The 57671-nt window shown below is 74.0% G+C and carries 35 protein-coding genes and 2 pseudogenes (1 of these 37 running past the window's edge); 17 read left to right on the top strand and 20 right to left on the bottom strand.

Annotated features, from left to right (window positions below):
* Positions 1-9025, bottom strand: the 5' portion of a protein-coding gene (locus tag ACLQ22_RS29800) for an SDR family NAD(P)-dependent oxidoreductase (RefSeq protein WP_425695234.1). The gene continues 5870 nt to the left of window position 1, outside the view; only the first 9025 of its 14895 coding nucleotides appear in the window; its start codon is at positions 9023-9025; the stop codon falls past the left edge of the window.
* A 224-nt stretch (positions 9026-9249) separates the two neighbouring features.
* Between ACLQ22_RS29800 and ACLQ22_RS29795 the strand changes: the two genes are divergently transcribed.
* Positions 9250-10086 carry a hypothetical protein gene (locus ACLQ22_RS29795; protein ID WP_425695233.1) on the top strand — a complete coding sequence of 279 codons (837 nt, stop codon included), beginning with the start codon at positions 9250-9252 and terminating at the stop codon, positions 10084-10086.
* The gene (locus ACLQ22_RS29790; RefSeq protein WP_425695232.1) at positions 10067-11107 is read left to right on the top strand and encodes a 3-dehydroquinate synthase family protein; all 1041 of its coding nucleotides are present in this window, start codon (positions 10067-10069) and stop codon (positions 11105-11107) included. Before ACLQ22_RS29795 ends, ACLQ22_RS29790 begins: the two co-directional genes overlap by 20 nt.
* Before the next feature lie 13 nt (positions 11108-11120).
* On the opposite strand, the gene ACLQ22_RS29785 is transcribed toward ACLQ22_RS29790, so the two are convergent.
* Positions 11121-12356: an RNA-guided endonuclease InsQ/TnpB family protein gene (locus tag ACLQ22_RS29785; RefSeq protein ID WP_425695231.1), complete on the bottom strand. Its 1236-nt coding sequence runs from the start codon at positions 12354-12356 to the stop codon at positions 11121-11123.
* 25 nt (positions 12357-12381) lie between these two features.
* Here ACLQ22_RS29785 and tnpA point away from each other — a divergent pair, with 25 nt between their 5' ends.
* Positions 12382-12816, top strand: coding sequence for an IS200/IS605 family transposase (gene tnpA, locus ACLQ22_RS29780; RefSeq protein ID WP_425695230.1), 435 nt, complete (start codon positions 12382-12384; stop codon positions 12814-12816).
* A gap of 97 nt (positions 12817-12913) precedes the next feature.
* On the opposite strand, the pseudogene ACLQ22_RS29775 reads toward tnpA, so the two are convergent.
* Positions 12914-13494, bottom strand: a pseudogene (locus tag ACLQ22_RS29775) (alpha/beta fold hydrolase).
* Between the two features lie 225 nt (positions 13495-13719).
* On the bottom strand, positions 13720-14886 hold the full coding sequence (locus tag ACLQ22_RS29770) for an ATP-grasp domain-containing protein (RefSeq protein ID WP_425695229.1): 1167 nt from the start codon (positions 14884-14886) through the stop codon (positions 13720-13722).
* 1089 nt (positions 14887-15975) lie between these two features.
* On the opposite strand from ACLQ22_RS29770, the gene ACLQ22_RS29765 reads away from it, so the two are divergent.
* From ACLQ22_RS29765 to ACLQ22_RS29750, 4 genes are all read left to right on the top strand, one after another.
* A complete protein-coding gene (locus ACLQ22_RS29765) occupies positions 15976-19671 on the top strand; it encodes a non-ribosomal peptide synthetase (protein ID WP_425695228.1) in 3696 nt (1231 codons plus the stop codon).
* Positions 19672-19801: 130 nt separating this feature from the next.
* Positions 19802-23509 carry a non-ribosomal peptide synthetase gene (locus tag ACLQ22_RS29760; RefSeq protein WP_425695227.1) on the top strand — a complete coding sequence of 1236 codons (3708 nt, stop codon included), beginning with the start codon at positions 19802-19804 and terminating at the stop codon, positions 23507-23509.
* A gap of 108 nt (positions 23510-23617) precedes the next feature.
* The gene (locus ACLQ22_RS29755; RefSeq protein ID WP_425695226.1) at positions 23618-27328 is read left to right on the top strand and encodes a non-ribosomal peptide synthetase; all 3711 of its coding nucleotides are present in this window, start codon (positions 23618-23620) and stop codon (positions 27326-27328) included.
* A gap of 26 nt (positions 27329-27354) precedes the next feature.
* On the top strand, positions 27355-28227 hold the full coding sequence (locus ACLQ22_RS29750) for a peptidoglycan DD-metalloendopeptidase family protein (RefSeq protein ID WP_425695225.1): 873 nt from the start codon (positions 27355-27357) through the stop codon (positions 28225-28227).
* Positions 28228-28377: 150 nt separating this feature from the next.
* On the opposite strand, the gene ACLQ22_RS29745 is transcribed toward ACLQ22_RS29750, so the two are convergent.
* From ACLQ22_RS29745 to ACLQ22_RS29735, 3 genes are read right to left on the bottom strand one after another with little or no spacing between them, the layout of a single operon-like run.
* Entirely contained in the window at positions 28378-29073 is a 696-nt protein-coding gene (locus ACLQ22_RS29745; protein WP_425695224.1) for an HAD-IA family hydrolase, read from the bottom strand.
* A gap of 37 nt (positions 29074-29110) precedes the next feature.
* On the bottom strand, positions 29111-30244 hold the full coding sequence (locus ACLQ22_RS29740) for a Gfo/Idh/MocA family protein (protein WP_425695223.1): 1134 nt from the start codon (positions 30242-30244) through the stop codon (positions 29111-29113).
* Positions 30241-31404 (bottom strand): DegT/DnrJ/EryC1/StrS family aminotransferase, encoded by a 1164-nt coding sequence (locus ACLQ22_RS29735; protein WP_425695222.1) that lies wholly within the window; start codon positions 31402-31404, stop codon positions 30241-30243. The genes ACLQ22_RS29740 and ACLQ22_RS29735 overlap by 4 nt, the downstream gene beginning before the upstream one ends.
* A 334-nt stretch (positions 31405-31738) precedes the next feature.
* Between ACLQ22_RS29735 and ACLQ22_RS29730 the strand changes: the two genes are divergently transcribed.
* The 4 genes from ACLQ22_RS29730 (at position 31739) to ACLQ22_RS29715 (ending at position 34133) form a co-directional block, all read left to right on the top strand.
* Positions 31739-32170 carry a type II 3-dehydroquinate dehydratase gene (locus ACLQ22_RS29730; protein WP_425695221.1) on the top strand — a complete coding sequence of 144 codons (432 nt, stop codon included), beginning with the start codon at positions 31739-31741 and terminating at the stop codon, positions 32168-32170.
* A gap of 91 nt (positions 32171-32261) precedes the next feature.
* Complete coding sequence (locus tag ACLQ22_RS29725; RefSeq protein WP_416611632.1) at positions 32262-32615, top strand: DoxX family protein; 354 nt, start codon at positions 32262-32264, stop codon at positions 32613-32615.
* A 9-nt stretch (positions 32616-32624) separates the two neighbouring features.
* Complete coding sequence (locus tag ACLQ22_RS29720; RefSeq protein WP_425695220.1) at positions 32625-33560, top strand: ROK family protein; 936 nt, start codon at positions 32625-32627, stop codon at positions 33558-33560.
* A 12-nt stretch (positions 33561-33572) separates the two neighbouring features.
* Entirely contained in the window at positions 33573-34133 is a 561-nt protein-coding gene (locus tag ACLQ22_RS29715; protein WP_416611628.1) for an NADPH-dependent FMN reductase, read from the top strand.
* 193 nt (positions 34134-34326) lie between these two features.
* Here ACLQ22_RS29715 and ACLQ22_RS29710 read toward each other — a convergent pair whose 3' ends face one another.
* The 7 genes from ACLQ22_RS29710 to ACLQ22_RS29680 all read right to left on the bottom strand — a co-directional run bounded on the left by ACLQ22_RS29710 (position 34327) and on the right by ACLQ22_RS29680 (position 43206).
* Positions 34327-35835, bottom strand: coding sequence for an MFS transporter (locus ACLQ22_RS29710; RefSeq protein ID WP_425695219.1), 1509 nt, complete (start codon positions 35833-35835; stop codon positions 34327-34329).
* Entirely contained in the window at positions 35832-37664 is a 1833-nt protein-coding gene (locus tag ACLQ22_RS29705; protein WP_425695218.1) for an IucA/IucC family protein, read from the bottom strand. Before ACLQ22_RS29705 ends, ACLQ22_RS29710 begins: the two co-directional genes overlap by 4 nt.
* A complete protein-coding gene (locus ACLQ22_RS29700) occupies positions 37661-38227 on the bottom strand; it encodes a GNAT family N-acetyltransferase (RefSeq protein WP_425695239.1) in 567 nt (188 codons plus the stop codon). Before ACLQ22_RS29700 ends, ACLQ22_RS29705 begins: the two co-directional genes overlap by 4 nt.
* A gap of 5 nt (positions 38228-38232) precedes the next feature.
* Positions 38233-39531, bottom strand: a complete 1299-nt coding sequence (locus ACLQ22_RS29695; protein ID WP_425695217.1) for a lysine N(6)-hydroxylase/L-ornithine N(5)-oxygenase family protein — start codon at positions 39529-39531, stop codon at positions 38233-38235.
* Positions 39532-39559: 28 nt separating this feature from the next.
* Positions 39560-41116, bottom strand: a complete 1557-nt coding sequence (locus ACLQ22_RS29690) for a pyridoxal phosphate-dependent decarboxylase family protein (RefSeq protein ID WP_425695216.1) — start codon at positions 41114-41116, stop codon at positions 39560-39562.
* A 141-nt stretch (positions 41117-41257) separates the two neighbouring features.
* Entirely contained in the window at positions 41258-42499 is a 1242-nt protein-coding gene (locus ACLQ22_RS29685; protein WP_425695215.1) for an MFS transporter, read from the bottom strand.
* Positions 42496-43206 carry a siderophore-interacting protein gene (locus tag ACLQ22_RS29680; protein ID WP_121397772.1) on the bottom strand — a complete coding sequence of 237 codons (711 nt, stop codon included), beginning with the start codon at positions 43204-43206 and terminating at the stop codon, positions 42496-42498. Before ACLQ22_RS29680 ends, ACLQ22_RS29685 begins: the two co-directional genes overlap by 4 nt.
* Before the next feature lie 98 nt (positions 43207-43304).
* Between ACLQ22_RS29680 and ACLQ22_RS29675 the strand changes: the two genes are divergently transcribed.
* The gene (locus tag ACLQ22_RS29675) at positions 43305-45374 is read left to right on the top strand and encodes a penicillin acylase family protein (protein ID WP_425695214.1); all 2070 of its coding nucleotides are present in this window, start codon (positions 43305-43307) and stop codon (positions 45372-45374) included.
* Positions 45371-45931 (top strand): GNAT family N-acetyltransferase, encoded by a 561-nt coding sequence (locus tag ACLQ22_RS29670; RefSeq protein WP_425695213.1) that lies wholly within the window; start codon positions 45371-45373, stop codon positions 45929-45931. The genes ACLQ22_RS29675 and ACLQ22_RS29670 overlap by 4 nt, the downstream gene beginning before the upstream one ends.
* A gap of 310 nt (positions 45932-46241) precedes the next feature.
* Here ACLQ22_RS29670 and ACLQ22_RS29665 read toward each other — a convergent pair whose 3' ends face one another.
* Positions 46242-47699, bottom strand: coding sequence for a cellulase family glycosylhydrolase (locus ACLQ22_RS29665; protein WP_425695212.1), 1458 nt, complete (start codon positions 47697-47699; stop codon positions 46242-46244).
* Positions 47700-47987: 288 nt separating this feature from the next.
* Positions 47988-49223 carry a S8 family peptidase gene (locus ACLQ22_RS29660; RefSeq protein ID WP_425695211.1) on the bottom strand — a complete coding sequence of 412 codons (1236 nt, stop codon included), beginning with the start codon at positions 49221-49223 and terminating at the stop codon, positions 47988-47990.
* 269 nt (positions 49224-49492) lie between these two features.
* Here ACLQ22_RS29660 and ACLQ22_RS29655 point away from each other — a divergent pair, with 269 nt between their 5' ends.
* Together ACLQ22_RS29655 and ACLQ22_RS29650 are read left to right on the top strand one after the other, a co-directional pair.
* On the top strand, positions 49493-50605 hold the full coding sequence (locus ACLQ22_RS29655) for a cellulose binding domain-containing protein (protein ID WP_425695210.1): 1113 nt from the start codon (positions 49493-49495) through the stop codon (positions 50603-50605).
* Between the two features lie 431 nt (positions 50606-51036).
* Positions 51037-51903: a hypothetical protein gene (locus tag ACLQ22_RS29650; RefSeq protein WP_425695209.1), complete on the top strand. Its 867-nt coding sequence runs from the start codon at positions 51037-51039 to the stop codon at positions 51901-51903.
* Between the two features lie 112 nt (positions 51904-52015).
* Here the strand turns inward: ACLQ22_RS29650 and ACLQ22_RS29645 are convergent, their stop codons facing one another.
* The 4 genes and pseudogenes from ACLQ22_RS29645 to ACLQ22_RS29630 all read right to left on the bottom strand — a co-directional run bounded on the left by ACLQ22_RS29645 (position 52016) and on the right by ACLQ22_RS29630 (position 56325).
* On the bottom strand, positions 52016-53422 hold the full coding sequence (locus tag ACLQ22_RS29645; RefSeq protein ID WP_425695240.1) for a hypothetical protein: 1407 nt from the start codon (positions 53420-53422) through the stop codon (positions 52016-52018).
* Between the two features lie 74 nt (positions 53423-53496).
* A pseudogene (locus ACLQ22_RS29640) lies at positions 53497-53946 on the bottom strand (AfsR/SARP family transcriptional regulator); the annotation flags it as partial.
* Between the two features lie 274 nt (positions 53947-54220).
* Entirely contained in the window at positions 54221-55861 is a 1641-nt protein-coding gene (locus ACLQ22_RS29635) for an MDR family MFS transporter (RefSeq protein ID WP_425695208.1), read from the bottom strand.
* Positions 55858-56325, bottom strand: a complete 468-nt coding sequence (locus tag ACLQ22_RS29630; protein WP_233599799.1) for a MarR family winged helix-turn-helix transcriptional regulator — start codon at positions 56323-56325, stop codon at positions 55858-55860. Before ACLQ22_RS29630 ends, ACLQ22_RS29635 begins: the two co-directional genes overlap by 4 nt.
* 109 nt (positions 56326-56434) lie before the next feature.
* Here ACLQ22_RS29630 and ACLQ22_RS29625 point away from each other — a divergent pair, with 109 nt between their 5' ends.
* Entirely contained in the window at positions 56435-57106 is a 672-nt protein-coding gene (locus ACLQ22_RS29625; protein WP_425695207.1) for a TetR family transcriptional regulator, read from the top strand.
* A 55-nt stretch (positions 57107-57161) separates the two neighbouring features.
* Complete coding sequence (locus tag ACLQ22_RS29620; RefSeq protein WP_425695206.1) at positions 57162-57587, top strand: GNAT family N-acetyltransferase; 426 nt, start codon at positions 57162-57164, stop codon at positions 57585-57587.
* Positions 57588-57671 lie beyond the last annotated feature (84 nt).

Here is a 57671-nt window from a genome sequence, read left to right as displayed (position 1 = left end):
CCAGGGAGGCCGAGCAGGCGGTGTCGACGGTGACCGCCGGCCCCTCCAGCCCGAGCGCGTACGCGACCCGGCCGGAGAGGACGCTGCCGGCCGTACCGGTGAGCAGGTGCCCCTCGTCGGCGGTGACCTCGCCGTCGTCGGAGACGACACCGGGGGCGACCTGGTCGCCGTAGTCCTGCCCGTGGGTGCCGGCGAAGACGCCGGTGCGGCTGCCCCGCAGGGTGGCCGGGTCGATGCCGCCGCGTTCCAGCGCCTCCCAGGAGGTCTCCAGCAGCAGCCGGTGCTGCGGGTCCATCGCGAGGGCCTCGCGGGGGCTGATGCCGAAGAACGCGGCGTCGAAGTCGGCGATGCCGGTGAGGAAGCCGCCGGCCCGCACGTACGTCCGGCCGGGCGTGCCGGGCACCGGGTCGTAGAGGTCGGCCAGCGGCCAGCCCCGGTCGCCGGGCAGATCGCCGATGACGTCGGCGCCCGCGTCGAGCAGCCGCCACAGCTCCTCCGGGGAGCCGATGCCGCCGGGGAACCGGCAGGCCATGGCGACGATGGCGACCGGCTCGTCCAGGGCGACGGTGCTCGCGTCGGTGACCTCGGTGGCGGCGGTGCCGAGCAGCCGGGCGTGCAGGTGCGCGGCGAGCAGCTCCGGGGTGGGGTGGTTGAACACGGCGTGCGGGGCGAGCCGGACGCCGGTGACGGCGGTGAGCCGGTTGCTCAGCTCCACGGCCATCAGCGAGTCGAAGCCGAGTTCCTTGAACGGGCGGCGCGGCTCGACGTCGTCGGGGCCGGTGTGCCCGACCACGGTGGCGCACCGGGTGCGTACGAGGTCCAGCAGCAGGGCGGCGCGGTCGGGTTCGGCCAGTTCGGCCAGCCGGTCGGCGAAGCCCTTGGCGGAGGCGGGCGCGGCGTCGGCGTTGACGGCCCGGCGGGGCGGCGGGGGCAGCAGCGCCCGCAGCAGGGCGGGCACCTCGCCGGAGGTCCGCACGGCGGCCAGGTCGAGCCCGATCGGCACCAGCGTCGGCCGGTCGACGCGCAGGGCGGCGTCGAACAGCGCCAGCCCGGCGGCCGTGTCGAGGGGGCGGGTGCCGCCCCGGGCGAGCCGGGCCAGGTCCGCCGGGGTGAGCCGGCCGGCCATCCCGTCCTGCGCGGCCCACAGCCCCCAGGCCAGTGCGGTCGCCGGGAGCCCCTGGGCGTGGCGGTGCGCGGCGAGCGCGTCGAGGAACGCGTTGCCGGCCGCGTAGTTGCCCTGGCCGGGGCTGCCGAAGGTGGCGGCGGCCGAGGAGAAGAGCACGAACGCGGCCAGGTCGAGGCCGGCGGTGAGTTCGTGCAGGTGCCATGCGCCGTGCACCTTGGACCGCAGGGCCCGCCCCCAGCGGGCCGGGTCGAGGTCGGTGAGCAGGGCGTCGTCGGTGGCCCCGGCGGCGTGCACGACGGCGACCAGCCGGTCGGCCAGCGGGGCGACGACCTCGGCGAGCGCCGCCCGGTCGGCGACGTCGGCCGCGACCACCCGGACGGTGACGCCGGCGTCGGTCAGCGCGGTCGTCCAGTCGCCGGCCCGGCCGGTGCGGCTGACCAGGACCAGCTCGGCGACGCCGTGCACGGTGGCGAGGTGGGTGGCGACGTGCCGGCCGATCCCGCCGGTGCCGCCGGTGACCAGAACGGTGCCGCCGGCCAGCGCCGCAAGCGGCGTACCGGCCGGGGGCTGGTCGACCGGGCGGAGCCGGGGCAGCAGGACACGGCCGTCGCGGACGGCGACCTCGGGCTCGTCCCTGGCGACGGCCAGCGCGGAACGGACGGTGGCGTCGTCGGTGGCGTCGAGGCTGAGCAGCAGGAACCGGTCGGGCTGCTCGGCCTGGGCGACCCGGACCAGCCCGGCCACCGGCGCGTGCACCGGGTCGCCGTCGCGGACGGCGAGGGCCAGGCGGGTGGTCTCCGCGCGGGGGTCGACCAGCCAGCTCTGGAGCACGCCGAGCACGGCGAGGCCGACGGCGTGCGCCCGGTCGGGCACCGACCGGCCCGGCTCGCCGTCGCCGACCCGCAGCACCAGCAGCGGCGGCAGCGGTCCGTCCGGGGGCGTGCCGTCGGCGAGCGTCCAGGAGGGCGCCGGCGTCGCCGGGAACGCCGCGGGCAGCCAGTCGACGGCGTACAGCCCGGCGGGCGCGGCCGGAGGCGCCGGCGCGTCGGCGGACGGCAGGTCCACGGTCCGCAGCACCACCCGGTCCACGTCGAGCACGGGCACGCCCGCGTCGTCGACGGCGCTCAGCGTCACCGCGTCCGCCCCGGCGGGGGCCAGGCAGACGCGCAGCGCGTGCGCCCCGGTGGCGTGGCGGCGCACCCCCGCCCACTCGGTGGGCAGCAGCCGGGCGGTGGGCGCGGCGTCGACGCCGGCGCCGGGCGCGAAGTCGGCGAGCGGGAGCAGGCGCAGGGCCGCCTCCAGCACCAGCGGATGCACGCCGTACCGCTCGGCGTCCGGGTCCCGGGCGTCCTCGGGCAGGCGTACGTCGACGAAGAGCCGGTCGGCGGCGACCCACGCGGCCCGGGCCAGCTCCCCGACCAGCGCGCGGTGCTGCGGGGCGGTCAGGTCCACCGGCCGGGCCCCGGTGGGCGGCCAGGTCGGGGCGAGGGCGCCCCGCCCGCTCTCCGGGTCGACCGGACCGAGCACGGCCTCGGCGACCTCCCGCCACGGCTGCCCCTCGCCGGCCCGGACGTGGCAGTGCGCCACCCGGCGCCGGTGCTCGTCCGGCGCGCCGACGCCGACCTGCACCTCGAGGGTCGGCTCGGCCGGCAGCGGCACCGGCTCGGGGACGCGCAGTCGCTCCACCGTCGGGGTGCCGAGTTGTTCGCCGAGGTGGGTGAGCATGTCCAGCAGGGCGGTGGCGGGCAGCAGCGCGGGGGTGTCGTCACCGGGGGCGGCCAGCCACGGCTGGGCGGCCACGGAGACCTGTCCGGTGCAGACCACCTGCCCGGTGCCGGCGACCGGCAGCACGCCGCCGAGCAGCGGGTGCCCGGCGTCGGCCAGCCCGACGCCGACCGGGCCGCCGGCCACGGCCGACGCGGGCAGCCAGTAGTGCCGGCGCTGGAAGGCGTACGTGGGCAGGTCGACGCGGCGGTGCGGCCCGGGGCCGGCGAGGGCGGCGCGGTCCACGGCGACGCCCCGGACGTGCAGCCGCGCCACGGCGGCGAGCAGCGCCTCGGCCTCGCCGGCGGTGCCCCGGACGGCGGGGACGAAGGCCAGCTCGTCGGCCTCGGCGACGAGGCAGTCCTGGGCCATCGCGGTGAGCACACCGGCCGGGCCGATCTCCAGGAAGGTGGTGACGCCCTGCCCGTGCAGGGCCCGTACGCCGTCCTGGAAGCGGACGGTGCCCCGGACGTGCGCCACCCAGTAGTCGGGCGAGCAGAGCCGGGCCGGGTCGACGGGATGGCCGGTCAGGTTGGACACCACCGGCAGGTGCGGGGTGCGGTACGTCAGGCCGGCCGCCACGGCGCGGAACTCGTCGAGCATCGGCTCCATGCGCGGCGAGTGGAACGCGTGCGACACCCGCAGCCGGCTGGTACGACGCCCGGCGGCGCGCAGGGTGGCCGCGACGGCCAGCACCGCGTCGGTGTCGCCGGAGACGACGACGCTGGTGGGGCCGTTGACGGCGGCGAGGCCCACCCGGTCGGTCAGGTGCGCGGCGACCTCTGCCTCGTCGGCCTCGACGGCGACCATCGCGCCCCCGGGGGGCAGCTGCTGCATGAGCCGGGCCCGGGCGGCGACGAGCGCCGCCGCGTCGGCCAGGGGGAACACCCCGGCCACGTGCGCGGCGGCCAGTTCGCCGACGGAGTGGCCGAGCACCGCGTCGGGGCGCACGCCCCAGGACTCCAGGAGGCGGTACAGCGCCACCTCGAAGGCGAACAGCCCCGGCTGGGTGTAGAGGGTCTGGTCGAGCAGGTCGGCCAGTTCGTCGCCCTCGGCGGCGAGGACGACGTCCGCGACGGGGTGCGGGGCGTGGCCGGCGAGGCAGCGGTCGAGTTCGGCGCAGGCGGCGTCGAAGGCGTCGGCGAAGACCGGGTACGCGGCGTGCAGCTCGCGGCCCATGCCGGCGCGCTGGCCGCCCTGCCCGCCGAAGAGCAGGCCGAGCTGGCCGTCGACGACCCGGCCGGTCAGCACGGTCGGCCCGTCCGGGTCCGGCTCCCCCCGGGTCAGCGTGGTCAGGGCCGTCCGGGCGGTGGCCGGGTCGCCGGCCAGGACCACGGCCCGGTGTTCGAGGGCGGCGCGGGTGGTGGCGAGCGCGTGCCCGACGTCGGCCGGGTCGGCGTCCGCCCCGGGCCCGTCGAGCCAGGTCAGCAGGCGGGCGGCCTGGTCACGCAGCGCCTCGCCGGTGGCCGCGGCGAGCAGCCACGGCACGGGTGGCCGCCGGCTGGCGGAGGCCGCCCCGGACGACGCCTGCGCGTCCGCGACCCCGGACGACGGCTGCCGGTCCGCGGCCCCGGACGACGGCGGGTCGGCGGGGGGCGCCTCGACGATGACGTGGGCGTTGGTGCCGCTGATGCCGAACGACGAGACGCCGGCCCGGCGGGGGCGTCGCACCTCGGGCCACGGGCGGGCCTCGGTGAGCACCTCGACGGCGCCGGCGGACCAGTCCACCTCCGACGTCGGGGCGTCCACGTGCAGGGTGCGGGGCAGCTTTCCGTGCCGCATCGCGAGCACCATCTTGATCACCCCGGCGGCCCCGGCGGCGGCCTGGGTGTGGCCGAGGTTGGACTTCAGCGAGCCCAGCCGCAGCGGTTCGGCGTCACCGCGGCCCGCCCCGTACGTGGCGAGCAGCGCCTGCGCCTCGATCGGGTCGCCCAGCCGGGTGCCGGTGCCGTGCGCCTCGACGACGTCCACGTCGGCGGTGGAGAGCCCGGCCGCGTCCAGCGCCCGGCGGATGACCCGCTCCTGGGCGGGCCCGCTGGGGGCGGTGAGCCCGTTGGACGCGCCGTCGGAGTTGACGGCGGAGCCGCGCAGCACGGCGAGGACGGGGTGTCCGCGCCGGCGGGCGTCGGAGAGCCGTTCCAGCAGCAGCACGGCGACGCCCTCGGACCAGCCGGTGCCGTCGGCGCCCTCGCCGAACGCCTTGCACCGGCCGTCCGGGGCGAGCCCGCGCTGCCGGCTGAACTCCACGAACGCCTGCGGGGTGCCCATCACCGCCACGCCGCCGGCCACGGCGAGGGAGCAGTCGCCCGCGCGCAGCGCCTGGGCGGCCAGGTGCAGCGCGACCAGCGACGACGAGCACGCCGTGTCGACGGTGACCGCCGGCCCCTCCAGCCCCAACGCATAGGCGACGCGACCGGAGACGACGCTGCCGGCGGTGCCGACGCCGAGGTAGCCCTCGGTGCCGGGCGGCGCCTGGCGCAGGTTCGCGGCGTAGTCGTGGTGCATGACGCCGGTGAAGACCCCGGTGGCGCTGCCGCGCAGCGAGGTGGGGTCGATGCCGGCCCGCTCGAACAGCTCCCAGGACGTCTCCAGCAGCAGCCGCTGCTGCGGGTCCATGGCCAGCGCCTCGCGCGGGCTGATCGCGAACAGGGTGGCGTCGAAGTCCGCCGCGTCGGTCAGGAAGCCGCCCACCCGGACGTACGAGGTCCCGGGACGGTCGGCGTCGTCGGAGAACAGGTGCGCCAGGTCCCAGCCCCGGTCGGTGGGGAACTCCGTGAGCCCTTCGCGGCCCTCGTCGACCAGGTCCCACAGCTGTTCGGGGGAGGCGACACCGCCGGGGAGCCGGCAGGCCATGGCGACGACGACCACCGGGTCGTCCCCCGTGGACGGCGCGGACGGCCGGTCCGCCGCGGGGCCCGGCTGCCCGGTGCCGCCGCGCAGCCGGGCGGCGAGGTGCCGGGCGAGAGCGTCCGGGCTGGGCCGGTCGAACGCGACCGTGGCGGAGAGCCGTACCCCGGTGGCCCGGGCCAGCCGGTCGCGCAGGGCGACCGCGCTGACCGAGGTGAAGCCGAGTTCCTTGAAGGCCCGGGCGGGGCGCACCGCGGCCGGCCCGGGCAGGCCGGCCACCTCGGCCGTGGCGGCGCGGACCAGCTCCAGCAGGAGCCGGTCCCCCTCGGCGGTGCTCAGCCCGGCCAGCCGGCGGCGCAACTCGGCGGCCTCCCGGTCGTCCGTGGCGTCGGGAGCCGCCGCGACGGGCGTACGCCAGGCGGGGTGCGCGGCGTCGGCGTGGCCCGCCGGACGGGCGAGCAGGACCAGGTCGTCGCCGTCGTGGGCCACGTCGAACGCGGCGAGGTCGGCGCGGACGGCAGCCCGCGCGTCGCCGCTGCCCTCCCCCGGGCGGGCGATGGCGGGCGACGGCTCCCGGCCGCCGTGCGCGGTCGTGCCGACGACCCGGGCCGGGAGACCGGCGGCCCGGCGGCGGGCGGCCAGGGCGTGCAGGGCGCCGACGGCCGAGGCGGCCCGCTCCTGGCCGGCGGCGCCCAGCAGCAGGGCGGACGGGGCGAGGACGGTGAACGCGGCGGCCGGGTGCCGGGTCGCGGCGTCCAGCGTCCCGGCGAGGCCGAGCAGCCGGGCCACGGCCTCGTCGCCGGTCAGGTCGTCGTCGGACGGGCAGAGGAAGACCGCGCCGGGCGGCTCGTCGCCCGCCCGGTCGGCGGGCAGCGCGGCGGCGTCGGCGCCGGCGGCGACGAGTTCGGCGACCAGGTCCGCCAGGGCGGCCCCGGGCGTGGCGTCGACGTGGAGCAGCCGCGGGCGGCGGACGCGGTGCGCGGCGACGAGGTGTCGGGCCAGCGCCGCGCCGGTCGCCCCGTCGGCGCCGGTGATCAGGACCGGGCGGTCCGGGTCGGCAACGGTCACCGGCCGCGCCGGCACGGCCGCGGGGGCGGGCACGAGGACCGCGTGCAGGGCGGCGCCGGCCCGCAGCGCGACCTGCGCGGCGCCGGCGTCCAGCACGGCGGGGAGCAGGGCGGTCGAACGGTCTCCGGCGTCGCGGTCGACCAGCACGATCCGGTCCGGGTATGCGGCCTGCAGGCTGCGCCCGAGGGCCTGGACCGCGCCGGCCGCCGGATCGGGCTCGGAGCGCCCGGCGGCCACGCCGGGCGCGGTGGCGGCGCTCCCGAGGGCCGTGTCACCGGGCGCGTCGCTTTCGGCGGCAGCGCCGGCCGGGCCGGTCAGCAGCACCAGCCGGGTGCCGGCGAACCGGTCGTCGTCGAGCCAGCCGCGCAGTCGGTCGGCGAGGCCCGCCGCGACGGCGTCGGCCGGCTCGACCAGCAGCACCGTCACGTCGGGCACGTCCGGGGCGTCGCGCAGGGCGGCCAGGTCACGGTGGGGCCGGAACCGGTCGCCCGGCGACGCCGCGCGCAGCGGTTCCACCAGCGCCTCGCTCCCGCTACCGACGAGCGCCCAGTGGCGGGCCGGGGCGGCGGCGGCCTGCGCGGCCGTCGGGACGGGCGCCTCGACCGGCGGTACGGCGGCCAGGTCGAGCGGCCGCCAGGCGAGTACGCTCAGCGCCTCGTGGTGGCTGCCGTTGACCGCCCGCAGCCGCGCCGGCCGGTCGAGCAGGAGCCGGCGGGTGACCTTGCCGGAGGCGGTACGGGGCACCTGCCCGATCTCGTACAGCTCCTCCGGGACCTTGTGGTAGGAGAGCTTCTCCCGGCAGGCCGCGTACCCGGCCCGGGGGTCGAAGCCCTCCGGCCCGGGCACCACGAACGCCACCGGCACCTCGCCGAGCACGTCGTGCGGCCGGCCGGTCACCGCCACGTCGGCGACGCCGGGCACCCCGCGCAGGGCCTCCTCCACCTCGGCCGGGTGGATCTTCTCGCCACCCCGGATGATCAGTTCCTGGTGCCGCCCGGTGACGAAGATGTTGCCGTCGGCGTCGCGGCGGGCCAGGTCACCGGTGCGGTACCAGCCGTCACGCAGGGCGGCGGCGGTGACCTCCGGCAGGCCGTGGTAGCCGAGCATGACGCTCGGCCCGCTGACCCAGACCTCACCCTCGGCGCCGGCCGGCACGTCCAGGCCGGTCTGCGGGCTGACCAGGCGTACCTCGACGCCGGGCACCGCGCGCCCGCAGGAACCCTCGACCCGGGGCTGGTCCGGTCGGGTGACGGCGATCGAGCCGCAGGTCTCCGTGCTGCCGTACGCGTCAAGCAGCGGCGCGTCGAAGACCTCGTCGAACGCCCGGCGCAGCGCGCCGGTGGTGATCGCCCCGCCGACCAGGCAGACCCGCAGGGCCGGGGCGCGGAAGCCGCTCTCCCGGGCGGCGGTCACCAGGTGGTGGTACATGGCCGGCACCCCGGCCAGCACGGTGGCCTCGTCCTCCTCGACCGCGCGCAGCACGTCGTCGGCGGAGAAGCCGTCGATGAGCCGGGCCGTGGCGCCGACGGCGGTCACGCTGAGCACGCACCCGATGTGGGAGAGGCTGTGGAACAGCGGCAGCGGCCAGACCACCCGGTCGGCGTCGGTGAGCCCGGGGATCGGCACGTAGCAGGCGGCGACGGACCAGAGGCAGGTGCGCTGGGTGGAGAGCACGCCCTTGGGCCGGCCGGTGGTGCCGGAGGTGTAGAGCATCCAGGCGACCTCGTCGAGGCCCAGGTCGTCGCGGGCGTCCACACCCGGCTCGGTGTCGACCAGGTCCCGCCACGCGGTGACGCCGGCGGGCAGCGGGCCGTCCCCGGTGACCACGACCCGCAGGGCCGGCCGGTCGGCGCGCAGCCGCAGCAGCTGGTCGAGGTGCCGCGGGTCGGTGACCACCAGCACCGCGCCGGAGTCGTCCAGCAGGTGGGCCAGTTCCGCGTCGGTGCTGTGCGGGTTCACCGGCACGCCGACCGCGGCCGCCCGCGTCACGGCCAGCCAGGTCTCCACCGTCTCCACGCGGTTGCCGAGGCAGAAGGCCACCCGGTCGCCCCGCCCCACCCCGGACGCCGCCAGGTGACCGGCCAGCCGACGGGTCCGCGCCGCCAGGTCGGCGTATCCGACCGCCCGGCGGTCGTCGCGGAACGCGACCTTGTTCCCCAACCTGGCGGCGTGCGCCCTGATCAGATCGGACAACGGCTGGATCAGGTCGCTCCGAAGCATGTCACCACATCCGTCCGTCGGCGAGACTTCTCATCCGCGGCGTAGACCCCGCTCGCCGTAGCGGCCCAAGTCTTCCGAGCACCCTGCCGGTGTCCTACCCCTGTCACCCCCTAAGTCGTCCCCAGTTCGGACCGCCGATCCGGTGGTGGGACGGGCCGCAGGTCGATGATGGGGCGACCCCCGCAGACCGTCGAGTCCTGTGCTCCACCCGCCCGTCAGCCGAGGTGCCGTCGTTGGAACGCTGCTGGTTGTTCGCCCGCTCGGCCGTGCCGGCCGACGGGTGCCCGGAGACGCGGGTGACCGAGCTGGTCGGAAGGGTCCTCACCGCTCTGGTCGCCGCCGCCCGCCGGGTCGATCCGGGCATGGAGTGGTTCTTCGACCCGGCGGGCTCCCCCGCCGGGCCACACGTGAGCCTCGGCTTCCACGCCACTCCGGCCGCGCTCGACGTGGTACGGGCGCGGCTGCTCGCGTACGACCCGGGGGTGTCCTTCGCCGCCGACCGGTACGTGGTGCGCGACGCCGCCCGGGGCGGCCCGCTCGCGTCGGCGGGCAGTGACCTGGCCCTGACCCTGCTGGGCGGGGACACTCCCTGGCTGGCCGGCGTCGAGCTGCCGCTGGCCGTGGCGCACCTGCGGTACCTGACGGGGCTGGTGCCGGCGGCCGACCGGCTGGCGTTCCTCTTCCTGCACTGGCAGGAGCGCAGCCAGCGGCTCACCGGCGCGCAGCGGCGGGACCTGGCCGCGCAGGCGGACGCCGGCGCGGAGAAGATCGTCCTGGCGGCCGGCGACCTGCCGCTGTGCGGGGAGGTCGCCGTGGCCTGGCAGCGCTACCTGGACCGGGTGACCGACGTGGTCGGCCGGAACCACCCGGCGACGCCGTCGGGCTTCCTGCTGGCGCACCACGCCCAGCTCACCCACGACCGCTGGGGCATCGGGCCGGACGTCGACTCGCTGGCCGCGCTGGCGCTGCGCCTGTCGATGGTCCGGGAACGCCCGGTCGCGGCCGCGCCGGTGCCCGTCGTCCCGAGGAGGCAGCAGCCACATGCACGCGTGCGCACCTGACCCTTGCGCCCCCGCCGAGCCGGCCCGCATCGAGGTGGCGCTCGGCGAGCGCGCGTACCCGGTGCTGATCGGCCCCGGTGTGCGCCACCGGCTGCCGGCGGAGGTGGCGCGGATCGGCGCGCGGCGGGTCGTGGTGGTCTCGGCCCGGCCGCCGGAGTGGACGCCCGACCCGGGCGTGCCGCACCGGGTGGTGCCGGCCCGCGACGGCGAGCACGACAAGAACCTGGCCACGGTCGAGCAGCTCTGCCGGGCGTTCGCCGAGTTCGGGCTGACCCGCGCCGACGCGGTCGTCTCCTGCGGCGGCGGCACCACCACGGACGTGGTCGGGCTGGCCGCCGGTCTCTACCACCGGGGCGTCGCGGTGATCCACCTGCCGACCTCGCTGCTCGCCCAGGTCGACGCCAGCGTCGGCGGCAAGACCGCGGTCAACCTGCCGGAGGGCAAGAACCTCGTCGGGGTGTACTGGCAGCCCCGGGCGGTGCTCTGCGACACCGAGCACCTGGGCACGCTGCCGGAGCGGGAGTGGCGCAACGGCTACGGGGAGATCGCCCGGGCGCACTTCATCGGCGCGGGCGAGCTGCGCGACCGCCCGGTGGCGGAGCAGATCGCCGCCTGCGTGGCGCTGAAGGCGCGGGTGGTGGCCGCCGACGAGCGCGACTCCGGTCTGCGGCACATCCTCAACTACGGTCACACGCTGGGGCACGCGTTGGAGCGGGCCACCGACTTCGGCCTGCGGCACGGCGAGGCGGTCGGCGTCGGCACGGTCTTCGCGGGCCGGCTGGCCGGCGTCCTCGGCCGCGTCCCGGCCGACCGGGTGGCCGAGCACCACGAGGTGGTGGCGGGCTACGGCCTCGACACCGCGCTGCCCGGCGGCGTCGACCACGACGAGCTGGTCGCGCTGATGCGGCGGGACAAGAAGGCCACCTCGGGCCTGTCCTTCGTCCTGGACGGCCCGGCCGGGCCCGAACTCGTCGCCGACGTCCCCGAGTCCGCCGTACGCACCGCGCTGGCCGGCATTTGACATCCTCTCCGCCCTAGAGGACGGAGATTCCCTCCACGCTGCGCGTGGAAAGCGCAACGTCCGGGTGGGTTACCGCTTCCCTGCGCGGTGCCGGCACGAATGCCGGTCTTACCTGCGCTCCACGGTCGTTTAGCCTGTCCGCCTGTCCGACGGCCAGGATGTTCTTCGCGGCGTTGACGTCCCGGTCGTGGACAGTCCCGCATGGGCAGTCCCACTCCCGGACGTTCAGCGCCATCTTCTCGCCGATCCGGCCGCAGTCGGAGCACATGCGGGTGGACGGGAACCAGCGGTCCACCCGGCCGAACGCCCTGCCGTACCGGGCGGCCTTGTACTCCAGCATGGCGATGAAGCGGGCCCACCCGGCGTCGTGCACCGACTTGGCCAGCCTCGTGCGGCCGAGGCCAGCAACAGCAAGGTCCTCCACGTACACCGCTTGGTTGTCGCGGATGATCCGTGTCGAGAGCTTGTGCTGCCAGTCCCGCCGGGTGTCGGCCACCCGCGCATGCGCGCGGGCAACCTTCACGACGGCTTTCTTCCGATTCGCGCTGCCCCGCTGCTTGCGGGAGAGATCCTGCTGCAACCGGCGTAGCTTGCGGGCCGCCCGGCGCAAAAACTTCGGGGTGGTCACCTTCGTGCCATCTGAGAGGACCGCGAAGTGCGTCAGGCCCAGGTCGATGCCCACTTCGGCGTCGACCGGCGGCAGCATCTCGTCCTCGGCGGTCTGCACCACGAACGACGCGAAGTACCTGCCCGCCGCGTCCCGGATGACCGTCACGCTGGACGGGTCCGACGGCAACGTCCGCGACCAGCGGACCGTGAGGTCGCCGATCTTCGGCAGCCGCAGCCGGCCGTTGTCGAGAACCTTGAACCGACTGTTCTTGGTGAAGCGGATGGCCTGCCGGTTGTCCTTCCGTGACCGGAACCGGGGCGCGGCCAGCTTCCGGCCCTTGCGCTTGCCGGTGACCGAGGCGAAGAAGTTCCGGTACGCGGTGTTCAGGTCCGCCAAGGCCTGCTGCAACACCACCGCCGACACCTCGCCCAGCCACGCCCGCTCGGGAGTCCGCTTGGCCTCGGTGATCAGACGCCGGGACAGCTCCCCGTCGGAGAGGTACTTCCCACCCGCCTCCCGGGCCTGCTGGCGCAGCCGCAGCCCGTCGTTGAACACCACCCGCGCGCACCCGAACGCCCGCGCCAGCTCGATCTGCTGACCGGGCGTGGGATACACGCGGAACTGGTAACGGAACTGCACGACAAGCACCGTACCATCTTGGTTTATGGCTAAACTTGCAGGCATCCGCACTGGCAGGCACTGCGTTTTCGCGATGCACGTCCACTTGGTCTTCGTGACGAAGTTCCGGCACGAGGTGTTCACCGACCGGCACCTGACCCGCATGGAGACCATCATGCGGGACGTGTGCCAGAGCTTCGAAGCCGAGCTGGTCGAGTTCAACGGCGAGAACAACCACGTGCATCTCCTGGTCAACTTCCCGCCCAAGGTCGCGGTGGCCCGGCTGGTCAACTCCCTGAAGGGAGTATCCTCACGCCGACTTCGGCAGGAGTTCCCCGACCTTGTGCAGCACTACTACCGGGCCAACAAGCTTTGGTCAGGCTCGTACTTCGCGGGCTCCGTCGGCGGGGCGCCACTGAGCGTCGTGAAGCAGTACATCGAGCAACAGAACCGTCCCGGATCAGACACTGCTCGGGCCTAGCGGCCCTCCCAGCGCGGGCCTTCACCCCCGGCCTGAAGGCCGGAGCACTGGCCCGCATCCCGGTAGCGGCCGGCACCGACACCGCCGGCAGCCCGGCTCAGGTGGATGCTCGTCCGAGCAGACAGCGGAGGATCGGCTCGGCACGGGTCCACAGCACCGCGCCACCGATCCCGGAAACGAGGTGCCGGACGGCACCGGGATCCGGGCGGCCAGCGTCGCTCCGTTGTCGGGTGAGTGGCTGGTGTCCTGCTCGCCGTACCAGACGTCGACCGGAACCGTGATCTCCGCGAGGTCGAAGGACCATCGCCCCATGGCCAGGACGGTGTCCCGGGCGTAGCCGGCCGGGCCCTGGGCGTATCCCTCGTGCAGGGCCCGACGTTAGGCGACCTCGTCCGCGCCGGACACGATGGCCAGCGCCGTGGCGACGCCCGCCTCGGCGCACGCGAGTGCGAACGGCGCGCCCTGCGAGTTGCCGACCACCGCGGGGCACGCCAGCCTCCGCAGCCCGACGAGGTCGCGGACGTCCGCGGCGAAGTCGGCGTACGTCCGGCCGGGCGCGGGCGTCGAGCTGCCGAGCCCGGGACGGTCCACGGAGACGAGACGCACCCCGAGCGCGTCGACGACGTCCGCGCCGAAGCCGAGCCACCGGCTCGTGGCCGCCCCCGGGCACAGCAGCACCGGGACACCGTCCGGCGGCCCCCACCAGGCCCAGCCGAGCAACCGCCCGTCGGGGAGCCGGCTCTCACCGAGGCGGACCGGATCGTCGACGCGTACGCTCATGATCCGTCATCATGGACGCGGCCGGCGACCGCGCACGGAGTTTCCGCCCGGCACGGGACGGACGCCGCTGTGGCCGACGGCGGGCCTCCCCCGGACCGCCACCACGGCCCGGGGGACGACGCGTCAACCGCCCAGCGCCCGCTGGATCTGCGCGACCAGCACCCCGCAGGCGTACCGGTCAGAGGCGCCGACCATGCCGACGATGGTCGCCGGCAGCGGGCCGTTGTCCGTCTCCGCCGGGTCGTGGTGCATGAACGCGACGAACTGCCCCCGGTCGATGAACGGCGCGAGGATCGGCTCGGCGTCGACGCCGGGGCGCAGCGAGAAGAACGTGGTCATGGCGCACGGGTGCTGCCCCAGCAGCGAGCTGCGGTGCAGCACCGACGTGGTGGCCCCGCTGACCCGGAAGTTCGGGTCGATGACCCGCAGCTCGCCGTCCCGACCGATCCCCGCGTCGAAGGAGCAGTACCCCCGGTACCCGAGAGCACTGGCCTTTCGGACCCCTACGGTCAGCGCTTCGATCAGCTCCGCCGGCGGCTGGTCGTCGTCCAGCACACAACCGACCCACGTCGAGGTGGGCTGCGGCAGGTGTACGGACGCACCGAGGTAGTGCACCGCTCCGCTCTCCGTCACGCCGAACTGGACTCCCCAGATCGTCCGGAAGGGCACCTCCTCCTCGACGATCCACCGATCGCTGACCTGTTCCAGCTGGTTGAACAGCGCCCGGTGCCGCCGGTCCTGCAACCGCCTGGTGAAGATCGCGATTCCGCTGAACACCTCGACGCCGGCCGGTTTGACCACCGCCGGCCGCCGGTCCTGCTGCACGATGCGGCGCACCTCGGCGGGGGTGGCGACCTGGCGACGGGGCAGGTATTCCGGCGCGATCAGTGTTTCCAGGGTGGTCTTGTTGTTGAGGCGGGCCAGCAGGTCCGGGGACACCCGGGCGCGCGCGGCCCGCAGCTGCGGATCGTGCGGGGGGAACTGGAACTCCAGCGTCTCGCCCCGCTCGGCGGCGTCCCGGGCGAACTGCACCGCCTGCGCGCCGGAGCGGAACTCGCGCAGATCGCTCGGCGTCTTGAGACCGCACCGGCTGAGCAGACGCAACGACTTGTCCGCGCTGGAGCCGGTGCTGCAAATGGCCGACGCCTGGTGCGGAAGGGTCAGGTGGAGACCGGTGATCATGTCCAGCCCGTTGTACAGGGCGGCGCCCGCACCGGCGAGATAGCGGCTGCCGGCGGTCGTCACCGGATCGGGTGGCCGGGCCAGGAGCACCCCGTCGTGAGCGAACACCTGTACCTGGATAGGTCCATCCATTGGATCTCCTGACATGCCGGCCCACAAAGGGCCTCGGGGTGGCACGGAGCCCGGGTGCGCAACGACCACGAACAGCGGAGAACGTGGACGGATGCGTGCGCTCCCGGTCCTGATGAGGCCGCTCGGCCACGAGAGTCGGGCGTACCGCGTGCACCGACCGGACGGTCCCTGGCTGGACCGGCCAGGTAGCGGGCTGGCTTGTGGTCAGCGCTGCGTTCGGCAAGGTGCACACCAACAGGCGGTGGCTGAATTGCCAGTCACCGACTGGGTCATGATCGGGAAAGCATAGTCAATCCTCATTTCCCCGGGATGGGCCGGTCAGCCGACTGAGGGCGGCCCTTTTCGCCGCCGGGATCGCCAATTCTCCGATCCGAACCCTGGACCCGGGCTGACCGAATAGCCGTTTTCGAAGAAGACCCGGGGATCGCTCTCCGTCGAAACCGGACATTCGTGCATCGACCCTCTCGGAGGGCACCAACCATCCACTATAGAAAAGATATAGCGGCGTATGCTTCCGCCGAAAAGCTGCGGCATCCGGCCGAAATTCCGATCGAGCGTCGCCGGTAAACACCACACTGACCAGCACAAATTGCCGATCCGGTGGCGACGGCACCGGACGCGGCCCGGCGGCCGGTCATTACCGCGGACGTATCCTCGGCGGTCCCCGGCCGGAATCTCCGGCCGTCACGCTAGGGGTCGACGTGCGGATCTCTAGGGGTGTACGCCGCTGCACCGCGCTTCGTAGGGTCGGGCCCCATCGGTTCGTCGTTCCCTTTTTCGTTGCACCGGACGGGGAACGAATGTGGGTGCGCGGCGCCCCGGATGGACGGGAGGCGCCGGTGATCGGATCGGGCACCGACCTGCTCCTTTCGATCGACGACGTGCCGGCGACCCGGAATCCGGACGGTGACCCCGTCGGTGTCGCACCGCCGTCCGCGCCCGGCCACACGAATCAGCCGCGGCGCCCGCGAACCGCCCCTGCCGCGCCGACCGGAGTGCGCCCGCTGGTGCGGCACCGAGGCCCCGCCTTCCGGTCACCCCCCCATTCGATCGGAGGTTGAGCTGATGTCTGTCGGGTTCGATGGTGCGCGGGCCGTGGACGGCGCGGTCGACGCCGGTGCGCTGGACCTGGTGGGGGACCTGCGCCGGCCGACCGTGTGGCCGGCCCGGGCCGCCTCGGTGCACCGGGTGCTGCCCTCCTGGTCGCCGGGCGTCGGGCCGGCCGGCGACGTCGTGGTGGCGGGGCTCGTGGCGGTGCTGGCGCGCTGGACGGCCCAGGAGCAGGTGGTGGTGGGCCTGTCGTCCGGCGGCGGATCGGTGCTGCGGGTGGACGTGGCGGGTGATCCGGGTTTCCCCGAGCTGGTGACGCGGGTGCGCTCGGCGCTGGCGGCGCCGGTGGCCGTGGGCCGGGAGCCGGTGGGCCCGGTGGTGCTGGGCCTGGTGGACGCCCCGGTGGCGGACGCGGGGCCGGCCGTGGTGGACGTCGACCTCGTGGTCGGCGTGGCGTCGGACGGGTCGGCGCTGCGGGTGGACTACGCGGCGGAGGGTTTCTCGGCGCAGTGGGTGCGGGGCCTGGTGGATCAGGTCGTGGTGCTGGTCTCCGCCGGGTTGGCGGGGCCGGAGGTGGGATTGTCGGCGTTGCCGCTGCTGCGGGACGCGGAGCGGGAGCGGTTGTTGGCGTGGGGCCGGGGCCCGGTGCGTGAGGTGCCGGATGAGCCGATCCACGAGTTGGTGCTGCGGTGGGCGCGGCGCACGCCGGATGCGGTGGCGGGTGTCGCCGGCGGCGAGGTGTTGACGTACGGGGAGCTGGATCGCCGGTCGGCCGTGCTGGCGGCGTATCTGCGGTCGCTGGGTGTGCGGGCCGGTGATGTGGTGTCGCTGGCGTTGGAGCGCGGGTTGTGGTCGTTGGTGGCGACGACCGCGGTGTTGCGGGCGGGTGCCGCGTACACGCCGATGGACGTGTCGTGGCCGGTGGAGCGGATGCGCGTGTTGCTGGCCGACCACGGCGCGCGGGTGGTGCTGACCGTCGGTGCGGTGGCGCCCCGGGTTCCCGGTGGCGACGGGGTGTCGGTGGTGGCGTTGGACGACGACTGGCCGGTGGTGCAGGCGGGTGAGCCGGTGGAGCTGCCGGTGGTGCCGGCGTCCGCGCCGGCGTTCGTGATCTACACGTCGGGTTCGACGGGTACGCCGAAGGGTGTCGTGCTGACGCACGAGAGGCTGACGAACTTCCTGGCGTGGATGACCGACGAGTGCGCCATCGGGCCCGACAGCCGGATGCTGCATTCGGCGGCACCGGTCTTCGACGCCGCCTTCGGGGAGATCTTCGCGACGCTCACCGGTGGTGGCCGCGTCGTCGTCTGCTCCCGCGACGACCTGCTTGACGCGCGCCGGCTCACCGAGCTCATCAACCGGCACGACGTCACGCACACGTTCGGACCGGCCACCAACGTCGCCCCGCTCGATCCGGCCGCCTGCCCGGGCCTGCGCTGCATCATCTTCGGCGGCGAGGCCGTCCCGCCGCAGTTGGCCCAGCGGTGGCTGGCGGCCGGTACGCGGGTGGTGAACGCGTACGGGCCGGCGGAGATCGCCGTGGCGTGCTCGTGGTTCGACGCGTCGGCGGGCTGGGGCGGCGCGTACGTGCCGATCGGCTGGCCCATGCCCAACCGGCAGATCCGCGTCGTCGACACCAACCTCAACCTCATGCCCGCCGGCGTACCCGGCGAAATCCTCATCACCGGCTTCGGAGTCGCCGACGGCTACCTCAACCGTCCCGAACTCACCGCCCAACGCTTCGTCACCGACCCCCACGGCGGCGGCCTCGCCTACCGCACCGGCGACCTCGGCCGATGGAACACCACCGGCGCACTCGAGATCCTCGGCCGGATGGACCACCAGGTCAAAGTCAACGGCATCCGCATCGAACTCGGCGAAATCGAAACCACCCTCGCCCAACACCCCGACGTCGGCGCCGCCGTCGTCACCCGCCGCGAAGACCACGGCACCGCCCGCCTCATCGCCTACGTCACCGGACGCAACGGCCGCACGCCCGTCACCGCCGAACTACGGGACCACGCCGCCACCGTGCTGCCCAGCTACATGGTCCCCGCCGTGATCATGGTCCTCGACCGCTTCCCCGTCGGCGGCACCGGCAAGATCGACCGGAACGCCCTACCCGCACCCGACACCCAACGTCCCGACCTCGGGGTGGAGTTCGTCGAGCCGGCGACGAACGAGGAGCGCCTCGTCGCCGCGGTGTTCGCAACCGTCCTCGGCATCGACCGGGTCGGCACGCGCGACAGCTTCTTCGACCTGGGTGGCACCTCCCTGCAGTCCGCGGCGGTCGCGACGCGCATCGACGAGGTCGCGGACGTCGTCGTGCCCGTCTCGCAGATCCACCGCACCCCCACACCGCAGGGGCTGGCCCACTGGCTGACCACCGCGCCCCGCCGTACGGACGCCGGCTCGACCGCCGCGCAGGCCCGTCAGCGCCCCGGCCCGGTTCCGCTCGCGCAGCAGGTGGCGAAGTGCCTGATGTCGCCGCTGGAGGTCGTCGTCCCGGTCACCTGGTGGATCGAGGGTGAGCTGGACCTGCGGGCGCTGATGGCGGCGCTGGGCGACGTGCACCGCCGGCACGAGGCGCTGCACGCCCGCTACCGGCGGACGGCTCCTCCGGTGGCGCTCGTCCCGCCGAACCCGGGAATGCCGCAGCTGCGGCTGCTCACCGACGCCAGCAGCGAGCAGGAGGCCCTGGACCAACTGGCGGAGGCGGTGCAGCAGCCGCTCGACTACACGCAGGGCCGCGTCTGGCGGGCCGCCCTGATCCGGGAGAAGTCCACCGGGCGGGTCCTGTTCGGCGTGGGCATCCACCACATCGCCTTCGACGGCTGGTCGTACGCGCTGCTGGTGCGGGACCTCAGCCACGCCTACGCGGCGCGGCTGTCGGGCGCCGCCCCGGTGTGGGCGCGGCCGGCGCCGACGCTGCGCCAGTCGTACGAGGAGTACGCCCGCCTGCGCGACGCCGCCGACCTCGACGCGCAGCGTGCCTACTGGCGCGAGCAGTTGCGCGGGCTGCCCCGCCAGGGCCGGGGCGAGGCCACGGCACCGCTGGAGCAGGCGCTCGCCTGGGGTCCGAAGGCCGGGCACACCGTCACCGTCACCCCGGAGGTCATGCGGCGCTGGGACCGGGCCGCCCGGGAACAACGGTTCAGCCGCTCCAGCTACTTCGTCGCGGCGTTCGCCTCCGCGCTGCGCGCCGTCCACCAGCAGGACGACATCGGCCTGCTGATGGTCGTGGCCAAGCGGGGCAGTCGCGTTCTCGACTCCGCCTTCACCACCCGGCTGAACCTCAACTGTGTCCGGGTGCGCTTCGACGGGCCGGAGGACGACAAACTCGTCCTGCGGGTCAACGAGACGATCAGCGACCTCATGCGGGCCCAGGACGTGCCCTTCGCGGAGACCGCCGACGACCCCGCCGCCGGGCTCTCCGGTGAGGTGGTCGCCAGCCTGCCGACCTTCGTGTTCCAGGACAACGTGGTGCTTCCGCTGGAGCTGCCGGGCTGCCGGGCCGAGGAGGTCGTCGACCCGTACGCCCGGGAGGTGCCCAACGGCCTCACGGTCGAGGTGCTGCCCCGCGCCGACCACGCCCTCCTGCGCGTCACCATCCGCACCGACTACCTGCCGTACAGCTTCGCCGAGGAGCTGAACGGGCACATGCTGCGCTTCCTGGAAGCCGGGCCGGCGGGCTCCCCCACCGCCGGTTGACCGTTCACCCCGTACACACCGGACTGCTTGTCATGGCCGTGGGCGCGCGGGCCGCGTCCCCGGAGTTCGTGGTTCTACCCCTCCCGGCGTGCCCCCGCGGGCGACGCCGGGCCTGATCGGAGGTTGGCTCATGTCTGTCGGGTTCGTTGGTGGTCGGGTCCCGGCCGCGGGTGTCGCCGGGACCGGCACCGACTTCGAGGTCCTCGACCTCGTGGGGGACCTGCGCCGGCCGACGGTGTGGCCGGCCCGGGCGGCCTCCGAGTTCCGGACGGTGGGCCTGCCCGACCCGGCGGGCGCGGGGTCCCCCGGCGCGGTGCTGCTGGCCGGTGTCCTGGGGGTGCTGGCCCGGTACACCGCCCAGGCCGAGGTGGTGGTGGGGCTCTCGTCGGGCGGCGTGTTGCGGGTCGACGTCGCGGACGACCCCGGTTTCGGGGAGTTGGTGTCGCGGGTGGGTGCGGCGTTGGCCGGGCCGGTCGCGCCGGACGCGGGCGCGGTGGGTCCGGTGGTGGTGGGGCTGGTGGACGCCCCGGTGGCCGAGGTGGGACCGGACGTCGTGGACGTGGATGTGGTGGTGGCCGTCGCGGGCGACGGGTCGGCGGTACGGGTGGACTACGCGGCGGACGGTTTCTCGGCGCAGTGGGTGCGGGGCCTGGTGGACCAGGTGGTGCTGCTGGCGTCGGCGGGGTCGGCGGAGCCGGGGGTTGGCCTGTCGGGGTTGCCGCTGGTGGGGGACGCGGAGCGGGAGCGGCTGCTGGCGTGGGGCCGGGGCCCGGTGCGTGAGGTGCCGGGTCAGCCGATCCACGAGTTGGTGCTGGAGTGGGCGCGGCGCACGCCGGAGGCGGTGGCGGGCGTCGCCGGCGGTGAGGTGCTGACGTACGCGGAGCTGGAACGCCGCTCGGCGGCGCTGGCCAGGTACCTGCGGTCGCTGGGTGTGCGGGCCGGTGACGTGGTGTCGCTGGCGTTGGACCGCAGCCTGTGGACGTTGATCGCCACCCTGGGCGTGATGCGGGCGGGCGCGGCGTACACGCCGATGGACGTGTCCTGGCCGACGGAGCGGATGCGCGTGCTGCTGGCCGACCACGGCGCACCGGTCGTACTCACCGTCGGCGAGGTCGCCCCACGCGTCCCCCGACCGGACGGCGTACGGGTCGTCGCCCTCGACGACGAGTGGCCCGCCGTGGAGGCGGCCGAACCCGTCGACCTGCCGGTCGTCGAGGCGTCCGCGCCGGCGTTCGTCATCTACACGTCCGGCTCCACAGGCACGCCGAAGGGCGTCGTGCTGACCCACGACAACCTGACGAACTTCGTCACCTGGATGCGCGAGGAATGCGCGGTCGGCCCGGACAGCCGGATGCTGCACTGCTGCGCCCCGGTCTTCGACGTGGCCCTGGGCGAGATCTACACCGCGCTGACCTCCGGCGCCCGCGTCGTCGTCAGCTCCCGCGACGATCTCCTCGACGCCCGCCGCCTCACCGACCTGATCGCGAAGGAGCAGGCGACCCACGCGTTCTGCCCACCCACGAACCTCGCCGCCGTCGACCCGGCCGACTGCCCGAGCATGTCGTGCGTGACCCTCGCCGGGGAGCCGATCCCGCCCCGCATGGCGCAGCGGTGGATGGCCGCCGGCGCCCGCCTGATCAACGCGTACGGGCCCGCCGAGGCATCCGTGGCGTGCACGTGGTTCGACGCGTCGGAGGGCTGGGGCGGCGCGTACGTGCCGATCGGCTGGCCCATGCCGAACCGCCAGATCCGCGTCGTCGACGCCAACCTCGGCCTCGTCCCCATGGGCGTGCCCGGCGAGATCCTCATCACCGGCGCCGGAGTCGCCCACCACTACCTCAACCGTCCCGAACTGACCGCCCAACGGTTCGTCACCGACCCGTACGGCGGCGGCGTCGCCTACCGCACCGGCGACCTCGGCCGGTGGAACGCCACCGGAGCACTCGAGATCCTCGGCCGGATGGACCACCAGGTGAAGGTCAACGGCATCCGCATCGAACTCGGCGAGATCGAGGCCGTCCTCGAACAGCACCCCGACGTCGGCACCGCCGTCGTCACCCGCCGCGAGGACCACGGCACCGCCCGGCTGGTCGGCTACGTCACCGGGCGCGAGGGTCGCCTCCCCGTCACGGCCGAGCTACGGGAGCACGCCGCCGCCGTGCTCCCGCCCTACATGGTCCCCGCCGTGATCATGGTCCTCGACCGGTTCCCCGTCGGCGGCACCGGCAAGATCGACAGGCGGGCGCTACCCGCACCCGACGCGCAACGCCCCGACCTCGACGTGCCGTACACCGAGCCGGCGACCGACTCCGAACGCCTCGTCGCGGGGGTGTTCGCGACGGTGCTCGGGCTTGACCGGGTCGGCGCGCGCGACGGCTTCTTCCACCTCGGCGGCACGTCCCTGCAGTCGGCGGCGGTGGCGGCGGGCATCGACGAGGCGGCGGACGTCGTCGTGCCCGTCTCGCAGATCCACCGCACCCCCACACCGCAGGGGCTGGCCCAGTGGCTGACCACCGCGCCCCGGCGCCCCAAGGCCGAACCGGAGGCGCCCGCCACCGGTCGTCCCGGCCCGTCGAAGCCCGTCCCGCTGACCCTGTCGGTCGCCAAGTGCGTCTGGCTCCCCTTCGAACTGGTCTGCCCGACCACCTGGTGGATCGAGGGCGAGCTGGACCTGCGGGCGCTGATGGCGGCGCTCGGCGACGTGCACCGCCGGCACGAGGCCCTGCACGCCCGCTACCGCCGCGTCGAACCGCCGGTCGCACTCGTCCCGCCGAACCCGGGAATGCCGCAGCTGCGACTGCTCACCGACGCCAGCAGCGAGCAGGAAGCCCTGGACCAGCTCGCCGAGGCCGTGCAGCAGCCGCTCGACTACACCCAGGGCCGCAACTGGCGGGCCGCCCTCATCCGGGAGAAGTCGACCGGGCGGGTCCTGTTCGGCGTGGGCATCCACCACATCGCCTTCGACGGCTGGTCCCACGCGCTGCTGGTGCGCGACCTCAGCCACGCCTACGCCGCCCGGTTGTCCGGCGCGGCCCCCGTGTGGGCCCGGCCCGCGCCGACGCTGCGCCAGTCGTACGAGGAGTACACCCGCCTGCGCGACGCCGCCGACCTCGACGCGCAGCGGACCTACTGGCGCGAACAACTGCGCGGCCTGCCCCGCCAGGGCCGGGGCGCACCTCAGGCGCCCCTGGAGCAGGCGCTGGCGTGGGGCCCCAAGGCCGGACACATCGTCACCGTTCCCGGCGAGGTCATGCGGCGCTGGGACCGGGCCGCCCGGGAACGCCGGTTCAGCCGCTCCAGCTACTTCGTCGCCGCGTACGCCTCCGCGCTGCGCGCCATCCACCAGCAGGACGACATCGGCCTGCTGATGATCGTGGCCAGGCGCGGCAGCCGCATCCTCGACTCCGCCTTCACCACCCGGATCAACTCCAACTGCGTCCGGGTCCGGTTCCGGCCGGAGACGGACCTGCTCCGGCACGTGCAGCAGACCGTCGACGAGCTGATGGCCGCCCAGGACATCCCCTTCTCGGAGACCGCCGCCGACCCGGCCGTCGGCCTGCCCGGCGAGGTGGTCGCCAGCATCCCCGGCTTCGCCTACCAGGACAACGTGGTCCTTCCGCTGGAACTGCCCGGCTGCCGGACCGAGGAGGTCGTCGAGCCGTACGCGCGGGAGGTGATGAGCGGGCTGACCGTCGAGGCGATCCCCCGGGACACCGACGCCCTGCTGCGCATCACCATCCGCACCGACCTGATCCCGTTCACCCTCGCCGAGGAGCTGGGCGCGCACATGCTGCGCTTCCTCGAGACGGGGCCCGCCCCGGCCGCCACCACCGGCTGAACCCTCACCCCGCACTTTTCACGCCGTGGGCGCGCCCACCGGTTCCCGGATTTCGTAACCCGGCCGTACCCCCTTGCGGGTGGCGCGGTCCTGATCGGAGGTTGACCCATGTCCGTCGGGTTCGTCGGTGGTCGGGCCCCGACCACGGGTGTCGCCGGGCCCGGTGCCGACCACGAGGTCCTCGACCTAATGGGTGACCTGCGGCGGCCGCTGGTGTGGCCGGCCCGGGCGGCGTCGCAACTGCGGACGCTGGAGCTGCCCGGCCCGGCCGGCCCGGGGCCGGCCGGCCTGGTGGTGCTGGCGGGCCTCGTCGGGGTGCTGGCCCGCTACACCGGTCAGGGGGAGGTGGCGCTCGGCCTGTCCTCGGGTGGATCGGTGCTGCGGGTCGGGGTGGCGGACGATCCGGCGTTCAATGAGCTGGTGAGCCGGGTGGCTGCGGCGTGGACCACGCCGGTGGCGGGTGCGGGCGTGGTGGGTCCGGTGGCGGTGGCCCTGGTCGACGGCCCGGTGGCCGCCGTGGGCCCCGAGACGGTGGACGTCGACCTGGTGGTGAGCGTGGCCTCGGACGGGTCCGGGCTGCGGGTGGACCACGCGGCGGAGGGCTTCTCCGTGGACTGGGTGCGCGGCCTGCTGGACCAGACGGCCACGCTGGTGTCGGCCGGTGTGCGGGAACCCGGGGCCCCGTTGTCCGGGCTGCCGTTGTTGGGCACGGCCGAGCGGGAGCGGCTGCTCGCGTGGGGCCGGGGCCCGGTCCGCCCGGTGCCGGACGAGCCGCTGCACGAACTGGTGTTGCGGTGGGCACGCCGGACGCCGGACGCGGTCGCGGGCGTCGCCGACGGCGAGGTCGTCACGTACGCGGAGCTGGCACGCCGGTCGGAGCTGCTGGCCCGCTACCTGCGCTCGGCCGGTGTCGGCGTCGGGGACGTGGTGTCACTGGCGCTGGACCGCAGCATGCGGACCCTCGTCGCCACCCTGGCGGTGCTGCGAGCCGGGGCGGCGTACACGCCGATGGACGTGTCCTGGCCGACGGAGCGGATGCGGATGCTCCTGGCCGACCACGGCGCACGGGTCGTGCTCACCGTCGGCGAGGTCGCCCCACGCATCCCCCGGCCGGACGGCGTACGGGTGGTCGCCCTGGACGACGACTGGCCCGCCGTGGAGGCGGCCGAGGCGATCGAGCTGCCGGTGGTGGACGCCTCCCGGCCGGCGTTCGTGATCTACACGTCGGGATCGACCGGGGCGCCGAAGGGCGTCGTGCTGACCCACGACAACCTGACGACCTTCGTCACCTGGATGCGCGACGAGTGCGCGGTCGGCCCGGACAGCCGGATGCTGCACTGCTGCGCCCCGGTCTTCGACGTCGCCCTGGGCGAGATCTACACCGCGCTGACCTCCGGCGCCCGCGTCGTGGTCTGCACCCGTGACGACCTGCTCGACGCCCGCCGGTTGACGGAGCTGATCGCGAAGGAGAAGACCACCCACGCGTTCTGCCCGCCCACGAACCTCGCCGCCGTCGACCCGGCCGACTGCCCGAGCATGTCTTGCGTGACCCTCGCCGGGGAACCCGTCCCGCCGCGCATGGCCCGCCGGTGGACGGCCGCCGGCGCCCGCCTGATCAACGCGTACGGGCCCGCCGAAGCCGCCGTGGCGTGCACGTGGTTCGACGCGTCGGAGGGCTGGGGCGGCGCGTACGTGCCGATCGGCCGGCCCATGCCCAACCGCCAGATCCGCGTCGTCGACGGCGCGCTCGACCTCGTCCCCATGGGTGTCCCCGGCGAGATCCTCATCACCGGCGCCGGGGTCGCCGACAGCTACCTCAACCGACCCGACCTGACCGCGCAACGGTTCGTCACCGACCCGTACGGCGGCGGGATCGCCTACCGCACCGGCGACCTGGGCCGGTGGAACGCCTCCGGGGCGCTGGAGATCCTCGCCCGGATGGACCACCAGGTCAAGGTCAACGGCATCCGCATCGAACTCGGCGAGATCGAGGCCGTCCTCGAACAGCACCCGGACGTCGGCACGGCCGTGGTCGTCCGCCGCGAGGACCGGGGCGTCGCCCGGCTGGTCGGCTACGTGACCGGCAGCGACGGCCGGAACCCGGCCGTGACCGGGCTGCGGGAGCACGCCGCGGGCGTGCTGCCCCCGTACATGGTCCCCGCCGTGATCATGGTCCTCGACCGGTTCCCCGTCGGCGGCACCGGAAAGATCGACAGACGGGCGCTACCGGAACCGGGCTCGCAGCGCCCGGACCTCGGCGTGGACTACGTCGAAGCCACCACCGACGAGGAACGTCTCGTGGCCGGGGTGTTCGCGACCGTCCTCGGTATCGACAGGGTCGGCACGCGGGACAGCTTCTTCGCCCTCGGCGGCACCTCCCTGCAGTCCGCCGCCGTCGCCGCCGCCGTCGACGAGGCCGCCGACGTCGTCGTACCCGTCTCGCAGATCCACCGCACGCCCACACCCCACGGCCTGGCGCACTGGCTCACCACCGCGCCCCGCCGCCCCACGGCCGAACCGGAACCGCCCGGCACCGGCCGCCCCGGCCCGACCGGGCCCGTCCCGCTGACCCTGTCGGTCGGCAAGTTCGTCTGGCTCCCCTTCGACCTGGTCTGCCCGGCCACCTGGTGGATCGAGGGCGAACTGGACCTCCGCGTGCTGATGGCCGCGCTCGGCGACGTGCACCGCCGGCACGAGGCGTTGTACGCCCGCTACCGGCGGGTGGACCCGCCCGTGGCCGTCGTCCCACCGAACCCGGGCAAGCCCCCACTCCGGCTGCTCACCGACGCCACGAGCGAACAGGAGGCGCTCGACCAGCTCGCCGAGGCGGTACAGCAGCCGCTGGACTACACCCAGGGCCGCAACTGGCGGGCCGCGCTCATCCGCGAGAGGTCGACCGGACGGATCCTCTTCGGCGTCGGCATCCACCACATCGCCTTTGACGGGTGGTCACACGGGCTGCTCGTCCGCGACCTCGGCCGCGCCTACGCCGCCCGCCTGGCCGGCCGGGCGCCCGCGTGGGACCGCCCCGCACCCACGCTGCGTCAGTTCCACGAGGAGCACACCCGCCTGCGGGCCGCCACCGACCTCGACGCGCAGCGGGACTACTGGCGCGGGCAGTTGCGGGGACTCGCCCGCCAGGGCGAGGGCCGGCCCCAGTCGCTCCTGGAGCAGACCCCGACCTGGGGCCCCAGGACCGGGCACGTCGTCGCCGTCCCTGCCGAGGTGCTGGACCGCTGGGACCGGGCCGCCCGGGAACACCGGTTCAGCCGCTCCACCTACTTCGCCGCCGCGTACGCCTCCGCGCTGCGCACCATCCACCAGCAGGACGACATCGCCCTGCTGATGATCGTCGCCCAGCGCGGCAGCCGGATCCTCGACTCCACCTTCACGAGCAGGATCACCTCCAACTGCCTCCGGGTCCGGTTCGACGGCCCGGAGAAGAACCTGATCCGGGCGGTCCAGCGCACCGCGGACGGGCTGATGGCCGCCCAGGACGTCTCCTTCGTGGAGATGACCACCGACCCGGTCCTCGGCATGTCCCGCGAGGTGGCGAACAGCCTGCCCTCCTTCGCCTACCAGGACAACCTCGTCCCTCCGCTGGAGCTGCCCGGCTGTCGGACCGAGGAGGTCGTCGACCCGTACGCCCGGGAGTGGTCGGGTTCCTGCGTCGCCGAGGTGCTTCCCGGTGCCACGGGCGCCCTCCTGCGCGTCACCATCCGCACCGACCTGGTCCCGCCCCCCGTCGCCGAGATGCTGGCCACCGCCATGCTGCGCTTCCTGGAAGCCGGACCCGAGGCCGTCGACGGAGCGCACTGAGAGCGCGCCAGGGGACCCCTATCGGCGTGTATCGCCACGGCTGCGCCGGGGCTAGCATCACGCTGTCGATGATGATCTATTGCCCGCCCCCGGCGGGCCAGTCGGAGGTGATTTCCCTGCGCCGCGTAACGCAGACCCTGATCGCTGTCCTGGTCTCCTGTCTGACCGTGGCCCTGTCGGCTGTGCCGGCACAAGCCGCCGCCCAGGTCAGGGTGTACGTACCCAGTGGACTCCCGCTGAACATCCGCAATGCCCCGTCGTTGAGCGGTGCGGTGATCGGCAGTGTCCCCAACGGCAACACCGTCACCATCACCTGCCACGTTCGAGGGGATTCCGTCCAGGGTTTCGCCGGCGTCACCAACATCTGGAACAAGCTCTCGGGCGGTGGGTGGCTCACCGACGGATTCCTGGAGACCGGCTCGAACGGCCCGGTCGTCCCGCTCTGTGGCAGCTCCGCCCAGTTCAAGCTGCCGTTCCCCGCTGGACGTGCCTACCCGATCACCCAGGCGGCGGGCAGCAGCTTCTCCCACAACGACGTCTACAACCGGCACGCCATCGACTTCGGCATGCCGGTGGGCGTGCCGATCCTCGCGTCCGCCGCGGGCACCATCCGCTTCGAGGGCTGGGCGGGCGGCGGCGGGATCATGGCGCTCGTCGACCACGGCAACAACCGGTGCTCCCAGTACGCCCACCTGAGTGCCACGATCATCAACAACGGTGACCGCGTGGCGCAGGGACAGCGGATCGGAACCTCCGGGGCGACCGGCAACGTGACCGGCCCGCACCTGCACTGGAACATCGTCAACTGCGACACGCAGACCAGCCGCGAGATCCCCAACAGCGTCGAGGTCGGCACCAACTACGTGGTGGGTACGGCGCCGGTCAGCCGGAACGGCTGACCCGACCCGACCGGCCACACCGGACACCCCGGGCGGGCTGGGACTCCAGACGGTGTCCCAGCCCGCGGCCCGGGGCGGGCCGGCCTCGGCGCACGGCAGTTCAGGTCACGCCCGTCACGCCCGTCACGACGAGGAGCGGGCGAGCGGGTCTCAGTGGACGAGGGCTGCCGGGCAGTGCGCGAGCAGGTCCGTCGGGGCGTGGAGGACCAGGTCCGGGCCGGCGGCGAGCAGCGCGGCCACGTCCCCGCCGTGCCAGGTGGTGGCGACGGCGGTCGCTCCGGCGTCCCGGCCGCTGAGCAGGTCGATGACCGCGTCGCCGACCATCATCGCCTGGTGCGGCGGCACGTCGAGGTGGCCGAGCGCCTGGAGCACGATGTCCGGGGCGGGCTTCGGGCGGGCCACCTCGTCGGAGCCGATCACCTGGCCGAAGAGGCCCAGCACGCCGAGCTGGTCGAGCAGCGAACGGGCCCGGGGGCCGGCCTTGCCGGTGGCGATCGCCATCCGGATCCCCCGGGAGTGCAGCGTCTCCAGGGTCTCCCGCACGCCGGGGAAGAGCGGCACCAGGTGGGCCATCCGGTAGCTCTCCCGGACGAACGGCTCCTCCATCTCCAGCGGCAGCCCCATCAGGCGCATGATGTCCGGGAAGTACCGGCCCATGTGCCGGTTGTACTCCTCGAACGGCGCCGGCCCGTCGCCCACCACCTCGGCGTACGCGATGCTGAACGCCTCACGCATGACGGCCGAGCTGTCGACGATGACGCCGTCGAGGTCGAACACGACCGCGCGGATCGGGCCGCGGCCCGGCGACGGCGGGGTCACCTCGACGGTGGAGGACGGATGGCTCATGGCTGCTCCCGGAAGCGAGTGGGGCCGACGGTGGTTCTCACCGGTCGTGGTGGCCCGCCAACGCGTGCTGCCGCTCCGGCGCGGTGGGCCGGGCGGACTGGTAGATCCGCTCGATGATGTCGATGGTCCGGTGGGCCTCGGCGACGGCCGCGCCCCGGCCGGTCGGGTCGGCGAGCAACCCCGGGAGGGCGTCGAGCTGGCGGTCGTACTCGGCGCCGATCGGCTCCTCGGGCAGCGACAGCCGGACGCTCTCGCCGTCCCGGGTGCGGGTCAGCACCGGCGCCGGCTCCCGGTTGGGGCTGAAGCCGAACGTGCAGCGCAGCGTCGCCGACCCGGCGGCGCCGTGCACGGTGACGGTGGTGCGGTCCAGCGACTCGTGCGAGGCCCAGCAGGCGTGCAGGGCGACCGAGGCCCCCTCGGCGGTGAGCAGGAAGCCCCGGGCGGTGTCCTCGACGTCCCCGGGGGCGCGGCCACCGGCGCCGGCGTCGCTGCGCCAGGCGGCGTGGGCGGCGCTGTCGTTGACGAAGTCGTCGGAGACGCTGCCGATGGCGTGGGTGACCCGGGTCGGGCCGAGCATCGGCAGCACCGTGTCGAGCAGGTGCCAGCCGAGGTCGACCAGCGCTCCCCCGCCCGAGAGGTCGCGCCGGGTGAACCAGCCGCCCGCGTCGGGCACCCCCCGGGCGCGGACCCAGGCCACGTCGACGTGCCGGATCGGGCCCAGCTCGCCGGCCACCCCGGTCAGGGCCCGGATGTCGGCCCGGTAGCGGGCGGCGCTGCCGGCCAGCAGCACCGCGCCGCCGTCGCGTTCCGCGTCGGCCAGCAGCGTCGCCTCGGCGGAGGTCAGGCAGACCGGCTTCTCCAGGAACACCGGTACGCCCCGGCGCAGCAGCCGGACGGCGACGTTGGCGTGCAGGTGGTTCGGTACGGCGACCACCACCAGGTCGACCGCCCCGGCCGGCAGGTCGTCGACGTCGGCGTACGCGGACGGGACGTGGTGGGTGGCGCGGGCCTGGTCGCGGACGGCGGGCTGCGGGTCGACCACGGCGGTCACCTCGAAGCCCGGGTGCGCGGCGAGCCGGGGCAGCCAGATCTCCCGCCCGGCCCACCCGAGGCCGGCCACCGCGACCCGCACCGGTCGGTCGGGCGCGGCGGCCGGGGGCAGGGCCGTCATCCGGCGAGCACGGCGGCGAGCACGGCGGCGATGTCGTGCATCTGCTGCTCGGTGCCGAGCAGCGTGCGGTGGTGCAGCCAGATGCAGTCGGAGTGGATCTGCTCGACGTTGGGGCAGCGGGCGGCGATCGCCTCGACCGACTCGTCGGGGGCGCCGGCCTTCCAGAAGCCCTCGCACCGGTAGATCGCCCGGAACGCCACGAACGCCGGGACGCCCCGGGCGATGAGCGCGTCCACCACGGCGCGGCGGCGCTCGATGGTGATGCCGGGAACGCGGAACATCGCCATGTAGTGCGGGTTGCGGTCGGTACGCGGGTCGGTGGTCTGCGGAACCACGCCGGGGATCTCGGCGAGCAGGCTCGACAGCAGCGGCCAGCGCTGCTCGCGTACCGCGATCTGCTCGTCCAGGCGGGACAGCTGGGCGCGCAGCACGGCGGCGGTGAACTCGCCCATCCGGTAGTTCGAGCCGGTGGTGCCGTGCAGGTAGTCCCGGTCGGTGCGGGGCCGGCCGCAGCTGTGCACGAGGAACGCCCGCTCGCGCAGCTCCTCGTCGGGGAAGACCACCGCCCCGCCCTCGCCGGCGGTCATCAGCTTGCCGTTCTGGAAGCTGAACGCGGCCACCGAGCCGAGCGCCCCGGCCCGCTTGCCCTGCCACTGCGCGCCGTGGGCGTGCGCCGCGTCCTGGAGCACCGCCACCCCCGCGTCGGCGGCGAGCTTGTCCAGCGCGTCCATGTCGGCGAACTGGCCGGCCATGTGCACCGGCATGACGACCTTGGTGCGGGGGGTGATCGCGGCCTCGACGGCGGCCGGGTCGACGCAGTAGGTGTCGAGGTCGACGTCGACCGGCACGGCGACCGCGCCGAGGCGCTGCGCGGCCAGCGAGGACGAGATGAACGTGAAGGCCGGGACGATCACCTCGGTGCCCGGCCCGACGCCGAGCACCTCCAGGGCGACCTCGAGGGCGTGGGTGCCGTTGGTGACGGCGAGCGCGTGGGGCGTGCCGTGGTAGTCGCCGAACTCCCTCTCGAAGGAGTCGACCTCGCTGCCGCCCATCCGCCACCACTGTCCCTGTTCGAGGGCGCGGATCAGTCCGGCGCGCTCCTCGTCGCCGAACTGCGGCCACTCCGGGAACTCGGACACCGTCGAGGGCTGACCACTCATGACTTCCCACTTCCCAACTCGGGCAGACCAGGGGCTTCGCCGGACCATCGGGCGGGACGACCGGGGACCGCCGGTACGCGGTCCGGGCGCACCGGGGCGCCGATGGCCGGTTCGAGGTAGGTGACGCATCCGTTGGAGCCGGCGGCGTCGCTTCGGCAGGGAGGACGGTAACCGAAGCGGACGCGCGGTCACCGCCCCTAACAGCCCCTAGCCACCCCTTAGTCCGCCGCGCCACGGCCATCGCCGGTTCGCCCGGCGCCGCGGGCGTTGTAAGACTGCGGTGGACCAGTCATCGGGCCTTGTCGGGACAGGGCCGCGCCCCGCGAGGTGAAGCGTGTCGGACGTGCTGCTGCTGAACGGCCCGAACCTGGGCATCCTCGGCCGACGGGAGCCGGAGATCTACGGCACCGACACCCTGGACGACATCGAACGCGCGGTCGGCGAGGAGATCGCGGGGCGGGGCTGGCGGGTGGTCGCCGAGCAGCACGACTGCGAGGGCGCCCTGATCCGCGCCATCCAGGCCAACTACGACACCGTGGGCGCCATCGTCAACCCGGGTGCCCTGATGATCGCGGGCTGGAGCCTGCGCGACGCGCTGGCCAACTATCCCCGGCCCTTCGTCGAGGTGCACCTGTCCAACGTCTGGGCCAGGGAGAGCTTCCGGCACGACTCGGTGATCGCCCCGCTGGCCAGCGGCGTCATCGTCGGGCTCGGGTCGCTGGGCTACCGTCTGGCCGCCCGCGCCCTCGTCGCGACCGTCCGGTGACGACCCGGCGCCTCACCGTCCGCCCCCATCGGCGTCGATGCGCCAGCGGTACGGTCGTCCGCACGTTCCGACTCTTCCCGAAGGACATCACGTGCACATTCCCATCCTCGTCCTGACCCTCATCCTCGCCGCGGTGTTCCTGGGCACCGCCGTGCCGAAGCTCACCGGGCAGGCGCAGATGCGCGAGCGGATGGACCACCTCGGCGTCTCGCCCGGCCTGACGCGCCTGCTCGGGGTGCTGGAACTCGCCGCGGTCGCCGGGCTGCTGCTCGGTCTGCTCTGGCCGCCGCTGGGCATCGCGGCGGCGATCGGTCTGGCCCTGCAGATGGTGGGCGCGGTCGTCTACCACGCCCGCGCGAAGGACCCGGCCGCGATGACCCTGACGCCGGTGATCTTCGCGGTGGCGGCCGTCGCGCTCGTGGTCCTGCACGTGCTCGAGGGCTGAGGTCCGGGCGTGACCGGTCTACAGCGGACTCCCGGTGTGCTGGGCGTCGACGTCGGCGGCACCAAGGTGGCGCTGCGCGCGGAGGCGCCCGGCCGGCCGGCGTACGACCGGACCTTCCGCTGGCCGCGCGGCGCCGAACCGGCCGCGGACCTGGCCGCGCTGGCGGCCGAGGTGGAGCGGCTGCGCGAGGCGTGGGGGCCGGTGGGTGCGGTCGGGGTGGCGATGCCGGCGACCACGGACCCGGCGGGCACCGTCACCACCTGGCCCGGGCGGCCCGGTTGGGCGGGGCTGGACCTCGCCGGCGCGCTGCGCCGCCTCTTCCCCGACGCGGCGACGGCCGTCGCCGACGACGGTGACCTCGCCGCACTGGCCGAGGCCCGGCACGCCGGCCGCGACGACGTGGTCTACCTGGGCGTCGGCACCGGGATCGGCGGCGGCGTGGTGCTGGCGGGGCGGTCGGTGCCCGGCCGCGCCTCCGCCGAGATCGGTCACATGGTCGTCGCCCTCGACGGCGAGCGCTGCGACTGCGGCCGGCGCGGCTGCCTCCAGTCGATCGCGTCCGGCCCGGCCACCCTGCGCCGGGCGGGCGCCGGCCGCGGCGGCGAGGTGAGCTTCGACGACCTGCGGGCGGGGCTCGACGAGCGCCGACCGTGGGCGGTGGAGGCGGTCGACGCGAGTTGCCGGGCGCTGGCGGCGGCGGTGGTCAGCCTCGGCGAGCTGCTGGACCCGGCGCTGGCGATCGTGGGCGGCGGGTTCGCCGCCGGCCTGCCCGCCCTGGTGCCGCTCGTCGCCGAGCGGGCCCGGTCCGCCGGCCGGCCCGGACGGCCGGCGCCACCGGTGCGGGCCGCCGCCCTGGGTGCGCTGTCGTCCCTGCACGGCGCGGTGGAGCTGGCCCGTGGCCTGACCGGCACGCCGGCCCCCGCGCGTTCCATCCCCACCCCGTAGAAGGAGATCAGCATGGTCAGGATCGGTGTCATCGTCGGCAGCACGCGGCCCGGGCGCAAGGCCGACGCCGTCGCCCGCTGGGTGACCGAGGTCGCCGCCAAGCGGGGCGACGCCACGGTCGAGCTGGTCGACATCGCCGACTACGACCTGCCGCACTTCGACGAGGTGCTGCCGCCGTCGATGGCGCCGTCGAGGCGCCCCGCCGTACGCCGCTGGGCGTCGACCGTCGCCGGGTTCGACGGGTTCGTCTTCGTCACTCCGGAGTACAACCACTCGATCCCGGGCGCGCTGAAGGACGCCGTCGACTTCCTGTTCAAGGAGTGGCAGCACGCCTCCGCCGGCCTGGTCAGCTACGGCGTGCACGGCGGCACCCGGGCGGCGGAGCACCTGCGGCTGGTGCTCGGGCAGCTCGGCGTGGCCGACGTCCGGTCCCAGGTCGCGCTCTCGCTGACGACGGACTTCGTCAACTTCCGCGACTTCCGGCCGGCGGCGCACCACGAACAGGCCCTGGGCACCATGCTCGACGAGGTGGTCGCCTGGGCCGGCGCGCTGCGGACGCTCCGCCGGAGCTGAGGCGGTCGGGCGGGTCCCGTTCGTACGGAGTCCCGAGCCCCGGCGGCGGTCAGGCGTCGCGCGCCGGGGGTGGCAGCCGCAGCCCGGCGGGCACCCGGACCCCCACCGGCCACAGTGCCGGCTCGGTGGCGTCGTCCCCGCCGACCACCACCGGGGAGGGCCGGACGGACCGGTTCGTGGCGGCGGACGTGCCTCAGCCCGCCCGCTCGGCCCGGCGCAGCAGCGCGGCGGCGACGCAGCCGCCCGCGAAGACGGCCACGGCGCCGACCGTCTGGCCGGTCTCCAGGGCGGAGCGGAACGCGTCGGAGACGAGCGCGCGCTCCGGCTCGGTCCGCGCGGCGGCCAGCGCGGCGGGGAACGATCCGGCGCCCGCCACGGCGGCGGGCAGGAGCGCGGCGAACCGGGCGTTGAGGATGGCGCCCAGCACGGCGATGCCGAGGCTGCTGCCGACCTCCGTCATGGTGCCGTCCACGCCCGCCCCGGCCCCGGCCTTCTCCGGCGGGATCGCGCTCATCACGGCCTCGACGATGGCCGGGTTGGCCACGGCGCAGCCGGCACCCATCACCAGCAGGCCCGACAGCAGCACCCCGTAGCCGTCCGACGGGGCGTGGGTGATCAGGGCGAGACCGGCGGCGAGCAGCGTCATGCCGAGGGCGATCGAGTACGCCAGCCCGATCCGGCGGATCACCAGCGCGGCGATCCCGCCCACGTTGAGCAGCACGATGGAGAGCGCGAACGGCATCATCCGCAGCCCCGCCTCCCAGGCCGGGTAGCCGCGTACGAACTGCAGGTGCTGGGTGAGCAGGAACAGCGCGCCGGTGGCGCCGAAGGTGATCAGGACGACGCCGGAGACCGCGCCCACGAAGCGGGGGTTGCGGAAGAAGTGCATGTCCAGCATGGGGTCGGCGACCCGGCGTTCCCAGGCCACGAAGGCGGCGAGCAGGAGCACCCCGGCGACCGCCGCGCCGAGCACCGGGGTGGCCCCCCAGCCGTGCTCCGGCCCGGCGATGATCGCGTAGACGACCCCGGTCAGGCCGGCCGTGGAGAGCAGCACCCCGCCCAGGTCGAGCCGGCCGCCGGCCGGCTGGCGCGACTCGGGCACCAGCGCCCGGGCCGCGACCAGGCAGACCAGCACGATCGGGACGTTGACCAGGAAGATCGCCCCCCACGGCAGGTGGGCGAGGACGAGCCCGCCGAAGGGCGGCCCGGCGGCGAACCCGAGCGCGCTCGCCGCCGCCCAGAGGCCGATGGCCCGGGACCGCTCGGCGTCGTCGAAGACCTGCATCGCCACCGCGAGGGTGGCGGTGACCAGCAGCGCGCCGCCGATCCCCATGCCGGCGCGGGCCGCGATCAGCTGCCCGCTGGACTGGGCGAGCCCGGCGGCCAGCGACCCGAGCCCGAACAGCACGAGGCCGGCGAGCAGCATCCGACGGCGGCCGTACCGGTCGGCGGCGCTGCCCGCGGTGAGCAGCAGTCCGCACTGGACCAGCGCGTACGCGTTGATCATCCACTGCACGTCGGCGGTGCTGGCGGACAGCTCGGTCGTGAGCACGGGGATCGCCACGGTGAGCACCGTGTTGTCGAGCACCACGGTGACCTGGGCGAGGCAGAGCACGGCGAGGATCAGCCACCGGCCCCGCACCCGGCCGTCCGCGTCGCCGGCCGGCGCACCGGCGGGGGGCGCGAGCGTCGTGGTCGTCATCGGGCCGCCGGGGCGAAGCGGGCGATCGGGTTGGTCAGGGTGCCGACGAGTTGCAGCGCGGCCGACGGGTCGGCGAGGTCGACCATCTGCTGGTTGTTGCGCAGCTGGAGCCGGTTCAGGCAGGACAGCGCGAAGTCCGGGGCGAACAGGTCGTAGCGCCGCAGCCGCTCGGCCAGGTGCGGCACGCTGTCGGCGTAGTCGGCGGCGCACCCGGCGACCGTCCGCCAGAAGGTCTCCTCGTCCAGGACGCCCTCGGTGACGAGGATGGCGCTGAGGTAGCGCAGGAAGCCGTCGAAGACGTCGGTGAAGATGGACAGCAGCTTCATGTCCTCCGGCACGTCGGCCCTGATCCGTTCGACCAGCGGGGGCAGGTCGGCGTCCGGGTCCATCACCACGATCTCCTCGGCGATGTCCTTGAAGATCGCCCGCTCGACCGTCCCGCCGTCCAGGACGAGGATGACGTTCTCGCCGTGCGGCATGAACGCCAGGTCGTGGGCGTAGAAGCTGTGCAGCAGCGGGGTGAGGTAGGCGTCGAGGTAGCGGCGCAGCCACGCCTGCGGCGCCAGCCCCGAGCGGGCGATGAGCGCGGCGGCGAACGAGCGGCCCTCGCGGTCGGTGTGCAGCAGGGACGCCATGGTGGCCAGTCGCCGGCCCGGCTCCAGCGCGGGCACCGGGCTCTCCCGCCACAGGGCGGCCAGCATCTTCCGGTACGGGGAGTACCGGTCGGTGGCCGCCTCGTACTCCAGGTGCCGGTACCCGACGGCGGCCCGCTCGCGGATGATCGTCAGCCCGGTGCGCTTGAGGATCTCGTCGCCGTCGATCAGGTCGGCGAGCCAGTCGTTGATGGCCGGGGTGGCCGCCATGTACGCGGCGGAGAGCCCCCGCATGAAGCCCATGTTCAGCACGGACAGCGCCGTCTTGACGTAGTGCCGGGACGGGTCGGTGACGTTGAAGAAGGTGCGGATGGACTGCTGGGCGAGGTACTCGTCGGGGCCGGGGCCGAGGCACACCAGCCGGCGCTGCGCCACCTCGGCGGCGAACGTGACGGAGATCCTGTTCCACCACTGCCACGGGTGCACCGGGATGAACAGGTAGTCGGCCGGGTCGAGGCCGAGCCCCGTCAGGGTGTCGGCGAACCCGGCGCGGGTCTCCTCGTCGAGTTCGGCGCGGATCAGGGTGTCGTAGTCGAGGTCGGCGGCGCAGCTGAAGCTGGTCCGGTCGCGGTGCCCGGCCACCCAGAGCAGCCGCAGCGGGCGGCCGGCCTCCGGGGCGTACCCGTGGTATTCGTCGATGCCGAAGCCGATGCGGCCGTTGTTCGCGACGAAGCCCGGGTGGCCCTCGGTCATCTGGGTCTCGATGGCCTGGAAGTCCGCGTCGGCGAGCTCGGCGGCGCTGACCGCCGGCTTGTCGAGCTTGTACGCGGTGCTGGCCAGCGTGGAGCTGATCTCCTCCAGGTAGACGGGGAGGATCTCATCGCTCAGCCCGAGCGCCCCGCGCAGGTCGAGGCAGAACTCCAGGGCGTCCAGCGGCAGCTCGGCGTCGCCACGGTGGCGGGTGATGCTGTCGGCGTCGATACGCCAGTGGTCCAGGGCCAGCAGGCTCGCGGTGAACTGGTAGACGACCTCGCCGTCGTCGCCGCGGACCTGGTAGCGCCGCTCCCCGGCGGCCGGCCCGGCGGAAGCGGACTCGCCGGCCGGTTCGGCGGGCACGGGCTCGGGCGCGAGGAGCCGCTCGTGGGCGAACTCGGCCAGCGCCTTGCGGACCAGCAGCCGGTTGGCGTGCGCCCAGTTCGCGGGCGTCAGGTGGGCCACGGATGCGAGCGGGTTCACGCGGGCACGTCTCCTCGGGTTGCGGCATGGAACTGGTCACGGGTGCAGACGCTGAGCAGCGCGTCCTTCTCGGGCTTGCGGATCGGGCCGAGCACGGTGAAGCCGACGGCCGCGTTGAGCGCGTGCACCGCCGTGTTGCGCACGTCGGGTTCCACGACGACCCGCCGGGTCGCCGGGTCGGCGAAGAGCCACGCCATCACGGTGGTGATCACCGCCAGCGTGAAGCCGTGCACGGGGGCGTCGGCGGGCGCGCAGAGGAAGTGCATGCCGACGTCGCCGTCCGCCGCGTCGTACAGGCCGACGAGTTCGACGTGGGCGGGGTCGTACCGCTCGGCGAGGAAGGCCGGCCGGCCCTCGTGCAGGCCGAGGAACGCGTCGTGGTGCGGGTGCGCGACGATCCGCCGGTACTCCTCGGCGACCCGGGCCACGTCGGCGTCCTGCATGAGCCAGAACGCCGCCTTCGGGTGGGTCACCCAGCGGTGCAGCAGCGGCGCGTCGGCGTCCGGGTCGAGCGTACGCAGGGCGAACTCGCCGAGCCGGTCGTCGACGCGGCGGTGGACCACCTCGGTCACGACGCGGCCCCGGCCGGCACGCCGAACTCCTGGAAGGCGATCCCCTTCTCGATCGGGTAGTGCTCGCGGCCCAGCAGCTCCCGAATGATCCACGAGTTGCGGTACGGGCCCATGCCCAGGTCGGGCGAGGTGACGCTGTGCGTGTGGGTGCCGGCGTTCTGCAGGAAGATGCCCCGTCCGGTGTGGTCGATGCTGTAGTTGCGGGCCACGTCGAAGCGCCCGTGCGCGTCCCAGCGGATCCGGTCGCGCACCGGCTCCAGGAACTCCGGCACCCGGTAGTGGTAGCCGGTGGCCAGCACCAGCCCCTCGGTGTCCAGCGTGAAGTCGCGCTCCTGCTCGACGTGGCGCAGGCCCAGGGTGTACGTCCCGTTCGACTCGTCGTGGGTGGCGCTGGTCAGCGCGGTGTTGGTCAGCAGTCGGGTGCGGACCGGGCCGGGGATGCTCTTGGCGTAGAGCAGGTCGTAGATCTCGTTGATCAGGTCGGAGTTGATGCCCTTGAACAGCCCCTTCTGCTCGGACTCCAGCCGGTAGCGGGTGGGCTCCGGCAGGGCGTGGAAGTAGTCCACGTAGTCCGGCGAGGTCATCTCGAGGGTGAGCTTGGTGTATTCGAGGGGGAAGAACCGGGGCGAGCGGGTCACCCAGTTGAGCTGGTAGCCGTACGCGTCGATGTCGCCGAGCAGGTCGTGGTAGATCTCCGCCGCGCTCTGCCCGCTGCCGACGACGGTGATGCTCCGCTTCGCGCGCAGCGCCGCCCGGTGCTCCAGGTACCGCGAGTTGTGGATCACGTCGCCGCCGAGCCCCGCGCAGGCCTCCGGCACGTACGGCGGGGTGCCGGTGCCGAGCACCAGGTGCCGGGCCCGGTACGTGACCGACTCCCCGGTGGCCGTCACCGTGACCCGCACGGTGTAGTGCTCGTCGGCCGGGTCGAACCCGACGGCGGTGACCTGCTGCCCGAACCGGACGCTGCGCAGCTTGCCGGCGGCCCAGCGGCAGTAGTCGTCGTACTCGCTGCGCAGCGGGAAGAAGCTCTCCCGGATGTAGAACGGGTACAGCCGCCCGGACTCCTTGAGGTAGCTCAGGAAGGAGTACGGCGAGGTCGGGTCGGCGAGCGTGACCAGGTCGGCGATGAACGGGGTCTGGAGCCGGGTCGACTCCAGCAGCATCCCGGGATGCCAGCTGAAGGCGTCCCGCGCCTCCAGGAAGAGCCCGTCGAGCTCGTCGATCGGCTCGGTCAGGCAGGCCAGGCCCAGGTTGTACGGGCCCAGCCCGACGGCGATGAAGTCGTGCGTCGACATGCGGTTCTCCAGAGCGGGGGGCGGATCGTCAGCCGACGGGGCAGGACAGCTCGGCGGTGGCCCTGGTCTGGGCGTACCAGCCGGCGTGTTCGGCGATGAGGTCGAGGACGTGGGCGATGTCGTCCATCGTGGTCTCGGGGTTGAGCAGGGTGAACTTGAGGTAGTGCGCGCCGTCGACCTTGGTCCCGGCGACGAGGCCGGCGCCGGAGGCCGCCAGCGCCTCGCGGGCGTACAGGTTGGCGTCGTCGACGACCTCCCGGCCGGCGGCGGCCGGCAGGTAGCGGAAGACCACGGTGCTCAGCTGCGACCGGGTCACCACCTCGAAGCGGGGGTCCTCGGTGAGCAGCTGCCATGCGGCAGCGGCGCGGTCGACCACCTCGTCGAAGAGCTCGCCGACCGCGTCCGGCCCCATGATCCGCAGGGTCAGCCAGAGCTTGAGGGCGTCGAAGCGGCGGGTGGTCTGGATGCTCTTGTCGACCTGGTTGGGGATGCGCTGCTCGACCATCCGCGCCGGGTTGAGGTAGTCGGCGTGCCAGGTGGCGTGCCGCAGCACGCGCCGGTCACGCACCAGCAGCGCGCTCGAGCTGACCGGCTGGAAGAACGACTTGTGGTAGTCGACGGTGACCGAGTCGGCCCGCTCGATGCCGTCGAGCAGGTGCCGCCGGGTCGGCGACACCAGCAGCCCGCAGCCGTACGCGGCGTCGACGTGCAGCCAGACGCCGGCGGCGGCGCAGATGTCGGCGATCTGCGGCAGCGGGTCGATGGTGCCGAAGTCGGTGGTGCCGGCGGTGGCGACGACGGCCATCACCACCAGCCCCTCCTCCCGGCACCGGGCGATCTCCCGGGCCAGGTCGGCGGTGCGCATCCGCCGGTCGGCGTCGGTGGGCACGGTGACCACCGCGTCGGCGCCGAGGCCGAGCAGCTTGGCCGCCTTCTGCACGCTGAAGTGGCCGGCCGCCGAGGTGATGATGCGCAGCCGCGACAGCAGCTCCGGGCGGGACTGCCGCTCGGTCGCCCGGCCGACGAGGTTCGCGCAGGTCTCCTCGCGGGCCAGCAGCATCGCCTGGAGGTTGGACTGGGTCCCGCCGCTGGTGAAGATGCCGTCGGCGGCCGGCCCCAGGCCGATCCGGTCGGCGGTCCAGTCGACGAGGCGGCGTTCGATCAGGGTGCCGCCGGCGCTCTGGTCCCAGGTGTCCAGCGAGGAGTTGACGGCGCTGAGCACCGCCTCCGCGAGCAGCGCCGGGATCACCACCGGGCAGTTGAGGTGCGCCAGGTAGCGGGGGTGGTGGAAGTAGACGGCGTCGCGCAGGTAGACGTCGTGCAACTCGTCGAGCGCGGCGCCGCTGTCGCCCAGCGGCCGGTCCAGGTCGATGCCGGCGATCCGCGGCACCAGCTCGTCCGGTGCCACGCCGGTGAACGGCCGGTCCACCTCGGCCATCCGGGTCGCGACCCGGCCGATCCCCTCGGCCAGCACGCGCCGGTAGTCCTCGACCGTGCCGGCGGTGAAGAGGTGGGCGCGGGCGCCGTCGGAGGCGGGGGTCACCCCGGTCGAAGGCACCTGGACGGTGGATCCGGGCAGGCTCATGCGGGTCCTCAGCGGTCGGAAATGGACGGTGGGGCGAGATGGCGGGACGTCACCATCCGCCCGCACTCGGTGATCGAGCGAGCTTAGGTTACCCTAACCTAAGCAGGTGTCAACATCGTTGCCCACATTGAGCGATATCACTCAGCCCGACACCTTCGTCAACTCCCGCTCGCCCGGCTCCACAACGGATCGGGGCGGGAATCGCCGCTGGTGCCCGAGGCCCAGCGCGACGCCGAGCGCCACCAGCACGACGGAGGCCACCGCGACCGCGGGATAGCCGAACACCTCGGCCGCGGCCAGCGCGATGGAGGCCGCCACGAACGAGCAGACCAACCCGAACGACGACAGCACCGTGAAGTCCGTGCCGCCCGTGCCGGGCCGGGAGTAGTCCATGTTGACCGTGTAGAGCACGACGTTGGCGACCGTGTAGGCGGCCATGAAGCAGCAGAGCGCGGCGACCGTCCCGGCGAGCGGGGCCCGGCCGTTCATCAACGGCAGCAGCATCGCCGTGGACAGCGCGAGGGCCACTCCCCCGGCGACGAGCACGCGGGCGCGCCCGAACCGCCCGATCGCGGCCCCGGCGACCAGACCGGCCACGATGGCCGGCAGGCTGGTCACCACGCCGGTCACCACGCCGATGCGCCCCAGCGACCAGTCCGCGTCCACCAGGGCCGGCGTCACCAGGGCGTACGTCGCGCCCGCGCCGATGTAGACCAGCGGCACCACGCCGAAGGTCCAGCGGCGGCAGCCGGGCTGCCCGAGCACGGACAGCAGCGCCCGGTAGGCCTGGCCGGCGCTGGCGACGCGGTCGGTGCGGTCCGGCTCGCGGAACCGCCACACCACCAGCAGGCCGACGGCGGTCAGCGCGGCGAGCAGCAGGATCGCGGGCGCCCAGCCGAACCGGTCGTAGACGATCACGCAGGCGCCGCCGCCGAGCAGGTTGCCGACGTAGCTCGCGGCGACCTGGATGCCGTTGCCGGTCCCCCGCGACCGCTCGGAGAGCAGCCGGACGGCGACGGCGTCGACGGCGATGTCCTGCGTCGCCGAGAGGAACACGTACGCGACGCAGATCGCGACGACCGGGCCGAGCCGCCCGGCCGGGCGGTCGAACGGCAGCAGGGCCAGCAGGGCCAGCACCAGACCGCCCTGGAGCACCAGCAGCCAGGACCGGTAGTGGCCGCGGTGGCGGGAGCCGTACCGGTCGAGGATGGGCGCCCAGAGGAACTTGATCGGCCAGACCAGACCGACGAACTGCAGCAGCGCCAGCGTGTCGAGGGAGGTGCCGCCGTCGCGCAGGATGGCGGTCAGCCCGACGGTGATGAAGCCGATGCCGAGGTACTGCGTGACGTAGAGCGCGGTCAGCGTGCCGAGCCGACCCCTCACCTGGCGCTCCAGTAGGCCAGCGAGGTGAGCTGGTGCTTGCCGACGCCCAGCGTCCGCCGTACGTGCTTGGTGATGCCGCGCGTGCTGGCCGCCTCGCAGGCCACCCAGTAGTGGGCGTCCTCGGCGGCGGGCAGGGCCGCGCAGACGGTCTCGACCAGGTGCTGCCCCTCGTCGCGGCGCGGCACCCAGGTGACCTGGTGCTTGGCGTGGGCGCGCGGCGCCAGTTCCTTCTCGCCCTCGTGGGCGTACTCCAGCCAGACCGTCGCCGGGGTGTCGGGAGCCGCGGCGAGCAGGCTGTTCACCGCCGGCAGCGAGGCGGCGTCGCCGACCAGGTAGAGGTGCCGCGGGGCGGGGTCCGGCAGGCTGAACCCGGTGCCCTGCACGGTCGCGTCGATGGTGTCGCCGGCCTGGGCGGCGGCGGCCCAGCGGGCGGCGCATCCGTCGTGGATGGCGAACTCCAGGTCGAACCGCCCGGTCGCCGGGTCGGGGTCGACGAGGGTGTACGCGCGCTGGTGCGGCTTGCCGTCGTTGTCGAACCACAGCCGCACCCACATGGTGGGGTGCACGCCGCACGCCTCCAGCAGCCCGCCGCCGTCCATGCGCAGTCGACGGTAGTGCTCGCCGACGGACTCGGTGCCGAGCACGGTCAGCCGGAATTCGCGGCCACCCATCGCCTTGAGCACCAGGGCTTCCCAGTTTCGCTTCACGCACCCCTCCAGGTAAGGTCTGCCTCAGTTAGGGGAGGGTAGCCTAAGTTGACATTCCTGTGGCAGGTGGGACGGCCGCTCATCCGCAAGGCGCCACGATGACCGGCGTCCATCGCGACCGGTGGGGTGTCCCGCACCTGCGCGCCGACAGCGTCGACGACCTCGCCCGGTTGCAGGGGCGGGTCGCCGCGGTCGACCGGGCCTGGCAGATCGAAGTGGAACGGTGGCGCTCCGAGGGCCGGCTCGCCGAGCACGTCGGCCCCGCCGAGCTGGGCTGGGACATGTTCGCCCGGCGGGCCCGCCTCGACGACACCGCCCGGCGCTGCTTCGAGCGGCTCGCCCCCGCCACCCGCCGGTGGGTCGGCGCGTACGTCGACGGGGTCAACGAGGGGCTCGCCGAGGGCGCCGCCGCGGCACCCGAGTTCGCGGCGGTCGGCTGCGCCCCGGGCCGGTGGCGGCCGTGGTCACCGCTGGGGGTCTTCCTCGTCCAGCACGTGCTCTTCTCCACCTTCCCCAACAAGCTGTGGCACGCCCACGTCGCCGCCACCCTCGGCCCGTCCGCGACCGACCTGTTCGCCGTCGAGGGCCCCGACGGATCGGGCAGCAACGCCTGGGCCGTGCCCGGCGACCCCGGCACCGGCCGGGCGCCGGTCGTCGCCGGCGACCCGCATCGCATCCTCGAACTGCCCGGCATCTACCAGCAGGTGCGCCTCGCCTGCCCCGAGTTCGACGTGTTCGGCTTCGCGTTCCCCGGGGTCCCCGGCCTCCCCCACTTCGGACACGCCGGCGAGGTCGCCTGGGCCGTCACCAACGCCATGGCCGACTACCAGGACCTCTACCGCGAACAGCTGCGCCACGACGGCGACCGGGTCCTCGTCCGCGAGGCGGACGGCTGGGCGCCGGCGCACCGGCACGTCGAGCGGATCGAGGTCCGCGGCGGCGAACCGGAGTCCGTCGAGGTGATCGAGACGCCGCGCGGACCGGTCGTCGACCACGACCGGGGCACCGGCGAGGCGATCAGCCTGCGTACCCCGAGCCGGGTCGAGCAGCGGCTGGGCTTCGACGCGCTGCTGCCGCTGCTGCGGGCCCGCAGCGCCGACGACGTCGCCGACGCGCTGCGCGACTGGGTCGAGCCGGTCAACAGCGTCCTGGTCGCCGACCGGCGCGGAACGGTCCACCAGTTGGTCGCCGGGCTCGTTCCGCTGCGCGACGACCGGTGCCGCCGCGAGCCGGTGCCCGGCGACGATCCCCGGTACCGGTGGCACGGCGGCTACGCCGAGCCGCGCCGCACCGCCGTCGACGGGTTCGCGGTCTGCGCCAACGACCGCCGCCCCGACGTGGCGGACCTCGGCACCGGCTTCGCCCCGCCGCACCGGGCCCGCCGCATCCGCACCCTGCTCGCCGACGGCGCCCGGGCGGAGGCCGTACACATGGACACCCGGCTGGAGGCCGGGACGCTGCGCGGCGTGCTCGACCGGGTCGACCCCGGCGGGCTCAGCGAACCGGCCCGGCGCCTGCGGGACCGGCTGACCGCGTGGGACGGGGACATGCGGGCCGACAGCGCCGACGCCGGCGCCTGGGCCGCCTGGCGCGCGGCCCTGGCCCGCCGACTGTACGACCACCCGTGCCTGCGCCCGCTGCGCGACGCCCCGAGCGCGTTCGACGGCCTGTTCGCGCCGTGGACCGACCCGCTGTCCCGCATCGGCCACGCCCTGGACGGGGTGGCCACCGGGCTGCACCGCCTCGGCGGCGAGATCGGCCCCGTGGCGGCCGGGGCGCTCGAGGACGTCGCGGCGGGCGACCCGCCGGGGCCGTGGGGCCGGCGGCACGTGCTGCACCCCGTCCACCTCGGCGTGGCGGCGGCCGTCGACGAGGCGGTACGCGGCATGCGCGAGCGGGTCGCGCTGGCCGGCGACGCCGACTGCGTGCTGGCCACGTCGAGCGTGCCCGGCGTGTCCGACGCGTGCTGGCGAGGCCCGGTGGCCCGCTACGTGTGGGACCTGACCGACCGCGCGCAGAGCCGCTGGATCGTCCCCTTCGGCGCGTCCGGGCGCCCCGGCGACCCGCACTTCGACGACCAACTGCCACTGTGGGCCGGCGGCGAGCTGGTTCCGGTGGTCACCGACTGGCGAGAACTCACCCCAGAACCAGGAGACGCGGCACCGTGACATATCAGGAGAACATCCCCGGCTTCGGCAAGCTGTCGCTCGTCGCGCTGGACCCGAAGGCCCACGCGGAGCTGGTGCACGGTTGGGTGACCGAGCCCCGGGCGGCGTTCTGGGGCATGGGTTCACACTCGGTCGACGAGGTGCGGGAGATCTACGAGTTCGTCGACAGCCTCGACACCCACCACGCGTACCTGATCCTGCTCGACGACGCGCCGATCGGCCTGTTCCAGACCTACCAGCCGGAGGCGGACCCGGTCGGTGAGCGCTACACCGTGCGCCCCGGCGACGTCGGGATGCACCTGCTACTCGCTCCCGGGAGGCGCCCGCCGAAGGGCCTCACGACCGCCATCGGCCCCGCCCTCGCCCGCTACCTGTTCGCCGACCCCACCCGGCTGCGGATCGTCGTCGAGCCCGACGTCCGCAACGAGCGCGCGCTCGACCGGTTGCGGCGGGAGGGGTTCACCTTCGCCGACGAGATCGACATGCCCGACAAGCGGGCCCAGTTGGCGTTCCTGACCCGGGAGCGGTTCGAGTCGGACCACGCCGTACCCGCCTGAGGGCGCGCGGTGCGACCGGTCGGCTGCGGTCACGCGGCCGCCGGCCCGGTGACGGGTGGGTTCCGCGCGCCGCGCTGCGGTGGTGGTCGCCGAGCCGGTCCGCGGCGGAAGGGTCGCGTGACGCTGTCGAGCTGAGTCGTCTGTGACATCAGGCGGTCTCCGGGCGGCCGAGGCACCGGGCGGCGGTGAATCGTCCACGACATCAGCTCGACAGGGTCCCGCGGGTGGATCCTCCGCCGGCCGGCGACCCGTTCGAGACGAGCACGGCGAGGCCCCGCCGGGTGCGGCGGGGCCTCGCGCGGCAACGGGATCAGGCGGTGGGGAAGTTGTCCGGCGTACGGATGCGCTCGCGCATCAGGGCGCCCGACTCGGTGAGCACGCCCGGGCCGGTGTAGGTGCTCCCGGCACAGGTGCCCGGCCGCAGCGCGGCGCTGCCCTCGGCCTTGTCCGAGTAGGTCCAGTTCGCGTAGCTGATCTTCAGCCGGTCCAGCAGGTCGAGCCAGGCGTTGCTGCTGGCGACGTCGACCCCACCGTCACCGGTGTAGTCCACCGTGCCGAACTCGGTGACGAACAACGGCAGCCGGGCGGCGGCCCGCTCCACCTCGGCCCGGTAGTTGTCCCGGTGGGACGCGGCGTAGAAGTGGAACGTGTACATCACGTTGGTCGCGTTCACCGGGTTGTTGATGATCTCGTTGGCGTTGGAGCCGTCGGAGACGCCCAGCGAGGACCAGCCCCGGGTGCCGACCACGACCACCGCGTCCGGGTCGTTGGCGCGGATCACCGGGATGACCTGCTCGGCGTAGCTCTTGATGGTCGCCCAGCTGACGCCGTTGGGCTCGTTGGCGATCTCGTAGATGACGTTCTTCTTGGCGGCGTTGCGGGCGGAGACGGCGGCGAAGAAGGTCTTGGCCCGGTCGAGGTTGTGCATCGGGTCGCCCGGCGTCAGGGTGTGGAAGTCGATCAGCGCGTACATGCCGCGCTGCTCGGCCTCGTCGACCAGGGCGTTGACCCGGTTGGTGAAGCCGGCGGGGTCGGTCTCATAGCCGTCCTCCTGGACGTACATGGCGATCCGCAGCAGGTCGGCCCGCCAGTCGTCGGCCAGCGCGTCGAGGGAGGCGTCGTTGTAGCAGCGGGCGAACCACTGGATGCCGTGCGTGCTCATGCCCCGCAGCTGGATCGGCCGGCCGTACTGGTTGCACAGGTTGACCCCACACACCCGTAGCTGGCCGTTGACCGCGACCGGCGTCTGACCGCCCGGCGGCGGGGTCGTGGGCGGCGGGGTGGTCGGCGGCGGGGTCGTGGGCGGCGGCGTGGTGGGGGCCGGCGGGGTGGTCGGCGTGGTCGCACCGGTGCAGGCGGTGCCGTTGAGGGTGAACGCCGTCGGCGCGGGGTTGGCGGCGCCCCACGTGCCGTTGAACCCGATGCTTGTCGACGCGCCGGTTGCCAGCGCGCCGTTCCAGCTCACGCTGCGCGCGGTGACGGCGGTGCCGGCCTGGCTCCAGGTCGCCGACCAGCCCTGGCCGATCCGCTGGCCGGCGTCGGGGAAGGCGAAGCCGAGCGTCCACCCGTCGACCGCTTCGCCCAGGTTCTTGATCGTGATGTTGGCGGTGAAGCCACCGGACCAGCTGCTGGTGGTGTAGGTGACGGCGCAGCCGGTGGCGGCCTGGGCATCGGCGGCCGGGACGGCGGCCGACGCCGCGACGGTCAGCGCGGCGACCGCGCCGGCCATGACCAGGGTGCGCCGGGACGGGCGCGGTAGGAGCTTCATGCGGGTGCCTTCGCTTCCGATCGGTGGTGGGGGTGCCGGCAGCGCAGGGCGGCGGGACGCCACGTCCGCCCGGACGGGTACGGCAGTTCGCACGCCGGCGGCCCGCAGGCGGATCGTCCGGCCGGGAGGCTCGCGACAGATCCCTGCCCACGGGCCCGGGAGCGCTCCCACTGACGGCAGCTTAGGCGCGCCCCGGGCTCCCCCGCAACATGGACACCCGTCGACCTCCCCGCACGCGCGCCGGCCCCGGGGCGTCCACGCCCCGGGGCCGGTGTGCCGACTGTTCGATCAGAAGGTGGGGGCCAGGTAGAGCAGCCGGTTCGGCGAGCCGGTGCCGGGGCTGGTGATCACGTTGGGCGTGGCCTGGCTGACGATGTACGAGTGGACCTGGGCGGGCGTCCAGCTCGGGTTGACGCTGAGCACCCGGGCGGCCGCCCCCGCGACGTGCGGCGAGGCCATCGAGGTGCCGCTGATGGACGAGGTGGCGGTGTCGCTGGTGGACCAGGCCGACAGCACGCCCACGCCGGGCGCGAACAGGTCGGTGCAGGTGCCCCAGTTGGAGAACGACGCCCGGGCGTCGTTGCTCTGCGACGCGTTGACGGTCAGCGCCGTCGGCACGGAGGCCGGCGAGAAGTTGCAGGCGTTGGCGTTCGAGTTGCCGGAGGCCACCGCGTAGGTGATGCCGTCGGCGATCGAGTTCGCCACCGCGGTGTTCAGGGAGGCGTTGGTGGAGCCGCCCAGGCTCATGTTCGCCACCGCCGGCTGGCCCGCCTGGTGGTTCGAGGTCACCCAGTTGATGCCGGCGATGACCTGCGCCCAGGTGCCGCTGCCCTGGCAGTTCAGCACGCGGACGGCCACCAGCCGGACGTCCTTCGCCACGCCGTAGGTGTTGCCGCCGACGGTGCCCGCGACGTGGGTGCCGTGGCCGTTGCAGTCGGCGGCCGGCAGCGCGTTGTCGATCGCGTCGTAGCCGTCGACGGCCTGACCGGCGAAGTCCACGTGGGTGGTCCGGATGCCGGTGTCGATGATGTACGCCGTCACGCCGGAGCCGCTGCTGTTGTAGGTGTAGGTGCGGCTCAGCGGGAGGTTCCGCTGGTCGATGCGGTCCAGGCCCCACGGCGGGTTGTTCTGGGTGGCCGTCATCGACACGGTGTGGTTCTGCTCGACGTAGTCGACGGCGGGGTGCGCCGCGAGGCGCTTGGCGGCCCGCTCGGACAGCTTCACCTCGAAGCCGTTGAGCGCGTCACCGTAGACGTGGCCGACGCTGCCGCCGAAGCGGGCGGCGAGGGAGCCCGCCGTGCTCTTCACCTCGCCCTGCCGGGTGCCGGCGCGACCGCCGACGCTGGTGTCCTTGAGTACCACGATGTAGCTGTCGGCCACGGCGGTCGCGCCACCGGCGCTGAGGATCTCGCCGGTGGCCGAGGCCGCCGCCGGCGCGCCGATCATGGTGGTGACCATGGCGGCGCTGGCGAACACGCTGGCCGCAGCGGCGAGGGTTCGCCGATGAGTGCGAGGGAGTGTCATCTCCCGGTCCTCCTACTGTGGTGGCCTCCGGGTGGCTCGTGGCGCACCCGACAGGCGGTCTGGACGATGAGCAAACCTTAGCCGTCGCATTCATGATCGTGAATTTTGTTGATGTTCACGATATGAGGACGATGTTGAGAGAAAGTGGTCGTGAATGCCTTGCGTGAAACGGGATTCCATTGAGATACGTCGACTTTACTGGTTGACTGTCGGGGGAGAACCGGGCCGTCACACACCGCACCTCGACCTGTGACAGGAGTTCCTCCACCATGCTCCGAAGGCCCCTGCTCCACGCCCTGCTCGCCGCGCTGGCGGCGATCCCCCTCGCCCTCGCCGCCGGGCTCACCTCCCCCGCTCCCGCCCGGCCGGCGGCCGTCGCACCGGTGCGGGTGATGCCGCTGGGCGACTCGATCACCGGCTCCCCCGGCTGCTGGCGCTCCGTGCTCTGGAACCGCCTCCAGTCCACCGGCCACACCGACGTCGACTTCGTCGGGACGCTCGGCCCGCAGGGCTGCGGCCAGCCCCACGACGGCGACAACGAGGGACACGGTGGCTACCTGGTGACCACCGTGGCCAACCAGAACCTGCTGCCGGGCTGGCTCGCCGCCACCCGGCCCGACATCGTCCTGATGCACTTCGGCACCAACGACGTGTGGAGCAACATCCCGCCCGCCACGATCCTCGCCGCGTACGGCAGGCTGGTGGACCAGATGCGGGCCAGCAACCCGGCGATGAGAGTCCTCGTCGCGAAGATCATCCCCATGGCGCCGCCCACGTGCCCGGAGTGCGGCCAGCGGGTGACGGCCCTCAACGACGCGATCGACGGCTGGGCGGCGGCGACCACCACCCCCGCCTCGCCGGTGGTGGTGGTCGACCAGTGGACCGGGTTCAGCACGGCCACCGACACCTACGACGGCGTGCACCCGAACGCGGCCGGCGACCAGAAGATGGCCGACCGCTGGTACCCGGCCCTGGCCGCGGCGCTGGGCGGCGTCACCCCGACGCCCACCGGCAGCCCGACCCCCACCGCCAGCCCGACGCCCACCGGCAGCCCCACGCCGACGCCCACCGGTCCGGCCGCCGGCTGTGCGGCGAGCTACCGCGTGGTCAGCCAGTGGCAGGGCGGCTTCCAGGGCGAGGTGACGGTGCGCAACTCCGGCGCCGCGCCGATCTCCGGATGGACGGTCCGCTTCGCGTTCGCCGACGGCCAACGGGTCAGCCAGTCCTGGAACACCCGGTTGACGCAGGACGGGGCCGAGGTCACCGCCCGGCACGTGGACTGGAACGGCGCACTCGCCCCCGCCGCGCAGGCCACCTTCGGCTTCCTCGGCAGCACCGCCGGGGGCGCCGCGGCGGGGACGGTGACCTGCACGGCCACCTGACACCGGCCACGCCCACCGGCGCGATCGGCCCGGGCGCCCCTGCGCAGGCGCCCGGGCCGACCGGCGCCGGGACAACCCCGACGGACCGACATCTGCGGCCCTCCTAGCCGAATGTCGGCTACATCTCGGCGCGCAACTCAGTGATCTTAGTCACACCCCTGAACCCGGCGGCCCCGTCGGCCCGCGGCCGGGGGCCACACAACGGAATTCCCTTCCGGCGGCCCGGATCCGCGCCGTCCACGACCCCCGGACGTTCGGGCATCTCGCCACGTACTGAGCCGTAACTCGTACGCAGAGTCACGCGCGGCACCGTCGGTGCCGAACTGTGCCTCCCCTCGGGTTCAGCCGCCCATCGTCGCGGTTTGCGGCGCTCACTACCCTGATCCCTGATCCCGTGCCTGGGCACACGTCGACAGCGATAAGGGCTTCACATGAGCGACAGTTACCCTCCGTACGGAGGGCAGCAGCCAGACCCGAACGTCACCCCCTGGAGCGGGCCGCCGGCCCCGCAGCAGGGTGGGTACCCGGGGTACGGGCAGCCAGCGCAGGCGCCGCAGTTCGGCGCTCCCTTCCCGCCGCCGAAGAAGTCGAACAAGGGCCTGATCATCGGGCTGGTCGCCGGCGCGGTGGTCCTCGTGCTCGCCATCTGCGGCGCCGGCATCGGCCTCGTCCTCGTCAACGGTGACGACGAGGAGCCCATCACGGTCGCCACCTCCGGCCCCAGCCCCGACGCCGGTACCACCGGCACGCCGGGCACGGATGCCTCCCCCACCCCCGGGCAGCAGGAGACGCAGGAGCCGAGCAACAACGCGGTGACCGCCCGCTACTCCAGCGACCTGTCCAACGTCTGCGAGGGTGGCCAGATCCTGAACGCGGCCGCCTACAACGGCCCGTCCGGCGCCAAGGCGTACACGTTCTCGAACAACCCCGACCGGCCGACCTTCTGGTCGTCGAAGTCGGTCTCCTCGGACAAGCCGTACTACGCCAAGAGCGCCGACTTCGAGACGGTGTCGGTGGTCGGCTGCCTGAAGTTCGTGGAGGGCAGCGAGGGCGCGCCGAAGAAGTGCCAGTACAAGGACAGCGCGGGCAAGCAGGTCACCATCGACTACATCTCGTCGCGCTACACCCTGACCTTCTACGCCGCGAAGACCGGCGAGAAGATCGGCGACGGCGGCACCGTCACCGCCCCGGCGGCGCGCTGCCCGAGCTTCATCTCGTACAACAAGAGCACCATGAAGTCGTACGCGGCGCCGGACTCCGGCAGCATCGAGGCCGCCCTGGACAAGTTCCTGTCCTGAGCGGCACCGTCGACGGTGGGGAGGGACGGGACACCGTCCCTCCCCACCGTCGTCTCTCCCGCGGGGCGACCCGTCCTCAGTCCGTGCCGCCGACGGTCGGGGTCCCGCAGGCTCAGAGTCGGCCGAAGTAGTCGGCGTACTGCGGCTCCCGGTAGCCGGGCACCGAACCGAGCAACTCCCGCGCCTCGGCCTTTAGGACGGACGCGGCGCTGCGGTCCCCGGCCGCGCGGGCGATCCGGCCCTGCGCCTGCCGCGCCACGGCCCGCAGGTAGCGGTCGCCGATCCGGACGGCCACCGTCCCCGCCTCGTCGGCGTCGCGGGCGGCGGCGTGGTCGGCGAGCCCGAGGTGGACCGCCGCGCGGGACAGCAACGCCTCGCAGCGCGACGGCAGGTCCTCGGACTCCTCGGCCCGTTCGACGGCGTACAGCCGGACCAGGTCGTGGATGCCGTAGACGCCCGGTTCCCGGGGCTCCACCAACCGCTCGTCGGCGAGCCGTTCCAGGACGCTCTCGGCGAGCGCGGGCGGCTCGCCGAGGAGGGCGGCGACGGCGCGGGCGGTGACGGTGGGCAGGCGGGTGCCGCCGATCAGCCGGAAGGCCCGGGCGCAGAGCTGCCCCCGGGCGCCGCCGTCGGACAGGGCGGCGTAGGTGAGCGCGATGGACGGCCGGACGCTGAGGTCGTCGAACTCCAGCTCGCTGAGGCGCAGCCCGGGATCGGCGAGGCGCTCCACCAGACGGGCGACGGGCCACCCCGGCCGGCTCGCCAGCCGGGCGCCGACGATCCGGATCGCCAGCGGCAGCATGCCGCAGAGTTCCACCAGGCGCTCGGCCGCGTCCGGCTCGGCCGCCACCCGGTCGGCGCCGCACTCGCCCGCGAGCAGTTCGACCGCCTCCGTGGGCGACAGCAGTCCCACGGCCAGGTGCCGGCCGTTGGGCAGCGTCGCGAGCATCCGCCGGCTCGTCACCACGACGCCGCACGAACCGTCCGCCGGCAGCAGTGCCCTGACCTGGGCGGCGTCCCGGGCGTTGTCGAGGACGACGAGCACGCCGCGGCCCGCGATCTCGGACCGGTAGGCGACGGTGGCCTCGCCGACGTCGGACGGCACCGCGCCGCCCGGCACGCCGAGCGCGCGGAGGAACCGGCCGAGGACGTCGATCGGCCTCAGGGGCGGCAGGTCGGCGTCCGCACCCTGCAGGTCCACGTAGAGCGTGCCGCCCGGGTACCGGTCGGCGAGCTGGTGCGCGATCCGGACGGCCAGCGCCGACTTGCCGGCCCCTCCCGGGCCGTGCAGGGCGACGACCGGGCTCGTCGCCGATCCGCCGAGCCAGCCGCACACGGCGTCGACCTCGGCCCGCCGGCCGACGAAGGTGTCGACGGTGGGAGGCAGTCCGCGGACCACGATCCGCGCGGGCGGCGGGCGCTGCGGCTCGCCGACCAGGTGCGGGCGGTGGTCGAGGATGTCGCGGTAGAGCGCCTCCAGCGAAGGGCTGGGGTCGATGCCGAGCTGGTCGGCCAGCACCCGCCGGGCCGCAGGTACGCGTCGACGGCGCCGGCCACGTCGCCCGTACGGTAGAGCGCGGTCATCAGCTGACCCCAGCCGCGTTGCCGGAGCGGATGGGTCTCGACGTGTTCGCGCAGCCGTCCGACCAGTTCGGCGGAAGCGCCCAGGTCGAGTTTGGCCTGGACGTGTTCCTCCTCGACCATCAGGCGCTGCTCGTGCAGCCGGGTCAGGCGTGCCGCGATCGTGCGGGGCAGGGGCAGCCCGGCGAGCGGCGAGTCGCGCCAGAGGGTGAGGGCGTGGGCCAGACTCGCCTCGGCCTGCCGCAGGTCGCCCCGGGCGCGGGCGTCGCGGCCCTGTTGCGCCGCCTCCTCGAACTCGTCGAGGTCGCGCTCACCCGGGCGCACCGCGAGCAGGTAGCCGCCGGTGCCGGTGTGCAGCCGGCTCGCGCCGTCCGACCGGTCGCGCAGGACCTGGCGCAGCCCGTGGGCGTACGTCCTCAGGTTGGCCGCCGCGGAGGCCGGCCGCGGCTCGTCCCACAGCATCTCGGCGAGGTGCTCGGTGCGCAGCACCTCGTTCGGGTCCAGCAGCATGGTGGCGCAGAGTAGCCGTTGCTTCGCCGTGCCGAGCGGCACTGGCCGGCCGTCCACCTGCACCTCGAGCGGTCCCAGAAGCTGGAATCGCATGCCGGCCATCCGGCATTCCTACCACAGGGACACGCCGGCTTCCGATCGTCGCCGACCGGTCGCGGGGTGCCCGACGACGGCGGGGCCGGCACCGTCCGAGGATGGTGCCGGCCCCGCCGTCGTGGGTTGCGCGTCAGCGGCGCGCCGACGCCTCCCGACCGGCGGCGTCCACCGTCACCTGGTCGAAGGCCGGAGCGCCGTCGACGGCGTCGGCGGCCACGGCCGTCGACCTGGCGGGGTCGGGCAGATCCAGGCTGCTGCGCAGACCGACCGGCTTCAGCAGGACCGCGGCGATGATGCCGACGACGGCGATCGCGGCGGAGATGAGGAAGATGTGGCCGGTGGCGTCCCCGTACGCCGCGCGGACGATCTGCTGGACCGCGCCGGGCATGGCGTCGAGGTTCAGGCTGCCGCCCGCCGCGCTGCCGGAGGTGGGGATGCCGGCGGCGGAGAGGTCGGTGGTGATCTGGTCGGTCACCCGCCGGGCGAGGACCGCGCCGAGCACCGAGACGCCGATCGTGCCGCCGAGCGACCGGAAGAACGCGACGGTCGAGCTGGCCGCGCCGATGTCGCGGAGCGAGACGGTGTTCTGCACGGCGAGGACGAGGTTCTGCATCGTCATGCCGACCCCGACACCGACGATGAACATGGCCGCGCCGACCAGCAGAAGCGAGGTCTCGTGGTCGATGGTGCCGAGCAGGGCGAACCCGATGACAAGCACGACCGCGCCGAACACGATGTACGGCTTGATCTTCCCGGTCTTCGTGATCAGCCGGCCGGCGATGATCGACGATCCGAGGACGCCGGCCATCATCGGGATGGTGAGCAGCCCGGCCTCGGTCGGGCTGTAGCCGCGGCCGATCTGGAAGTACTGGCCGAGGAAGACGGCGCCGCCGAACATCGCCATGCCGACCGCCAGGCTGCCCAGGATGGCCAGGGCGGTGGTCCGCTGGCGGACGAGGTCGAGCGGGACGACCGGCTCGTCGGCCCGGGACTCCACCCAGACGGCCAGGGCGAGCAGCACGACGGCACCGCCCACCATGGCGGCGGTCTGCCAGGAGGCCCAGGCGAACGAGTCGTCGACGAAGGAGATCCAGATGAGCAGCACGCTGACGCCGGCGGCGATCAGCGCCGCGCCCAGGTAGTCGATCTTCACGTTCTCGCGACGGACCGTCGGCAGGCGCAGGGTGAACTGGAGGAGGACCAGCGCGATGGCGGCGACGGGGACCCCGACGAAGAAGCACCAGCGCCAGCCGAGCCAGGACGTGTCGACGATGAGCCCGCCCAGCAGCGGGCCGCCGACCGTCGCCACCGCCATGACGCCACCGAGGTAGCCGTTGTACCGGCCGCGCTCCCGCGGCGGGATCATCGCGGCGATGGCGACCTGCACGAGGGCCTGGAGGCCGCCGACGCCGATGCCCTGGAACGCGCGGGCGGCGATGAGCTGGCCGGCCGTCTGGGCGAAGCCGGCGATCACCGAGCCGACCAGGAAGACGACGATGGCGACCTGGACCAGGAGCTTCTTGTTGAACAGGTCGGCGAGCTTGCCCCAGATCGGGGTGGTCGCGGTCGCGGTGAGCAGGGTGGCGGTGACCACCCAGGTGTACTGGGTCTGCGACCCGTTCAACGCGCCGATGATGTTCGGCAGCGCCGTCGAGACGACGGTGCCGCTGAGCATCGCGACGAACAGCACCAGCAGCAGGCCGCTGAGGGCCTCCAGCGTCTGCCGGTGTGTCATCGGCGCGTCGCCGGCCGTGGTGGTGGGTGCGCTCATCGCGCGGCCTCCAGGGTGTCGTGGTGTCCGAGGACGGTCTCGATGTCTCGGGTGAAGCGGCCGAGCGCGGTGGCGAACGCCGCCACCTCCGCGGGCGTCCAGTCGGCGAGCGCGGTGTCGAGGATCCGGCCGTACCAGTCGTAGGTGTCGGTCAGGGCGGCCCGCCCGGCCGGGGTGACGGTCAGCAGGCTGGCCCGCTTGTCGGCGGGGTCGGCGCGCCGCTCGACCAGGCCGTGGCTGACGAGCGAGGCGACGGCGCGGCTGACGGTCGACGGATCGAGCCCGCTGCGGGCCGCCAGCTCGCGGGCGTGGCAGTCGGCGGGCAGCTTCTCGATCTGCATGAGGAGGCCGGCGAGGCCGACGGGCACGGCCGGCCGGACGTCGGCCCGGTGCCGTTTGATCAACCGTACGCTCCTGACCAGCTCGGACAGCCTCGCACCGAGTTCGCGGCCGGCAGTTTCCACGCCGCCTCCCTTGTCGCAGATGGTTGCCGCACACAAGCATCTGCCGATCTTGCTCAAAGTGCAAGTTTGCGCGATGAGAACTGAGTCACGGCCCCGTAGGCTGTCGCCCATGGAGGAGACCACCGGCCTGCGGGAGCGCAAGAAGGCGGCCACCCGCCTCGCCCTGCACGAGGCGGCCCTGCGCCTCGCCACCGAGCACGGGCTCGACCGGGTCACCGTGGAGGCCATCGCCGACGCCGCGAACGTCTCCCGCCGGACGTTCTCCAACTACTTCTCCAGCAAGGAGGAGGCGGTCTTCCACGGTGACGCCGTACGGCTGCGCCGGCTGCTGGAGCTGGTCCGCCGGCAGCCGGCCGACGCGCCGCCGTGGGCCGTGCTGAGCGGGGCCGCCGAACGCCTCGCCGTCGAGGCGTACGGCAACGCCCCACCCTCCTGGCTGCTGCACCGCCGTCAGCTACGCGGGCACCCGGGCCTCGTCGCGCACCAGATCGCGGCCTACACCGCCATCGAGCGCGAACTCGCCGACGACGTCGCCCGGCGGTTGACCGGCCCCGACCGGACGCTGCGCTCCCGGGTCCTGGCGGCGACCTTCCTGGCCTCGCTGCGCGTCGCCATCCAGCACTGGATCGACCACCCCGACGGGCCGCTGCACGACATCCTCCGCACCGCGCTCGCCGAGACCGCCACCACCCCGGCGGTCACGTCGGCCCCGAGCGTCACGCCAGACCCGAGCGTCACGCCAGACCCGACCGTCACGTCCGCGCCGCCGGCCGCCCGCTGACGCCCGGCGGGAGCGGTCGCCGGTCGATGCCGGAACATCGCGATAGTGTGCCAGCGTGTCGATCTCGATGGTGTCGCGCTTCCCTGTCGACGACGTGGAACTCAGCGTCCTTCACGCCCGAGCCTTCGGTGGCGCGGTCGGGCAGGTCACGCCGTGGGCCGAGCGGCTGGAGCGACATGCGCTGACCTGGGTCGGCGCCTTCGACGCCGGCCGCCTGGTGGGCTTCGTCCAGGTCTGCTGGGACGGTGGGGCGCACGCCTTTCTGCTCGACACGGCGGTGGACCCGGAATGGCAGCACCGGGGGATCGGCACGGACCTGGTTCGGGCTGCGGTCGACGACGCTGCGGCTGCCGGCTGCGAGTGGCTGCATGTCGACTTCGAGGCTCACCTGGAGACGTTCTATCTGGAGCGGTGCGGGTTCCGCACCACGGCGGCAGGCCTGCTGCATCTCGCGGGACGGCAGGGCGCCGACGGGGCGTAGCCAGCCGAGCGCGTGCGCGGTCACCCGTCGGGGGGGGGGGGGGGGGGGGGGGGGCGCCCCCCCCCCCCCCCCGGCACGGGCGCG

It is taken from the genome of Micromonospora sp. DT178 (assembly GCF_049841695.1).
Taxonomy (GTDB): Bacteria; Actinomycetota; Actinomycetes; order Mycobacteriales; family Micromonosporaceae; genus Micromonospora.
This window is presented reverse-complemented; position numbering and strand designations above follow the sequence as displayed.

What these genes read in the sequence shown, in the direction of transcription:
- ACLQ22_RS29790 (WP_425695232.1), top strand. Translation starts at nt 10,067, where the DNA reads ATGCACGCGTGCGCACCTGACCCTTGCGCCCCCGCCGAGCCGGCCCGC.
- tnpA (WP_425695230.1), top strand. Translation starts at nt 12,382, where the DNA reads ATGGCTAAACTTGCAGGCATCCGCACTGGCAGGCACTGCGTTTTCGCG.
- ACLQ22_RS29765 (WP_425695228.1), top strand. Translation starts at nt 15,976, where the DNA reads ATGTCTGTCGGGTTCGATGGTGCGCGGGCCGTGGACGGCGCGGTCGAC.
- ACLQ22_RS29760 (WP_425695227.1), top strand. Translation starts at nt 19,802, where the DNA reads ATGTCTGTCGGGTTCGTTGGTGGTCGGGTCCCGGCCGCGGGTGTCGCC.
- ACLQ22_RS29755 (WP_425695226.1), top strand. Translation starts at nt 23,618, where the DNA reads ATGTCCGTCGGGTTCGTCGGTGGTCGGGCCCCGACCACGGGTGTCGCC.
- ACLQ22_RS29745 (WP_425695224.1), bottom strand. Translation starts at nt 29,073, where the DNA reads ATGAGCCATCCGTCCTCCACCGTCGAGGTGACCCCGCCGTCGCCGGGC.
- ACLQ22_RS29740 (WP_425695223.1), bottom strand. Translation starts at nt 30,244, where the DNA reads ATGACGGCCCTGCCCCCGGCCGCCGCGCCCGACCGACCGGTGCGGGTC.
- ACLQ22_RS29735 (WP_425695222.1), bottom strand. Translation starts at nt 31,404, where the DNA reads ATGAGTGGTCAGCCCTCGACGGTGTCCGAGTTCCCGGAGTGGCCGCAG.
- ACLQ22_RS29715 (WP_416611628.1), top strand. Translation starts at nt 33,573, where the DNA reads ATGGTCAGGATCGGTGTCATCGTCGGCAGCACGCGGCCCGGGCGCAAG.
- ACLQ22_RS29710 (WP_425695219.1), bottom strand. Translation starts at nt 35,835, where the DNA reads ATGACGACCACGACGCTCGCGCCCCCCGCCGGTGCGCCGGCCGGCGAC.
- ACLQ22_RS29695 (WP_425695217.1), bottom strand. Translation starts at nt 39,531, where the DNA reads ATGTCGACGCACGACTTCATCGCCGTCGGGCTGGGCCCGTACAACCTG.
- ACLQ22_RS29690 (WP_425695216.1), bottom strand. Translation starts at nt 41,116, where the DNA reads ATGAGCCTGCCCGGATCCACCGTCCAGGTGCCTTCGACCGGGGTGACC.
- ACLQ22_RS29675 (WP_425695214.1), top strand. Translation starts at nt 43,305, where the DNA reads ATGACCGGCGTCCATCGCGACCGGTGGGGTGTCCCGCACCTGCGCGCC.
- ACLQ22_RS29665 (WP_425695212.1), bottom strand. Translation starts at nt 47,699, where the DNA reads ATGAAGCTCCTACCGCGCCCGTCCCGGCGCACCCTGGTCATGGCCGGC.
- ACLQ22_RS29660 (WP_425695211.1), bottom strand. Translation starts at nt 49,223, where the DNA reads ATGACACTCCCTCGCACTCATCGGCGAACCCTCGCCGCTGCGGCCAGC.
- ACLQ22_RS29655 (WP_425695210.1), top strand. Translation starts at nt 49,493, where the DNA reads ATGCTCCGAAGGCCCCTGCTCCACGCCCTGCTCGCCGCGCTGGCGGCG.
- ACLQ22_RS29650 (WP_425695209.1), top strand. Translation starts at nt 51,037, where the DNA reads ATGAGCGACAGTTACCCTCCGTACGGAGGGCAGCAGCCAGACCCGAAC.
- ACLQ22_RS29635 (WP_425695208.1), bottom strand. Translation starts at nt 55,861, where the DNA reads ATGAGCGCACCCACCACCACGGCCGGCGACGCGCCGATGACACACCGG.
- ACLQ22_RS29625 (WP_425695207.1), top strand. Translation starts at nt 56,435, where the DNA reads ATGGAGGAGACCACCGGCCTGCGGGAGCGCAAGAAGGCGGCCACCCGC.